Origin of the sequence: Rhodococcus sp. 66b (assembly GCF_002076325.1) — a bacterium.
Classification (GTDB): domain Bacteria; phylum Actinomycetota; class Actinomycetes; order Mycobacteriales; family Mycobacteriaceae; genus Rhodococcus_F; species Rhodococcus_F erythropolis.
The window spans coordinates 1-57,671 of the sequence record NZ_MUZB01000023.1 but is presented as its reverse complement, the minus strand read 5'-3'; the positions used below and the strand labels follow the sequence as shown (position 1 = coordinate 57,671).

At 60.6% G+C, this 57,671-nt stretch carries 52 protein-coding genes and 6 pseudogenes (1 of these 58 running past the window's edge); 34 read left to right on the top strand and 24 right to left on the bottom strand.

What is annotated here, in order from left to right; all coding sequences use genetic code 11:
* Positions 1–109: the end of a low temperature requirement protein A gene (locus B0E55_RS29420; protein WP_241896171.1), read on the top strand. Its footprint begins 1,178 nt before the window's first position; only the last 109 of its 1,287 coding nucleotides appear in the window; the start codon falls outside the window, past its left edge; its stop codon occupies positions 107–109.
* A 395-nt stretch (positions 110–504) separates the two neighbouring features.
* Here the strand turns inward: B0E55_RS29420 and B0E55_RS29415 are convergent, their stop codons facing one another.
* From B0E55_RS29415 to B0E55_RS29395, 5 genes are all read right to left on the bottom strand, one after another.
* Complete coding sequence (locus tag B0E55_RS29415) at positions 505–915, bottom strand: nuclear transport factor 2 family protein (RefSeq protein WP_019749950.1); 411 nt, start codon at positions 913–915, stop codon at positions 505–507.
* A 126-nt stretch (positions 916–1,041) separates the two neighbouring features.
* Positions 1,042–1,872: an enoyl-CoA hydratase-related protein gene (locus B0E55_RS29410; protein WP_019749949.1), complete on the bottom strand. Its 831-nt coding sequence runs from the start codon at positions 1,870–1,872 to the stop codon at positions 1,042–1,044.
* 5 nt (positions 1,873–1,877) lie between these two features.
* Positions 1,878–3,689, bottom strand: a complete 1,812-nt coding sequence (locus B0E55_RS29405; RefSeq protein ID WP_080910991.1) for an acyclic terpene utilization AtuA family protein — start codon at positions 3,687–3,689, stop codon at positions 1,878–1,880.
* Positions 3,686–5,698 (bottom strand): acetyl/propionyl/methylcrotonyl-CoA carboxylase subunit alpha, encoded by a 2,013-nt coding sequence (locus B0E55_RS29400; RefSeq protein WP_080910990.1) that lies wholly within the window; start codon positions 5,696–5,698, stop codon positions 3,686–3,688. Before B0E55_RS29400 ends, B0E55_RS29405 begins: the two co-directional genes overlap by 4 nt.
* A gap of 7 nt (positions 5,699–5,705) precedes the next feature.
* Complete coding sequence (locus B0E55_RS29395; RefSeq protein WP_080910989.1) at positions 5,706–7,304, bottom strand: acyl-CoA carboxylase subunit beta; 1,599 nt, start codon at positions 7,302–7,304, stop codon at positions 5,706–5,708.
* Positions 7,305–7,768: 464 nt separating this feature from the next.
* Between B0E55_RS29395 and B0E55_RS29390 the strand changes: the two genes are divergently transcribed.
* The 5 genes from B0E55_RS29390 to B0E55_RS29370 all read left to right on the top strand — a co-directional run bounded on the left by B0E55_RS29390 (position 7,769) and on the right by B0E55_RS29370 (position 13,199).
* Positions 7,769–8,680 carry an alpha/beta hydrolase gene (locus tag B0E55_RS29390; RefSeq protein WP_019749946.1) on the top strand — a complete coding sequence of 304 codons (912 nt, stop codon included), beginning with the start codon at positions 7,769–7,771 and terminating at the stop codon, positions 8,678–8,680.
* A gap of 71 nt (positions 8,681–8,751) precedes the next feature.
* The gene (locus tag B0E55_RS29385; RefSeq protein ID WP_037134878.1) at positions 8,752–10,404 is read left to right on the top strand and encodes a flavin-containing monooxygenase; all 1,653 of its coding nucleotides are present in this window, start codon (positions 8,752–8,754) and stop codon (positions 10,402–10,404) included.
* Positions 10,405–10,411: 7 nt separating this feature from the next.
* Entirely contained in the window at positions 10,412–10,711 is a 300-nt protein-coding gene (locus B0E55_RS29380) for a YciI family protein (protein WP_019749944.1), read from the top strand.
* Positions 10,712–10,847: 136 nt separating this feature from the next.
* A complete protein-coding gene (locus B0E55_RS29375; protein ID WP_019749943.1) occupies positions 10,848–12,452 on the top strand; it encodes a class I adenylate-forming enzyme family protein in 1,605 nt (534 codons plus the stop codon).
* A 60-nt stretch (positions 12,453–12,512) separates the two neighbouring features.
* On the top strand, positions 12,513–13,199 hold the full coding sequence (locus tag B0E55_RS29370; RefSeq protein ID WP_019749942.1) for a TetR/AcrR family transcriptional regulator: 687 nt from the start codon (positions 12,513–12,515) through the stop codon (positions 13,197–13,199).
* Positions 13,200–13,421: 222 nt separating this feature from the next.
* Here the strand turns inward: B0E55_RS29370 and B0E55_RS29365 are convergent, their stop codons facing one another.
* The 3 genes from B0E55_RS29365 to B0E55_RS29355 all read right to left on the bottom strand — a co-directional run bounded on the left by B0E55_RS29365 (position 13,422) and on the right by B0E55_RS29355 (position 17,661).
* Positions 13,422–14,663: a cation:proton antiporter domain-containing protein gene (locus B0E55_RS29365; RefSeq protein WP_051119225.1), complete on the bottom strand. Its 1,242-nt coding sequence runs from the start codon at positions 14,661–14,663 to the stop codon at positions 13,422–13,424.
* An 83-nt stretch (positions 14,664–14,746) separates the two neighbouring features.
* Entirely contained in the window at positions 14,747–15,511 is a 765-nt protein-coding gene (locus tag B0E55_RS29360; RefSeq protein ID WP_051119222.1) for a hypothetical protein, read from the bottom strand.
* On the bottom strand, positions 15,508–17,661 hold the full coding sequence (locus tag B0E55_RS29355) for a bifunctional lysylphosphatidylglycerol flippase/synthetase MprF (protein WP_080910988.1): 2,154 nt from the start codon (positions 17,659–17,661) through the stop codon (positions 15,508–15,510). The genes B0E55_RS29360 and B0E55_RS29355 overlap by 4 nt, the downstream gene beginning before the upstream one ends.
* A gap of 622 nt (positions 17,662–18,283) precedes the next feature.
* Between B0E55_RS29355 and B0E55_RS29350 the strand changes: the two genes are divergently transcribed.
* From B0E55_RS29350 to B0E55_RS29275, 13 genes and pseudogenes are all read left to right on the top strand, one after another.
* Positions 18,284–18,514, top strand: a complete 231-nt coding sequence (locus tag B0E55_RS29350) for a hypothetical protein (protein ID WP_019749939.1) — start codon at positions 18,284–18,286, stop codon at positions 18,512–18,514.
* A 1,017-nt stretch (positions 18,515–19,531) separates the two neighbouring features.
* Positions 19,532–20,521 (top strand): polysaccharide deacetylase, encoded by a 990-nt coding sequence (locus B0E55_RS29340; protein WP_037134867.1) that lies wholly within the window; start codon positions 19,532–19,534, stop codon positions 20,519–20,521.
* Between the two features lie 49 nt (positions 20,522–20,570).
* Positions 20,571–20,960, top strand: coding sequence for a hypothetical protein (locus B0E55_RS32340; protein ID WP_019749936.1), 390 nt, complete (start codon positions 20,571–20,573; stop codon positions 20,958–20,960).
* 19 nt (positions 20,961–20,979) lie between these two features.
* On the top strand, positions 20,980–21,885 hold the full coding sequence (locus B0E55_RS29330) for a polysaccharide deacetylase family protein (RefSeq protein ID WP_019749935.1): 906 nt from the start codon (positions 20,980–20,982) through the stop codon (positions 21,883–21,885).
* Positions 21,886–22,173: 288 nt separating this feature from the next.
* On the top strand, positions 22,174–22,974 hold the full coding sequence (locus B0E55_RS29325; protein WP_241896170.1) for a polysaccharide deacetylase family protein: 801 nt from the start codon (positions 22,174–22,176) through the stop codon (positions 22,972–22,974).
* A 92-nt stretch (positions 22,975–23,066) separates the two neighbouring features.
* Positions 23,067–23,918 carry a hypothetical protein gene (locus B0E55_RS29320; protein WP_029538855.1) on the top strand — a complete coding sequence of 284 codons (852 nt, stop codon included), beginning with the start codon at positions 23,067–23,069 and terminating at the stop codon, positions 23,916–23,918.
* A gap of 246 nt (positions 23,919–24,164) precedes the next feature.
* Positions 24,165–24,425 carry a DUF4190 domain-containing protein gene (locus tag B0E55_RS29315; RefSeq protein ID WP_019749932.1) on the top strand — a complete coding sequence of 87 codons (261 nt, stop codon included), beginning with the start codon at positions 24,165–24,167 and terminating at the stop codon, positions 24,423–24,425.
* 110 nt (positions 24,426–24,535) lie between these two features.
* A pseudogene (locus B0E55_RS29310) lies at positions 24,536–25,130 on the top strand (SDR family NAD(P)-dependent oxidoreductase); the annotation flags it as partial.
* 2,115 nt (positions 25,131–27,245) lie between these two features.
* Positions 27,246–27,500 (top strand): hypothetical protein, encoded by a 255-nt coding sequence (locus tag B0E55_RS29305; protein WP_019749929.1) that lies wholly within the window; start codon positions 27,246–27,248, stop codon positions 27,498–27,500.
* 724 nt (positions 27,501–28,224) lie between these two features.
* Positions 28,225–28,473, top strand: coding sequence for a hypothetical protein (locus tag B0E55_RS29300; RefSeq protein ID WP_080910986.1), 249 nt, complete (start codon positions 28,225–28,227; stop codon positions 28,471–28,473).
* A gap of 836 nt (positions 28,474–29,309) precedes the next feature.
* Entirely contained in the window at positions 29,310–29,606 is a 297-nt protein-coding gene (locus tag B0E55_RS29290) for a hypothetical protein (protein WP_080910984.1), read from the top strand.
* A gap of 961 nt (positions 29,607–30,567) precedes the next feature.
* On the top strand, positions 30,568–31,440 hold the full coding sequence (locus B0E55_RS29280) for a hypothetical protein (protein WP_019749922.1): 873 nt from the start codon (positions 30,568–30,570) through the stop codon (positions 31,438–31,440).
* Positions 31,441–31,511: 71 nt separating this feature from the next.
* Complete coding sequence (locus tag B0E55_RS29275) at positions 31,512–32,132, top strand: hypothetical protein (protein WP_241896168.1); 621 nt, start codon at positions 31,512–31,514, stop codon at positions 32,130–32,132.
* 432 nt (positions 32,133–32,564) lie between these two features.
* Here the strand turns inward: B0E55_RS29275 and B0E55_RS29270 are convergent, their stop codons facing one another.
* Positions 32,565–32,981, bottom strand: a complete 417-nt coding sequence (locus tag B0E55_RS29270; protein WP_019749919.1) for a LuxR C-terminal-related transcriptional regulator — start codon at positions 32,979–32,981, stop codon at positions 32,565–32,567.
* A 99-nt stretch (positions 32,982–33,080) separates the two neighbouring features.
* On the opposite strand from B0E55_RS29270, the gene B0E55_RS29265 reads away from it, so the two are divergent.
* Positions 33,081–33,875, top strand: coding sequence for a hypothetical protein (locus tag B0E55_RS29265; RefSeq protein WP_019749918.1), 795 nt, complete (start codon positions 33,081–33,083; stop codon positions 33,873–33,875).
* 346 nt (positions 33,876–34,221) lie between these two features.
* On the opposite strand, the gene B0E55_RS29260 is transcribed toward B0E55_RS29265, so the two are convergent.
* Positions 34,222–35,256 carry an AurF N-oxygenase family protein gene (locus tag B0E55_RS29260; RefSeq protein ID WP_080910983.1) on the bottom strand — a complete coding sequence of 345 codons (1,035 nt, stop codon included), beginning with the start codon at positions 35,254–35,256 and terminating at the stop codon, positions 34,222–34,224.
* 137 nt (positions 35,257–35,393) lie between these two features.
* Between B0E55_RS29260 and B0E55_RS29255 the strand changes: the two genes are divergently transcribed.
* The 4 genes from B0E55_RS29255 to B0E55_RS29240 all read left to right on the top strand — a co-directional run bounded on the left by B0E55_RS29255 (position 35,394) and on the right by B0E55_RS29240 (position 38,618).
* Positions 35,394–35,642: a hypothetical protein gene (locus B0E55_RS29255; RefSeq protein ID WP_125461329.1), complete on the top strand. Its 249-nt coding sequence runs from the start codon at positions 35,394–35,396 to the stop codon at positions 35,640–35,642.
* 837 nt (positions 35,643–36,479) lie between these two features.
* Positions 36,480–36,686, top strand: coding sequence for a ribbon-helix-helix domain-containing protein (locus tag B0E55_RS29250; RefSeq protein WP_241896167.1), 207 nt, complete (start codon positions 36,480–36,482; stop codon positions 36,684–36,686).
* Entirely contained in the window at positions 36,683–37,039 is a 357-nt protein-coding gene (locus B0E55_RS29245; protein WP_019749913.1) for a type II toxin-antitoxin system PemK/MazF family toxin, read from the top strand. Before B0E55_RS29250 ends, B0E55_RS29245 begins: the two co-directional genes overlap by 4 nt.
* Before the next feature lie 190 nt (positions 37,040–37,229).
* A complete protein-coding gene (locus tag B0E55_RS29240; RefSeq protein WP_019749912.1) occupies positions 37,230–38,618 on the top strand; it encodes a DUF1254 domain-containing protein in 1,389 nt (462 codons plus the stop codon).
* A gap of 214 nt (positions 38,619–38,832) precedes the next feature.
* Here the strand turns inward: B0E55_RS29240 and B0E55_RS29235 are convergent, their stop codons facing one another.
* Entirely contained in the window at positions 38,833–39,060 is a 228-nt protein-coding gene (locus tag B0E55_RS29235) for a response regulator transcription factor (RefSeq protein WP_019749911.1), read from the bottom strand.
* Here B0E55_RS29235 and B0E55_RS29230 point away from each other — a divergent pair, their 5' ends adjacent.
* A complete protein-coding gene (locus B0E55_RS29230) occupies positions 39,061–39,588 on the top strand; it encodes a recombinase family protein (RefSeq protein ID WP_198538468.1) in 528 nt (175 codons plus the stop codon).
* 258 nt (positions 39,589–39,846) lie between these two features.
* Here B0E55_RS29230 and B0E55_RS29220 read toward each other — a convergent pair whose 3' ends face one another.
* Complete coding sequence (locus tag B0E55_RS29220) at positions 39,847–40,164, bottom strand: helix-turn-helix domain-containing protein (protein ID WP_370627638.1); 318 nt, start codon at positions 40,162–40,164, stop codon at positions 39,847–39,849.
* Positions 40,165–40,366: 202 nt separating this feature from the next.
* On the opposite strand from B0E55_RS29220, the gene B0E55_RS31735 reads away from it, so the two are divergent.
* Positions 40,367–40,531, top strand: a complete 165-nt coding sequence (locus B0E55_RS31735; protein ID WP_157902096.1) for a hypothetical protein — start codon at positions 40,367–40,369, stop codon at positions 40,529–40,531.
* Between the two features lie 149 nt (positions 40,532–40,680).
* Here the strand turns inward: B0E55_RS31735 and B0E55_RS29215 are convergent, their stop codons facing one another.
* From B0E55_RS29215 to B0E55_RS31575, 3 genes and pseudogenes are all read right to left on the bottom strand, one after another.
* Positions 40,681–41,196 carry a hypothetical protein gene (locus B0E55_RS29215; protein ID WP_019749908.1) on the bottom strand — a complete coding sequence of 172 codons (516 nt, stop codon included), beginning with the start codon at positions 41,194–41,196 and terminating at the stop codon, positions 40,681–40,683.
* A gap of 348 nt (positions 41,197–41,544) precedes the next feature.
* A pseudogene (locus tag B0E55_RS29210) lies at positions 41,545–42,298 on the bottom strand (MBL fold metallo-hydrolase).
* Positions 42,299–43,050: 752 nt separating this feature from the next.
* Complete coding sequence (locus B0E55_RS31575) at positions 43,051–43,239, bottom strand: hypothetical protein (protein ID WP_125461328.1); 189 nt, start codon at positions 43,237–43,239, stop codon at positions 43,051–43,053.
* Positions 43,240–43,897: 658 nt separating this feature from the next.
* Between B0E55_RS31575 and B0E55_RS29205 the strand changes: the two genes are divergently transcribed.
* Positions 43,898–44,197, top strand: a complete 300-nt coding sequence (locus tag B0E55_RS29205; protein ID WP_241896166.1) for an XRE family transcriptional regulator — start codon at positions 43,898–43,900, stop codon at positions 44,195–44,197.
* A 283-nt stretch (positions 44,198–44,480) separates the two neighbouring features.
* Here B0E55_RS29205 and B0E55_RS29200 read toward each other — a convergent pair whose 3' ends face one another.
* Positions 44,481–45,572 (bottom strand): IS110 family transposase, encoded by a 1,092-nt coding sequence (locus tag B0E55_RS29200; RefSeq protein ID WP_080910993.1) that lies wholly within the window; start codon positions 45,570–45,572, stop codon positions 44,481–44,483.
* A 563-nt stretch (positions 45,573–46,135) separates the two neighbouring features.
* On the opposite strand from B0E55_RS29200, the gene B0E55_RS29195 reads away from it, so the two are divergent.
* Together B0E55_RS29195 and fdxA are read left to right on the top strand one after the other, a co-directional pair.
* Positions 46,136–46,423 carry an aldehyde dehydrogenase family protein gene (locus tag B0E55_RS29195; protein ID WP_080910981.1) on the top strand — a complete coding sequence of 96 codons (288 nt, stop codon included), beginning with the start codon at positions 46,136–46,138 and terminating at the stop codon, positions 46,421–46,423.
* A gap of 12 nt (positions 46,424–46,435) precedes the next feature.
* Positions 46,436–46,761, top strand: a pseudogene (gene fdxA, locus B0E55_RS29190) (ferredoxin).
* Positions 46,762–47,016: 255 nt separating this feature from the next.
* Here the strand turns inward: fdxA and B0E55_RS29180 are convergent.
* The 4 genes and pseudogenes from B0E55_RS29180 to B0E55_RS29165 form a co-directional block, all read right to left on the bottom strand.
* Positions 47,017–47,745 (bottom strand): annotated as a pseudogene (locus B0E55_RS29180) (IS6 family transposase).
* Positions 47,746–47,930: 185 nt separating this feature from the next.
* Entirely contained in the window at positions 47,931–48,785 is an 855-nt protein-coding gene (locus B0E55_RS29175; RefSeq protein WP_125461327.1) for an SMI1/KNR4 family protein, read from the bottom strand.
* Positions 48,786–49,648: 863 nt separating this feature from the next.
* The gene (locus tag B0E55_RS29170) at positions 49,649–49,885 is read right to left on the bottom strand and encodes a hypothetical protein (RefSeq protein ID WP_019749899.1); all 237 of its coding nucleotides are present in this window, start codon (positions 49,883–49,885) and stop codon (positions 49,649–49,651) included.
* Positions 49,882–50,142: a ribbon-helix-helix domain-containing protein gene (locus B0E55_RS29165; protein ID WP_019749898.1), complete on the bottom strand. Its 261-nt coding sequence runs from the start codon at positions 50,140–50,142 to the stop codon at positions 49,882–49,884. The genes B0E55_RS29170 and B0E55_RS29165 overlap by 4 nt, the downstream gene beginning before the upstream one ends.
* A gap of 657 nt (positions 50,143–50,799) precedes the next feature.
* On the opposite strand from B0E55_RS29165, the pseudogene B0E55_RS32690 reads away from it, so the two are divergent.
* From B0E55_RS32690 to B0E55_RS32325, 3 genes and pseudogenes are all read left to right on the top strand, one after another.
* Positions 50,800–50,952 (top strand): annotated as a pseudogene (locus B0E55_RS32690) (CHC2 zinc finger domain-containing protein); the annotation flags it as partial.
* A 300-nt stretch (positions 50,953–51,252) separates the two neighbouring features.
* On the top strand, positions 51,253–51,408 hold the full coding sequence (locus tag B0E55_RS32330; protein WP_241896165.1) for a hypothetical protein: 156 nt from the start codon (positions 51,253–51,255) through the stop codon (positions 51,406–51,408).
* Between the two features lie 141 nt (positions 51,409–51,549).
* Entirely contained in the window at positions 51,550–51,744 is a 195-nt protein-coding gene (locus B0E55_RS32325) for a hypothetical protein (protein ID WP_080910979.1), read from the top strand.
* Between the two features lie 152 nt (positions 51,745–51,896).
* On the opposite strand, the gene B0E55_RS29145 is transcribed toward B0E55_RS32325, so the two are convergent.
* Complete coding sequence (locus B0E55_RS29145; protein ID WP_019749893.1) at positions 51,897–52,316, bottom strand: SMI1/KNR4 family protein; 420 nt, start codon at positions 52,314–52,316, stop codon at positions 51,897–51,899.
* 386 nt (positions 52,317–52,702) lie between these two features.
* Between B0E55_RS29145 and B0E55_RS31730 the strand changes: the two genes are divergently transcribed.
* Both B0E55_RS31730 and B0E55_RS29135 read left to right on the top strand, forming a co-directional pair.
* Positions 52,703–52,897 carry an IS110 family transposase gene (locus tag B0E55_RS31730; protein ID WP_157902095.1) on the top strand — a complete coding sequence of 65 codons (195 nt, stop codon included), beginning with the start codon at positions 52,703–52,705 and terminating at the stop codon, positions 52,895–52,897.
* A complete protein-coding gene (locus B0E55_RS29135) occupies positions 52,875–53,816 on the top strand; it encodes a barstar family protein (protein ID WP_241896164.1) in 942 nt (313 codons plus the stop codon). The genes B0E55_RS31730 and B0E55_RS29135 overlap by 23 nt, the downstream gene beginning before the upstream one ends.
* 209 nt (positions 53,817–54,025) lie before the next feature.
* On the opposite strand, the gene B0E55_RS29130 is transcribed toward B0E55_RS29135, so the two are convergent.
* From B0E55_RS29130 to B0E55_RS29120, 3 genes and pseudogenes are all read right to left on the bottom strand, one after another.
* Positions 54,026–54,943 carry a hypothetical protein gene (locus B0E55_RS29130; protein ID WP_241896163.1) on the bottom strand — a complete coding sequence of 306 codons (918 nt, stop codon included), beginning with the start codon at positions 54,941–54,943 and terminating at the stop codon, positions 54,026–54,028.
* Between the two features lie 48 nt (positions 54,944–54,991).
* Complete coding sequence (locus B0E55_RS29125) at positions 54,992–55,687, bottom strand: Imm52 family immunity protein (protein ID WP_241896162.1); 696 nt, start codon at positions 55,685–55,687, stop codon at positions 54,992–54,994.
* A pseudogene (locus B0E55_RS29120) lies at positions 55,684–57,671 on the bottom strand (hypothetical protein); the annotation flags it as partial. The gene B0E55_RS29125 and the pseudogene B0E55_RS29120, both read right to left, overlap by 4 nt.

Sequence of the window (57,671 nt, the reverse complement as noted above, 5' to 3'; positions counted from 1 at the left end):
GATGTTGATAATGCTGGCGCCATTTGTGACGGTGATCGGGTATGAGACTGTTGGGCGCGAGCGTCAGGTCGAGATGCTCGCTGCCCTCCGTGTTAAGGACGTTGCTTAGTAGATAGGGTGCGAAAAGTGGGCTACGTCCTGTAAGTAGTTCTGTCGCAAGCAAGTTGATCACACAGGGTTTCGATGTGGGTTGAGTGGGTTTCCGGCGTGTGGTGGACGATCCGGTACTGTTGAGCAACTCGCTGTTGAACAGAAGGCTGGTCTAGGCAAAAGTTCGGTTGCAACCGATGCACGGTAGAAGTTCTACCGCATCAACAGGGTCAGAGAAGTCGACCCCCGGGGTGCGAGTCCCCATCTGGGGTGACAATGGCTGCGGGATGATCTGCCGTGGAATAGATTTGATCGAGGACGGCGCGAGCGTGGTGGGGGAGACAACGAGCGCTGGCTCCCCCACCCGGTGGAGGATTTCCGTCGGTGCAGCCTTGTTGGTTCGCCTGGGGCGGACTAGGAGGCAGGAAGCTGTTCGACGTATGCAAGGACTTGGAACGGGTCCAGTGATTCTGTCACTTCCACCAATTTTCCGTTCCGAAGTTTGAACATGATGAGGTAGTTGTTGTTATACGTTGCTTTTCCCGGCCCTGTGCCGTGGGTGGTGGCTTCGACGACTACTCGGTCGTCTTCCGCGGTGATGGTGAGTACGTCGAATCGGAAGTCGGTGAACGGCTTGAGGAATCCTTCGAGGAGTGCTTTGGTTCCGGCCTTGTCGTTTCGGCCGCCGTACTGGAAGCGGTCTGGCCGGTTCGGTAGCGTCCACGATCCTTCATCGTCGATGAGATCGAAGAGGGCGGGAAAGTTGCGTTCGCTGATGTAGGCGCATGCGTTCAGAACGATTTCTTTGTTCTTGTCGGTGGACACGGGAATACCTCCTGGATTGGACGAGTCGGTAGTAGCGATTGGAGTCTTGGCCGAATGGCTGAATAGGTCGCCTCGAATCGGTGGCGCTATTGTTTGAGGGAGATCAGGCGGATCTAGGTATCTCGGTCAGATCTCCGTTGATTCCATTCTTTGGCAGAATGTTTCGCTAAATGTGAGTGTGGCGGACGGGGTCACGTTGGAGGGCGTTTCGGCAAAGGCGCGGATCCTTTCTCGTGCTTCTGGTGAGGCAAAATAGCGGGCGGTGAGGGCCTGCATCTGCTCGAACTGGTCTGACAAGATTTCCGCCGGCGGGGATAGAAGTTGTTTGACGCCGGTGAGGGCCTGGGGCGCGCCGAGTTGGAGGGAATCGGTGAGCTCGGTGACTGTGCTGTCGAGATGTGTTTCCGAGACCACCGCACTGACCAGGCCGATGTTTGCTGCATAGCGCGCGTCGAATGTTTCTCCGGTCAAGAACAGCCGGTGCAGTGCTGAGGGCTGTACACGCAGCCGCAGCGGTATTGAGATCATCGACGGGATTACTCCGATCCGTACCTCAGGGAATGCGAAGGTGACGGTGTCTGCTGCGATCGCGAAGTCGCAGGCGGCGATGAGTCCGATGCCTCCGGCGCGGGCGGGGCCAGTGAGGCGAGCAACCACTGGTTTCTCCGACGTCATCAGATTGTGGAGGAGTGCGGCGAGTTCCTCAGCGGATCTGGTGGTGTCCGCATTGCGGGCCTCTTTCAGGTCGGCGCCGGCGCAGAACGTCGGTCCTGTGTGGGCCAATACGATCGCGCGTGTCGATTTGTCGGCGAGCGCTTTCTCGAGAAGTTGAAGCAACTGTGTTCGGAGCGGTGCGGACAGTGCGTTGCGGTTGTGTGGTGAGTCGAGTGTGATTGTGGAGACTCCGCGATCGACGGTGAGGTGCGCTAGGCGGGTGGTGGTGTGGAGAGTGTGCATACCCTTCACACCGCTTCGGTGGCAATGAGGTTGGCCGGTGTCTGTGCCTCGAGCGGCGGCAACAACGCGGTGGGGATGTCGAGGTGTTTGGCGCGCAGGTACTCTCCAAGCCCTTTGCCCTGGGAGTCGAGGTCGAGGTTGGCGGCCACCCCGCGCCCGAGCAGCCCCACGATGGTCACTCCGCAGGCACGTAGATGCGGCAGCTCCCACATTCGCAGGTTGCAGTCCGCTGCCTCAGGGATCATGTCGCGCAGGGTGTCTTCGGTCCACCACGAGCGAAGCCATCGGTGGGCGTCGTCGCTGCGGGCCCACACACCCAGTGTCGCGTTGCCTGCCTTGTCTCCGGATCGGGCACCGAGAACAGTGCCCAGCGGAAGTCGGGCTGTCGGGCCGGGGATGGGCTCTACTGGTGTCGAGGTCGGCGGAGCGATGGGTGAAGCGTCGGGTGAGGTCGGGGCCGGAGGCACTTCGATGATGTTCCCCGACAGGGTAATCCGCTGGGGAAAGATCTCAGCGGCCATCAAGGTGGGCCAGAATACAGTAATTTCGCTTCCGGGCGTGGGAGGTGCGGTGAAGTACAGGCCGGGGTAGCTGGCCAGGCCGGTCTCGATAGCAGCGCGAGGAAAAGCGTGGACCTTTTCCCGAGAAGGATCGGTCACAGCGATCGTCAACAGGGCGACGGCTTCGGTCATCGTTGAAGGATCGGGCCGGTCAGCACGCAAGACGCGCGTGACGACATGTCGGAAGGAATGCTGTCCTCCTGGGATCGTCGCCCACAACGCGCGCTGGGCGAGATCGGCCTTGGCGTCGATGTTCGTTCCGGTGAGCACGAAGGTCACCTCGTTACGCCAGCCACCGGAAACCAATGCGCCGACCTTGACAGTAGCCGGGGCGGGTTCTCCTCGTACACTTGATATCTGGACGCGATCGGTGCCGAGTTGTTCGAGTCGGATGGTATCGAGACGAGCGATCACGTCAGGATTGGCGTACTGGGGCCCGTCGATTTCGTAGAGCAACTGCGCAGTCACTGTCTCGACGGTGACTTGTCCGCCGGTGCCCTGGTGTTTGGTGATGACCGAGGAGCCGTCAGCGGAGATCTCGGCGATGGGAAAGCCGACGTGATCCATTTCGGCAACCTCGCCGAAGAAGGAGAAGTTCCCGCCAGTGGCTTGGGCGCCGCACTCGATCACATGCCCGGCGGCGACAGCACCGGCGAGCGGGTCCCAGTCCGTGCGGGACCAGCCGAAATGCCATGCAGCGGGGCCGAGGATGATCGCGGCGTCGGTCACCCGGCCGGTGATCACCACATCGGCACCGGCGTCGAGGGCTTCCTTGATTCCCCAGCCCCCCAAGTATGCGTTCACGACCTCGGGGTCCTGACCCAACTCGGAGAACGATTGACCGGTATCGAGATGGGGAGCGTCCCAACCACTTCGGCGGGCGTCGCTGAATGCCTGGGTGGCATCGTCACCGTCGACCACGGCAATTCGGACAGTCCGACCGATGCGTTCGGCGATGTCGACGATCTGCGCGGCGCAGGCGTGCGGGTTGAGACCGCCCGCGTTCGAGATGATCTTGATATCCCGGTCCAGGCAGGTAGCGAGTACCTCGTCGAGCTGGTGAACGAATGTCCGAGCGAAGCCGGCATCGCGGGCACGATTGCGTTGTTTGACCAGGACTCCCATGGTGAGCTCTGCGAGCCAGTCTCCGGTCAGGACGTCGATGGCTCCTCCGTCGACCATTTCGTGTGCGGCAGCGAGGCGGTCGCCGAAGAAACCGGAACAGTTGGCGATTCGTAGTGAATGGGGGGTGCTCACGGTTGTTCTCCCGCCGCCAAGGTGATCAGGATGCTATGCGCAGTGACGTACTGTCCGACTGTGACGTGAATCTGCTCGACCGTTCCGTCGATGGCTGCGGTGGCCGGGTGCTCCATCTTCATGGCCTCGATGACAACCAGCTTCTGGCCGGCGGTCACCCTGTCACCGACGTTGACGGCGATGTCGACGACTGTTCCTGGGATCTCGTTGATCGGACCGCGTGCCGCTGCGGTCGCCTTACCTGGATCTGGCAGCCGCGACTGCGGTAGCCACCCGGACTGGCTGCGGGCGTCGTTGACCCATACAGAGCCGTCCGGGTGCGTCCGCACGGTACAGGGATAGTCCACCCCTGCGTAGTGGATCCGCACAGAGTGGTCGTCGAGGTCGCGGAGGGCGAAATCGTGAAGCTCGCCGTCGACGTCGAGTAACAGGTCGGTGTCCCCGCCCCAGGACCCGAGTCTGTACCCGATCTGAAGCGCATCTTCGGTGGTCGCCCGGTACCAGGTTGCACGGGTCAACAGTTTGGCGGCGAGGGGTCGGAATCCGGGACGGGCATGTCCACGGACGGGATCGGTATCGGCACGCCGAGCGGTCGAGACGGCTATCGCGGCGGCCAGGTGAACGGGCCAGGCAGTTGCCATCGGCGGATCGAGCAGGTGCCGGCGGTGTTCGAGGAAGTCGGTGCGAGTTTTTCCGGCTAGATAATCGGGATCGCGTAGCAAGGAGGACAGGAAATCACGGTTCGTCTTCACTCCGTGGATCTGTGTGGCATCGATCGCGGAGGCCAGCGCGGAGGCCGCGTCAGCGCGGTTGTCGGCGTAGGAGATGATCTTCGCGATCATCGGGTCGTAGAAGGGTGAGATTTCGGCAGGCGCGGAGACACCGTCCTCGTATCGGATACCTGGTCTCACAGGGTGTGTGTAGTGGTGCAAAGTTCCGGGGGTGGGCACGTAGCCGTTGGCGGGGTCTTCTGCGTAGAGGCGAACCTCGATCGCGTGCCCGGCGATGCGGACCTCGCTCTGCCTGAATCCGAGAGGTTCGCCGCGGGCGACCCGCAGCTGTAGTGCCACGAGATCCCGGCCTGTAACTTCCTCGGTAACTGGATGTTCGACCTGAAGTCGGGTGTTCATTTCGAGGAAGTAGAAGCCTCCCGTTTCGTCGTCGAAGAGAAATTCGACGGTGCCGGCACCGACATATCCGAGTTCACGGACCAAGGACACCGCTGTCGAGCCCATCTTCTCGCGCATCTCGTCGGTGACGACGGATGAAGGTGCTTCCTCGAGGACTTTTTGATGGCGGCGCTGGATGGAGCACTCCCGTTCCCCCAGATGTACTGCGCTGCCGTGGTGGTCGCCGAAAACCTGAATTTCGATGTGTCGAGAGAACTTCAGATATCGCTCGAGGAATACCGTGGAATTGCCGAACAGGTTGGCGCCTTCGCGGCGGGCCGAGGCTATCGATTCGACCACGTCGTCGGCGCATTCGATCAAGCGCATGCCCTTGCCACCGCCGCCCGCAACGGCCTTGACCAAGAGCGGGAAACCGACACCGGCAGCAGCGATTTGCCATGCCTCGGTGTCGTCTCCGGTGATGACTGCGTCCGGGAGGACTGGGACGTCCGCTTTGCGTGCCCACTGCTTCGCCCGGTCCTTGAGGCCCATTTCGCGAATCGAGTCAGGGCTAGGCCCGACGAAGAGAATGCCGGCGGACTCACATGCTTCGGCGAATTCGGCGTTCTCGGAGAGAAATCCGTACCCGGGATGGATGGCATCCGCGCCCGTCCGGCGGGCAGCCTCGAGGATCTTCTCCCACACCAGATACGACTCGGCGCTGCTTGCGCCGCCGATCGGGACAGCGAAGTCGGCATCGAATACGTGCGGTGACCGGGAGTCGGGATCGGAGTACACCGCAACTGTGCGGATTCCCAGCACGCGGGCCGTCCGGATGACGCGTCGTGCGATTTCCCCGCGATTGGCTATGAGCAGTGTGTTGATCGAACGGTGATTCACGAGCTTCTCACATTCGAAAGGTGGCGAACCGGGACGTGCCGGTCACGGGTGCGGAATGAGTAGCGGAGAGGGCCAAGCCGAGAACGGTGCGCGTGTCGCGGGGATCAATTACCCCGTCGTCCCACACCCGACCGGTTGCGTATACCGCCCCCGACTGGCGGTCGATCATCTTTTCGATGTCGCGGCGTACCTGGACGTCGTCGGCATCGCTGAACGTCGAGCCGGAGCGTTGCGCCGCGACTTTTCTGATAATCGACATGACACCTCCGAGCTGGGTGCCACCCATGACGGCAATGTGGTGATTTGGCCAGGTGAAGACAAAACGCGGGTCATATGCACGACCGGACATCGCGTAATTTCCGGCGCCGTACGAGGCGCCGATCATGAGGGTCAGATGTGGGACGGTCGAATTCGAGACGGCGTTGATCAGTTTGGCGCCGTCCTTGATGATGCCGCCCCGTTCGGCGGCGGAGCCGACCATGAATCCGGTGATGTTTTGCACGAAAAGGAGAGGGATATTACGGGTGTTGGCGAGCTGAATGAAATGGGCGCCCTTGTTCGCTTCGTCGGAGAACAGAATGCCGTTGTTGGCTAGAACGCCGATGGGATAGCCGGCGATCGAACCCCATCCGGTCACGAGTTGGGTGCCGAAGAGAGGTTTGAACTCGTCGAAACGGGAGCCGTCCAGTGTCCGAGCAAGGATTTCACGGACCTCGACGGGGCGTTTGGTGTCGGCGGCCGCGCAGCCCAGTAATTCTTCCTGGTCGTAGAGGGGGGCATCGGCTGGTACGGACGGGCCCGGGCCGGCTTTGGTCCACTGCAGAGCCGATACGATCTGCCGGCCCAGCCGCAGGGCATCGCGTTCGTCGTGGGCGAGGTAATCGGCCAGGCCCGAGACCCGTGCATGCATCTCTGCGCCGCCGAGTGATTCGTCGTCGATGTCTTCGTTGATAGCCATCTTCACCAGAGGCGGGCCGCCGAGGTACACCGAGGCGGCCTCCTTGACGAGCACGGTGTATTGACTCATTCCCGGCAGGTAGGCGCCGCCGGCGGTCGAACTACCGAAAACTAGAGATATTGTGGGGATTCCGGCTGCGGTGAGGCGGGTGAGCTCCCGAAACGTCTGGCCGCCGGGAACGAAGATGTCGGCTTGGCGGGGGAGGTCAGCGCCGCCGGATTCGACCAGGGTGATTACGGGCAGGCGATTCCGTTCGGCAATTTCGAGTGCCCGAAGCTGTTTGGTGACCGCGTCGGGGTTGAGTGAGCCGCCTTTGACCGTTGATTGGTTGGCGATGATCATGCATTCCGCTCCGGAGACAGAGCCGATGCCGGTGATGAGCCGCCCGCCGGGCTGCTCGTCAGGGTCATGGGCGCCTGCGTAACAGGAGAGTTCGAGGAACGGGGCGTCTTCGTCGAGTAGGAGATCGACCCTTTCGCGCGGGAGCATCTTCCCTCGGGACCGATGGCGTTCGACGGTTTTGGCTCCGCCGGCTTCGAGTACGCGGTTCGCCAGGGACTCAAGTGGTTTCAGGGCGTCGAGCATCGTCTGGCGATCGAGCAGAAACTGCTCGGACCCGGAATCGAGTCGTGTGGAAATGGTCGTCATTGGTGCACCTCGATCAGACTCGTGGAGAACGTGTGGTGATGCCGCGAGAGGTTGGCAATTGGAAACGCATCCGATGTCTCCGACGGACGTAACTGCGCACCCATGAGCAGGGCATGGTCCGGCGAGTTCGTGGGGCGGTTGTCTGGTCCGACGCGGAGCCCAGACTCGACTCATTTGGTACGTGATTGTCGGTATCGCCTTCGATGAAACACTAATCTGATTCGTCAGTCAAGTATGGATTTAGGGTGTTCAACCCGTAAAAATCGAAATATTTGACAATCTGAATAGCCGTTTGACATTGACAGTTGACTCACCAATCAAGATGTGACTACCATCACGTTGGGTCAGGTAATGGACTGGAACTCAGGTCCCTGGCTTCGGAAGATGCACCGCTCTGGCGGCAATCGGTTTTCCCACCACGCCCCGAGGTCGGATCGCTCACACACGCGTCAAGGAGGACTCAGATGTCCAGTGCTGAATCGGAAGTGTTGAAAGCGCACTTCCAGTCGATCACCGAGAGGCTGGCCGCTAATCCGGAAATGAGCCTGACCGCGATGCGATCGATATTCGAAGAACTCGCCGTCAACGCGAAGGAACCGGAGGACGTCACATACGCCGAGGTGGAGGCCGGGGAAGTGCATGGGCTGTGGGCTCTTCCCGTCGGAGCTCCGACAGACCGAGCCATCCTCTATACCCACGGCGGAGGATTCATCGGCAACACCGCGGCCAGCCATCGCAAAATGGCAGCACATCTGGCGAAGGCCGCCGGTGTCCGTACACTGATCCTCGACTATCGGCTGGCTCCGGAGCACCCGTTTCCCGCGCAGATCGATGACGCAATCGCCGCGTACAGGTGGCTACGTACACAAGGATTCCCCTCCGAGGGCCTGGCAACAGCCGGGGACTCCGCCGGCGGCAACATGGCGATCACCACCGTGCTCAAACTGCGCGACCTCGGGGAGGCGCTTCCCGCCGCGATCATCACATTCTCCCCGTGGCTGGACATGGAACATCGTGGGAAGACCCTCGAGTCCAACGCCGCCACCGACGCACTCATCAGCAGGGACGTCGTGACAATGATGTCGCAGATGTTCCTGGGCGCCAGTGGCTCAGCCACCGACCCACTGGCAAACCCTTTGTACGCAAACTTCACCGGCCTGCCGCCGCTCTTCGTCACCGCTGGCGACGCGGAAGCCCTGCTCAGCGATGCCGAGCGGCTCGCCGAACGAGCTGAACGGGCAGGCGTCAGCGTCGACTTCAGCATCGCCCCCGACCAGCAACACGTTTTCACCTTTATGGCCGGTCGTGCTCCCGAAGCCGACCACTCCATCAATGCTGCGGGCACATGGCTTCGTCGGCGTCTCGGATTGAATTGAGGCCTCGCGGCCTGTCAACCCACAGCACTGTCATGTACGAACGAAACGATACGAGTCGAGGAGTGAACTGGATGTCCAGTCAAGAACAGGCACCGGCGGCCACCGAGTACAACCACACCGACGCATTGGTCATCGGCGCTGGTTTCGCTGGAGTCCGAATGCTGATCGAACTGCGCAAACTCGGAATGTCCGCGATCGCGCTCGAAGCAGGAACCGACATCGGAGGAACCTGGTACTGGAACCGGTATCCGGGCGCACGAACCGACAGCGAAAGCTGGTCGTACTGCTTCCCGTTCCCCGAAGTTGAACAGGAATGGAACTGGTCCGAGCGCTACCCCGGCCAGGAAGAAGTGCAGAGCTACATAAAATTCGTCGCCGACCGCTTCGACATCCGCCGAGATATCCGCTTCGGTCAACGTGTCATAGCTGCCACCTACGACGAGGCTGACAACAAATGGACGATTGCCACTGGCGATGGCAAACACTTCACCTGCACCTACTTCTTCACAGGCCTCGGTCACCTGTCCGTTCCCCAAGAACCCCCGTACGAAGGGGTGGACGGCTTCAACGGCGAGGTCTACCTGACCTCCCGATGGCCGAAGGAGAAAGTGGACTTCACCGGCAAGCGGGTTGCTGTAGTGGGAACGGGCGCCTCTGGAATCCAGACCATCCCGCATGTCGCCGCCGCCGCCGACCACTTGACCGTTTTCCAGCGCACTCCGAATTATGTGATGCCAGCACAAAATCACGATCTCGATGAGGAGTTCCGGCGCAGGATCAAGTCGGACTACGCCAAGGTCTGGGCCAAAGCGCGAAGCCATGTCTTCGGCTTCCCCATGGATCCTGCCGGCCGGATGTTCGACGATGTCGATACCGATGCCGAACGCGATCGTATCTTCGAAGAAGGATGGCAGAACGGTGGCTTCCATTTTGTATTCGAGACTTTCGACGACCTCATCCTTGACCAGCGATCGAACGATGCGGCGGCGGAATTCATCCGAAAGAAGATCCACGAGACCGTCGAAGACCCCCGCACTGCAGAACTACTCACCCCCCGCGGGTACCCCTATGTCTCCAAACGGCCGCCCTCGGGTACGAACTACTACGAGACCTTCAACCGTGAGAACGTCAATCTCGTCGACATCCGCAGCAATCCGATCGAGTCCGTCATTTCTACCGGGTTGCGCACCCGCGATCACGACTACGAGTTCGACGTCATCATTTTCGCTACCGGATTCGACGCTGTCACCGGAGCCCTGAACAACATCGACATCCGAGGCGAACAGGGAATCAAGCTCTCCGAATGCTGGGCCGCCGGACCGGAAACCTACCTGGGCATCGGCGCCCCCGGATTCCCCAACATGTTCATGATCTGCGGCCCACAGAGCGCATACGCAAATATCCCGGTCGTCATCGAAAAAGTCGTCGAGTGGCTCGGGTTGGCCCTGACGCACATGAAGGAACGCGGATACGACCGCATGCAGCCGAGCGCCGATGCCACCCAGAAGTGGACCTCGCATGTGGAGGAAATCTTCAACATGACATTGCTGCCCAGCGGGGCATCCGTCAACAGTTGGTATCTCGGCGCCAACATCCCAGGTAAACCACGGCGCGTTCTTTTTTACTTCGGTGGAGCCGCCGGGTACTTCCAGGAAATCCAGAAGAGCGCCAGTGACGACTTCGAGGGTTTCGAGTTCGCGCATATCCAGGCCGCGGCCCGCTGATATCGCTATGGGGAGAGAAGAGTCCATGTTCATTATTTCGAGCACTTATACCCGGACCGTCGACCTTAGCGAAGCGGTAGTCACCGAACACCTGGCTTTCGTCGATCATTGCTATAACCAGGGGCGATTCGTCGCATCCGGTCCTCGACAACCCTTCACCGGAGGGTTGATCATCGCCCACGGCGACAGCGAGGAGGAAATCCGTGCCCTGATGCAGAACGACCCTTTCGCTCGCGATGGGGTGGCAACTTACGAGTTCACGCGATTTCGGCCCTCCAGGGCCATCTACCCCGATCTCGTTCCATGATCTTGACGCTGAGAATTGTCCGGCTGAACGGACAGCTACGAATCCGAGAACTCTGAGTTTCGTCTGCGCAGACACACCCATCCGGAGACACATACAGCGGCTGCATCGACCCCAACATGGAAGAGGAAGAACCCTCATGGACAACGACGACCAACCTGGCTGCGCGATCGCCCCACAGATCGCAACTCTTCCCGGACTCCTCAAGGATGCATCGTCGGGTCCTGACGCATCCTATCTTCTGTGCCCGGACAGGGACTGGACGTACAGCGAGTTTTCCCACGCAGTCGATGAGCTCGCTATGGGACTGGTAGCCACAGGAATTCGACAAGGTGACCGAATCGCCATAGCCGCGCCGAACTCGGCCCAGTGGCTCATCACTTGGTTCGCCGTCACGAAGATCGGTGCAATCCTGGTCACCCTGAACGTCGCGTATCGCGAGCGCGAATTCGACTACATGCTCAACCAGTCCGGAGCTGTCATGCTCGTCTGCTCGAAGCAGGACGGCGAGTTCGACTTCGTCGATTTCGTCCAGAACCTACGCCAGCGGATCCCCACAGTCCGTCACTACGTCTTTCTCGGTGAGGGAGGATTCGCCGGTAGTCATCGGTGGGAAGACCTCCTGTTGCCCGGCGCAGTTGCGGATCTCGCGGACTTCGAAGCAGTGGTGGAGCCGGATGATCCGGCAGTCATCTTGTACACCTCCGGGACCACCGGCGACCCGAAAGGTGCCACCCTCACTCACGCGAGCATTCTCGCCTCCGCCAGCGCTCAGGCTGAACACCTCAGCCTGAGCTGTGACGACGTCGCAATCGGCCACATGCCCTTCAACCACGTCGGAGGAATGACCTGTACCGTCGCCGCCACCATGCTCACACACGGTCGAATCGTCGTCCTGCCCCGATACAGTCCCAAACTTGCGTTGGAAGCCGTTGACCTCCGGAAGGTCACGATCTTCATCGGCGTGCCGACCATGTACACGATGATGATGGACTTGCCGGAATTTCCCGCGGCGGATATCACTTCTGTCCGTACCTGCATCATCGGCGGCTCCAACGTCGAGCCGGCAATGGGCAGAAGAATTCTCGACACCTTCCAAGGCGCCCGCTTGTCGAACCTGTACGGCCTTTCCGAAACCTCTGGCGGATGTATCATTTCCGCAGCCAATGACGACCTGGACACTCTTGTCGAGACACTCGGAGTCGCAATTGGCGATTTCGAGATCCGGATAGCCGGCGACGCCCACCAACCACTCCCGTTCGGGCAGCAGGGAGAGCTACACATCCGCGGCGGATGCGTTGCCAGCGGCTATTGGGAAAACCCCATGGAATCCGAGCGCGCCTTCCTACCAGGCGGATGGCTGGTATCTGGCGACATGGCGGTTCAACGTCCTGATGGTCGAATTGAACTGTGCGGGCGGAGAAAAGAAATGTACGTCCGAAGCGGATACAACGTCTACCCCGTTGAAATCGAAAACGTCATTGCCGCAGACCCTGCGGTGGCGATGTGCGCTGTGGTGGGGGTTCCCGACGCAATCTACGGAGAAGTAGGTCACGCCTACATCGTCGCGACCCAAAATGGCGATGTCAATATCGAAGCAGTACGCGCCCGATGTGGGGAAAAACTCGCGCGATACAAGATCCCCGCTCAATTTCACGTCGTGGACTCGCTCCCCCTCACCCCGTCCGGGAAGATCAAGAAGGTCGCACTACTGGATGCGGTGCGCGGAAAAATAGCCCTGTAATATGGATGTGAAATGCGTGATACTTGATCCGATACGGACCTTCCTGGAGGGTTGCACCAAATGACGCCTCACAGCGACAACAAGCTGACCATCGAGGCGGTCACCTCACCGCCTCCGAGTCGGCCTGTCGTGCAAGAAACACCAACCACTCAACGAGGGCGTCGGACGCGGGGGGCTTTAGTGGCCGCTTCCCGTGAGCTTTTTGAGGAACGAGGGTTTCGTGAAACCCGGATTTCGGATATCGCGGAGCGGTCCGGCACATCTTATGGAACCTTTTATCACTATTTTGAAACGAAAGAGGCAGTGCTGCACGAATTGTTTACTACAGTGGCGGGGGAGATGTTCAGCGCCTCGCAAATGGGGCGAGATGTCCCCGACGATCCAATTGCACGGATTGAGGCAGCAAATAGGCAATATTTTTCAGCTGCCGGACGCAATGCCTGGCTGATTGCCGTGATAGACGAAATGGCGATCCGGGACCCGACCTTTCGTGATTTGAAATTACAACTCCGCGATCTCTTCGTACGGCGCAATGAAATGGGAATTCGTCGGCTGCAAGAGTCAGGCATCATCGGCTCCGAACTCGATGCCAAAATTGCGGCGTCCGCACTCGGCGGCATGGTCGAACATTTCACCCAGATGTGGTACATCCACGGTGTCGACTTCGACGAGGACGTGGCGATCTCCACGCTAACACGGCTCTGGGCGCACGCAATTGGGCTCGATGTTGCCCAGAAAACTGGCTAAAACCGCACCACCAAATTCGAGACAGGACCATCTCGTCGGCACAAGAACATGGTGAATCGACACGTCAAGGCTCCTGGGCTCCAGCATTCCCATACCAATTTCCACGAGATCGGTTCGACAACCGCACCCTCAAACAGACCGCACGTGCAGCCACTCGCAAAATATTGGGTGTGGTGTGCGTCGCCTAGATAGGAATCGCGGGGCCAGAAGTAGGATCCGCTACTATTTCTTCTCTGCATCTCTTGCGTGGCGAGCGTAGCGTGCACCAAACCGTTCGGCGGTAAACCCGTGCACAAGAACACTTCCCAGTACGGTCGCAACCATCACGTAGAGGACAAGTGATCCTGCGTCTAGTTCGACGTCGGAGGCGTCGGTGGTGGTGACCCTGCGCCATGCGAGTAGACCGAAGACTATGGAAGCTGTGCCGCGCGGCCCTAGAAGGGCAATGGTCTGACGGTCTGGTCTCGGCAGATCTGAACCGATCAGCGACAGGGCCACAGGAACTACCCTGATGATCGTCAATGCTGCGAGTACGAAGACGAACTCCTGCCAGCCCGGTAAACCGATTGCTACCAAGTAGGACACTGTCGCCCCGAAAAGAAACCACATCGCCATACTGCTCAGCGTTGCCACGTCCTCGGCCAACTCGAGTTCAGAGGCATCGATCGTCTTGGCATTGCGTGCGGCGTGGAAAGTGACGCCGCAGACAAAAGCGGCGATGAAGCCGTTGGCCGAGGAGACGGTGGCACCGCTGTAGGCGAGTACCGGAAGCAGGACGACAGCGATCCGCATACCTTGGGAAGTTGTCAGAGCACGGTCTTGTGCCCACCGAGCCAACCGTGCGCCACCGACACCGACAGCGGTCCCGACTGCGCCGGCGATCAACGTCGATTCGACGCCGTCGGCGATCGCGTTCCACACACCGTCCTCGGAGTAATTGTGGTCGACCAAGGCCAACGCTACGACGAAAATCGGTGCGACTATTCCGTCGTTGTAACCACTTTCGACGTTGAGGATACGTCGTACGCGTGCAGGAATTCGACGATCGTGCAGCAACTGCGCAGCCGGTGCGAGATCGGTCGGCACGACGACGCACGCGATGACGACCAGCACCGCGAGAGATGTCGCCGGCAAGAGGAAGATGCCCAACGCCACGGCACTCAGCACGGACAAAGGAAGGGCAATGAGGAGCAATCGTGCTGCGACGGCCGGCTCACCACCGAACAATCCCTTCTTCACCTCGGTAGCGTCCACGAACAACAGCAGCGCGAGAATCAACTCAACCGCACGCTCGGTGGACTGCGCGTACAGCAGGTTGGTGAGGTCTTCGTCCATCAGCGCCGAAACCCCGATCCCGGCGATCACCATCGCCAAGGGGCCCGCGAGCCGCAATCGAGCGATCAACCCTGAGGTCACGGTGACGATCACACCGACAAACAGCCCGACCACGATGAAAATGCTCACCAATCAACCCTTTTCGTGCCGTGGCCGAAGCCGCATCGGGAATGTTCCGCACCGCCGCGGGTGGGGGATACCTACATCGCTGATCATGATGTCGAATCGCCGTCGAATCGACCGGCCAGAGCTTCCTGGACTCGTATTTTCGCGCGATTGGCAGGACCGCGCAGTGTGTCTTCTCGGCGATTCGCGCGGCGCATCTTCTCTGGCCGAGAACCGTATCGCCACCGTGCCCAAGGGGAGCGGGGGCGTCCCAAGCGGACGGCGCCGATGACGAGAAGGGGAGGAAAGAACAGCCCGAACAGGCCGGTCCAAATCTTTCCTTTGAGCAACACGATCGTCGCGAGGCCGTACTGAACGACGAGGAGCACGATGCTCGCGATCGTCGTTGCCGCATCGTCTGTGTCGACGTCGGCGCCGCTGAACCCGAGTGGATGCACACCCAGAACGAACAGCACGGTAATGGCGAACGCGACGAAGACTGCATCGATACTCGTGCGACCTTCCTCAGTCCAGTACACATCCCGAAGGTGCAAGACAAGGGCAAATTCATCGAGTACCAGCGCCGCACCGACACCGAAGACTGCTGCCAGCACGCAGTTCGCCGCCGGCGTGTGATAGTTGGCGAGCGCGATGAATCCGAAGCCGGACACGAGCATCATGACCAACCCGAACACCACATGATGAATGTGGAGACCACCTGGAGTGACGTTTCCAGGCCACCATGGCACGTCCGCGCGGATCATTCGGGTGCTGATCCGGATGAACGCAAACGCAGTGGCGAATGCGAGCATCATGAAGAACAGCGGAAGTCGGCCTGGACCGACAATCGCTGTCGCGAACCAATCGGTCATTCTCCAGTGCTCCGCATCAGAGCGATGAGTTGTCGCGGTGTCGCGGTCGGTAGGTATGCGCGGGAAATGGCCAGACCGATGCGAGGCAGGTCGGCCTCATCGCGGAAGCACAGGAAGACCGGTTCGAATCGAGGGTTGAATTTTGCCTTGAACTGGTGAAGCGAGCGGAATCCGTAGAACGGTTCGAGGGCTTGTCCGAGCATGTCCAACCCCCTGTCGAGTCCATGAATGTCGGAATCGCCAGTTGCTCGGGCCAACGGTGCGCCGGAAAGTGAAACAAACTGAGCCCCTTCGTCTTTGAATGACAGAGCCGAGCGGGCGATCAAGAATTCGATCATGTTGTTCGCGCCCGGCCCGCTTCGTTTACGCATGACATCAAGAGTCCATCCGCGGACGAATCCTTGCGCGCCGTACACAGGCAGCCACGACAGTACTGCCTGGACAATTCCGAAGGAATCAACGGCGAGCGCGATGCGCACATCCGGGTCGAGCGCATCTTCCACGGTTCCGAGAGTGAACCCCATCTCGGGTAGCTCTTTCTCGCCGACCCACTGTTCGGAGATCTCACGGACCTGCGTCCGCAACTGATCGGACTGTTCACCGAGCTTACCGAGCACGAAGGACGTGCCAGCTTTCTCCGCCTTGTTGAGTGCGGATCGAACATTTTGCCATTTCTTGCCTTTGAGCTGTAAGTCCGGCAAATCGATGATGGTGTCTTCCGCGATCTGGAGTACCTGCCAACCCAATTCCTGGACGCGATCAGCGACAGCGGCGGACACAGAGAAGAAACACGGCGTCGTCCCCTGGGTCTCGCAAAAGCGAACGAAGTCCCCAATCAACGCGGATTGCTCGACATCGGAGGAGACCGGGTCCGCCAGAGCGATGATCGTCCCGGCATGGCGTCGGTAGCCGATCAACCCGTTGTTCTCGGCCCCGAAGTAGTAATTCATGCCGTCCCAGGTGATCATCCATGACATCGTGCTTCCGCCGTGCCGACGTATCGAAGACTTGACATCTTCGATCACGTCGCCGCCCGCGCCCCGCGCGCCGTCAACTCGCCGTCGCCACGGCACGGTGAAGGCGCTCCGACCTGCGATCAGCAGTACGGCCTCACCAGCCCACAGCAGCCCGGTACCGGCCGTGACCGCCCCGACACTCTCGAAATCGTTGACTACAACGAGAATCAGAACCACCAGAGTGAGCACCGCAACGAAGACCGCATAGAACACGGTCAGGTGCCAAGCCCATCGGCGGCCGCGGCGTAGAAACTCCCCCAGCACACCCGCCACCACCACTGAAAACACGGTCGACCACGCCGAAACCTGGTGCGCAGATGTGGGTCCGAAAGGACCACTGCCAGGGAAGAAATACACCACGATGTGCACGACTGCGATCAACCACACACCAAATGCAGATACCAGCCGCGCTTCCCGGCGGGTCCGGGGACGAACACCGCGCTCGCTGCGCGAGAACCACTTCTCACCAGCGAGCAGAAACGTCACGAAGGCGAAAAGATGCGTCAGATCGGCAAAACGACCCAAGAACAGAAAGGAGACGATGACATAGCTACACAGCAGTATTCTTGTGCGTAATCGCCACGGCGACTTGACCGTAGCCGTCGCCGCAGCCAGAACCGCCACCACTGCAGTTGTGCATCCCACGTCCAAAGCCTCGGCCACCTCGGCGGCCCATTCCCACTCCACTGACTTACCGAGCGCGAGAAATGCACACGTTCCGAGGACGCCGACCAACTGCCCAGCCGCGGCTGTCAGCGCCGTCCTTCGGGAACCGAGTCGCCATTCGCCAACTCCGAGACCCACTCCGACCAGAAGTATGAGAGAAATGTTCTGGGCCGGGGTCAGCCCGAACCACGGTCCGAGAAGAACTGTCCACCAGCGACCTTCCTGAAAGGCAGGCACGCCGTAGGCGACCGAGTCGAACCACGAAGCATCCTCGACGGACCTCCACAAACCCTGGGACACAACACCGATCACCAAAAGCGCGCAGACCACAGCGAACGTCAGGGGGAAGCGCAGCACTACCCGGCGGAATGCCTGCACCGTGTGATCGTCCTTGGGCGTTGCGGCAGACAGAGGCGCAGCAGGCTCCTGTGCAGAGGCAGGTTCAGAGGTGCGTACTTCACTACTCATGCCATTCCTTCGTCGGGGAATCCGTGGTGCGATGCCGCATCGTGGATGCAGCGTTCGATGCGGGACCGCGTGGTGGGGAGAACAGATCGGTGATCTGGCGCGCTCACACGCATACACGAGTTCGCAGCACTAACGAAACTCTCCGACTCGGAAGGTTACCGCCAATTGCGAGGCCGTCATCCCGGTCCTTACCGTATGCGGAACCGTTGCATTGACAGACACAATGCACCAGTGCGGGTTGTCCAACCAATGCGACGCTCCCCGGGCACGACAATACGGTTAGAGCCCGCGCCGGATGCTGGAGGGTCATGAAGATAACGCGCAATTCACGACACCAAGTTGGCACGTATCGCGTGGGGTCACCACACAGTGCGTGTGTCGCGCGTTAATCGAATACGCTGATTCGTGTCGCAGGACAGAGAAGATTCACGGCAGACACCGCGAAGTCGACGAGGCCATTCATGTGGCAGTCTTTTCGGCAAATTAGCGGGAGGAAGCGTTGTCGCTTGGCGCTGCTGCATGTTTGGGTCGCCATCCCAGGTGTTGTCCGCCGGTGATGCCGTCGTAGGCGTCAAGACGGGTTGTGTGACTGCCGCGGTCCTATGTAGGGAAGAAGGATGCTGTGAACGAAACAGAGTACGTCGAGAGCATGACCGAAGCGGTGATGGGATGGCCACTTCCGGACTCCGCGGTTGCCGTTCGTGAAGCAAGGGAACGAGCGCTCGAGTTGATTGCCGAAAATTCTGACATCAGCTTGGTAGAAGCCATCCTTCCCGGACTTGTCGTTGCAGTGGCAAATCTGGAGGCGCGAGTGGCAATTATCGAATCGTCGTTGGCGGAGTCCATGACTTAGTACTGCAGTCACGTTGCCGACGATTACCGCGGGTGCCACCGAGGCGGAGACCAGCGCCTGGTCAGCCCCATGTGTGCTTTTCCGTGTGTTCGTTCAGCAGCTCACCATGCGCTGCGCGAACACTTGATAACAGGCGCCAGTACCCACACAATCGCGATCATCAGCGTATGCATGACAATCATCGGACGGTCGGATGGCAAGGACGTCTGCAGGGTCGGTGCGCTGCGCCAACTTCGGAAATCGCGCTCGGTCGAAAATCGTTGCCGGGAAGTGTGTGGCGGGTCGAACAACACGTCGAACAACACACTGGACGGGGCACACCGAGGATGCGCCAGACCACAGCCCATTACATTGCCGGAGTTCCTGCGAGGAGGGCATGCGTCTGCGCAGGAAGAGCGATAAATCGGATTGCGAATGTCTGAAATCAACAAAATATTCCGCGCATTCCACAAGTAGGACTTGTGGAATTTCTGGAAAGCGTCCTCCATCTGGGCAAATGTGGGGCAACGGCACGATCTGCAAAGCCATCGGGATGGCGGATCGCTCCTGACACACCTGTATGAAAGCCGTACGTGCGACAAACTGCTCACCGCGTCGGTTATCGTTCCAGTGGCGAGAGGGAACTCGACAAAGACGATATTCATCTGCGCTGTTGGGCATAGTTACAGATATCAATAGTTACAGACAACTTCGTGCATCAAAGAACGTGGAGATCACCAGTCGACGTGAAGTACTACAAACGCATCCGAAAATTCCGGCCCGGAGATCAGTCACGTCGAGTGGAATGAACTCGCTAATGCATTGTGCAGGAGGGATAGAACTGTGTCCCGACGCCTTCATTTCTCGGTCTTGGCGACTGTAGCCGCCTTGCTCGTGATGGGGTGTTCCCGCGTCGAGAGCGGGTATCCGGTCCCCGCGATCGATACTTCGGTCGCCGAGCAGAAGGTGCCCGGCGGGAATGTTACATCGGCGATCCCGCTCGCACCTCAACCTGTGCGTACTGAGTCCAATGTTCCGATGACGAAACTCGCGCCAGGCCAGAAACCGCCGCAGTTCGTCTTGTTTTCGTTCGACGGTGTCGGGTTGACCCCGAACTGGGACATGTTTCTCGACACCGCACAGCGCGTCGATGCTCGGTTCTCGGCACTGATGACCGGCTTGTACTTCCTCACCGACGACAACGCCGACCGCTACCAGGGGCCAGGACACCCCACAGGTAAAGCCGCGATCGCATTCGGCGGGGACAAGGAGGCTGTTCTCGAGCAGGTCGAGTACCTCAACCGCACCTGGCTCGCAGGGCACGAGATGGGCACCCACTACGTCGGGCACTTCTGCAAGGGATCGGGGTCACACGGCGATCAGTGGACGAGCTCCGAATGGACGCACGAGTTGAATCAGTTCTTCTCGCTCATGGCGAACTGGCGCACCAACAATGACATCACCCACGGTCCTGATTTGCTGTTCGGTCCGGAAGCTGTCCGAGGCGGTCGAACCCAGTGCCTTGAAGGGTCTTTGAATCAGATGATCCCGGCATGGCATGAATTCGGCATGACGTGGGACTCATCGAAGCCGGCCTCCCACCCGGGGATCTCCTGGCCGTACTTGATCGATGGAATCTGGGAATTCCCAATCCCTTACGTGTACTCACCGCCGCTCGGTAAGCACCAGACAGCACTCGACTACAACTTCTGGTTCACCCTCAACGGCGCCAAGGACGAACCTCACACCACCCGGCGCGGCCACGATATCGCCAAGGGCACATACGATTACATGTTCGAGCAAGCCTACAACGGGAATCGCGCGCCGTTGGTGATCGCGAACCACTTCAACGACTGGAACGGCAACGCCTTCAATCCGGCGACTGCCGACTTCATGGCCGAGGTGTGCGGTCTGCCGGAGACCTACTGCGCCACCTATTCGGACGTGACCGCGTGGATGGAAATGCAAGATCCAGAGATGCTCACTCACTGGCAACACCTGCCTCCGGTCGCAGTAGGCCCGGTATGAGACACGGCACCGAATCGTCCGCGTAACCCGTAATGAAAGGCCGTACACAGTGTTTCGAACAATCGCTGCCACCGTGCTCATCGCCGCCGTCGCGATGCTTTCGACCGCATGTTCCGACGAGGACACGTCACCGCAGCCCACCACGAGCTCGACCTCGGTCACTAGTACCCACCCGCAGTCCAGTGCCGAGTCACCGCAGCCCTCGCCGAGCACCGCTGTGCGAACCAAGCCCGGCGCCGGAGGATCACCGGCAACGCCCACTGCGGACAACCCATCGGTTCCGTGTGAGGGCACCATCTGCACCAACCCCGACCACGGCGCAGGAACCGACCCGCAAGGGAACGGCGGAACAGTGATCGAAGACCCGCAGGGCGGAAACGCAGTCGTGCCCTGCGAGGGCACCATCTGCACCAATCCCAACCACGGCGCCGGGAACTGACGGGACAACCTGAGCCGCCATGAACCCTCGATCACTTCACACCGCAGCCACGGCGACCCGCCGCGGATTCCTCGCAACAGCCGCATTGTCGGTTGCGGCGCTGTCGGCGTGCGCGCACACATCACGCACAACAACGGATCGAGCTAGCCCGGACCAATCCGCCTCCCCGACCGATCCACCCCCAGCCGAGACCCTCGGCGATGACCAACGTGATCGCCGCACAACCACACCCGAAACCACCGCCGACGACTACCGGACACCGACGGACTGGGGCACACACCTACCGGGAATACACGCGAGCGTCCCCACGCACTATGGCCGGCCCACACTCGCATTGACGTTCGATGCATGTGGGGGACCTCGCGGTTCGGCAGTCGATCACCCACTGCTCGAACTCTTGCGTGAATTTGCCGTACCGGCAACGCTGTTCCTCAACGAACGGTGGATCAGGTCGAACCCTTCCCTAGCGGCCGAACTCGCGTCCGATCCCTTGTTCCAGCTGGAAAACCACGGAACGCGTCACGTACCACTCTCGGTCACCGGCCGCGCCGCGTACGGCATCGCCGGCACGGCCACCGCTGCTGCTGTGGCCGAGGAAATCGAGTTCAATCGCCGCTACCTGTACGACGCCGTCGGGGTGCGCAGTACTTGGTTCCGTTCCGGTACTGCGCACTACGATGATGTCGCCGTAGAGATCGCGCACAGCCGCGGAATCCAGCTGGCCGGATTCGCTGTCAACGCCGATGCCGGTGCCACCGCCACCAGTACTGCGGTCACGCACCAGCTGACCACTGCGCCGGACGGAGCGATCGTGCTAGCGCACATGAATCAGCCCTCTGGTGGCACAGCGGCAGGGATGCGTGCCGCGCTGGCGCCGCTCCGTGACAAGGGAACTCGGTTCGTGCATCTCGGCGCGCAGACGTGATCGCCGAATCAGCGGGACCACCTGCACATTTCCGCTCCTGGTCTCGCGGGAGATTCACAGGATCAGGACTGCGTCTGTCAGCTGCACGCGAACGCGCACACTCTGTCCTGTCACCGCGAGGTGAGCGTGAGCGATACACCGCCAACAGCCGCGAGGTGGATCGGGCCCCGGCCCCGGGAACCGCTGCTGCAACAGGTGCGATCCAACCGACACACTCGACGATCACCCTCGCCGACGTTGCGAGGAATCTTCGACCATTTCTCAACTCTCGAAATGCGGTGCCCCACTATGGATAGACGACGATTCATGGCCATGCTTGCGGCGGGAACAGCCGTGGCGGCAACAGGATGCTCGCGAGCGTACGGTGGGGACGCGATCGCACCCGAAACTGCGATGCCCGATGCACCCATCGCGCCGCCGCCCCCCTTGACCTCCGCTATGCCGGGGCCCCCGCTGCCTTCCGCGCGTGTGCCCGTCCCCCCCGGCGCCCTCACCGCGATCCCCGGTCGGGGCAACAACATCGCCCTCACCGTCGACGACGGCGCCGACGCCGATGTCGTAGGCGCGTACATCAGGTTCGCCGAAGACACCGGCGCCCGGTTCACCTTCTTCGTTACCGGTATCTACGACGGGTGGACCGTACACAAACAGTCGCTGCGACCCCTCGTCGACAGCGGCCAGATCCAACTGGGCAACCACACCTGGGACCACCCGGACCTGACATCCCTGTCCTCGTCCGCGGCTGCCGCACAATTCGCGCGCACGAAAACATTCCTACTCAACACTTTCGGAGTGGACGGCTCCCCTTTCTATCGGCCTCCCTTCGGGTACCACGACTCCGCCGTCGACACGATCGCCGCCGATCACGGCTACACCGTGCCCACCCTCTGGTACGGGTCGCTCTCCGACTCTGGATTGATCACCGAGCAATACCTCCTCGAATGCGCCCACAAGTACTTCACGGCGCAGTCGATCATCATCGGGCACGCCAATCACCCGCCTGTGACCCACGTTTACGGCCAACTCGTGGACATCATCAAAGAACGCGATCTCGCGATGGTCACCCTCAACGACGTCTTCACAACCTGAGCAAACACCCGACCCTTCATCCGAATCCCGGTCTCGACATGTTCGCCGCGAGCTGGTCCGTCCCATGTTTTCCCATCGAAACAGGAGCCCCCGTGAAACTGACATACCGTAGTGCCCTCCTGGCAGGAGCGTTGCTGACCGCCACCGTCACAGGTTGCAGCACCGACAATTCTGCTGCCCCGGCCACTACCTCCGTGCATGCCTCTTCATCGACCACCCCAGCAACCACCACAGCACACGCAGCAGCCCCTGCCGTCAACCTCACCGGCCCCAATGCAGCCGCCCTCCCCAGCCCAAGTCCTGCGCATCCCCCGACTCCCGCCCCGGCGCCACTGCGCGACATCGACTGCGGCACCATCACCGGATCCAACGGCGCCACCGCCAACGTGATCGCCTTCGCCTCCGCTGCCGGCAGAGCAGGCTGCACCGAGGCCATCACCGTTACCAGCGACTACGTCAGCGCCCAACATTCCGGCGACTCCGCCGTCGTCGACGGCTGGACCTGCGAACCACAACCCGACAGCACAATCCCGCACATCTGCACGAACGGAGCCCTCACGATAGGGCTCCGCGGCCAAGCTGCACCCGCCTCCCCCCCGCCGCCCGCCCCGGCGGCGATCCGCACACTCGACCCGAATTCGACCCCACAACCGGCCAACAGCACCGAACCCCCAGCCCCTGCGCCGGCCGACACCGTCGAGGACGTCCACTGCGGCCCAGTCACGGACGCCGCCGGCAACACACGACAGGTGATCGCCGTCGGCGGCGCCGCCGGCCGAGTCGGATGCACCGAGGCCATCACCGTTGCCACCGCCTACGTCACCACAATCGCACCGACCGACGTCGCCGCCATCGACGGCTGGAGCTGCAACTCCCAACCAGACACCACCACTCCTTCCACGTGCACGAAAGACGGACTGGTCATCGGGCTACGCGCACTCTGATTTCTCTGCAAACCTGCCAAAGTAGTTCGCCCGGCAAAGCGGAGTCCGACACGATTCATCGGGTCGCCGCTACCGTTCGCATCCCACCGCGGGCCAGACCGATCCAGCGTCCGCGCTGCCGCGGGCCGATCCTCTTCAAGCGGAAACTTCTCGCCACTCACGACTCGTGGCAACGTGCGACTACCGCTGACCTGCACCTGAACATTGGTCGACATGCACCATGCGACTCAACCGAAAGTGAGCACAATGAGTACCTCCAATCTCACCCCGACCAAAACCAACACCCTGGCTGTCCTCAGTCTTGCGGCTTCCATCCTGTCGTTCGTTACCTTCGTGTTCATCCTCTCTATCGGCGGAATCGTCGCCGGCAAAAAGGCGCAGCGCCAAATCGCAACGTCAGGAGAAGGCGGAGCGGGAATCGCGAAGGCTGGCGTGGTCATCGGATGGGTCTCCCTCATCTGGGGCATACTCGGTGTCATTGCGCTGGCGGTGTTCTGGCGCAACTGAGTAGCCACGACGCGCTGGAGTAACGGAAGTCATGTCGCGCTGCAGTGGTGACAACAATTCATTATGGCCCGGAGTCGAAAGGTGGCGTGGAGTGATCTTCCGCTCGTCACCACTTGCTCGAAGGCATCGCTATCGAGCATGAGGGGTCCTTCGATCCGGATGTGTTGGTGCTCGACGCCGGTGTGATGGAGGGCGGTGCGACTGTGGACATTCCGTTGCAGCGTGCGCGGGAGTCGTTCGTTATCAACGTCTTCGAGCATCTGCAGTTGGTGCAGGCTATCGTTCCGAAGATGTTCGCCCGTGGTGCGGGTAAGGTCGTGTGGATGTCGTCGATGGGCGGCGTCCTTGTTGCTCCGCTCTTGGGTGTCTATTGTGCGACGAAGCATGCCATCGAAGCGCTCGCAGGTTCGACGAAGGTGGAGTTGGAGCCGTTCGGGGTCAAAGCCGCAACGGTGAATCCGGGTGTGTTCGGAACGGCCTTCAACGACACCGGAGCGGAAAGTTACGTGCAGTGGTACGACGCGGACAAGGCCGGATGCCGGACTTCGGTGATTCCCTGGTCGGTCAGGCTGATCCGCAGGAAATGATCGATGCGATGGTCGAGATCATCCCAGCGTCGGAGCATCTGTACCGCACGATGCACCCACTCGGCACCGTGGCTGCGGCGAGCAGTGGCAAGAGACGGAGTGGACCCAAAATGCCTGAGAATGTGAGCATTTCGACTTCGGCGCAGCAAAGGATCACCCGCGATCGCGTGAACGCGGTGATAGCACGTGAGCGTCCCGCGGCGCGGGGATGAGATGCCGGTATCCGGGCGGTGCTCGCCCCTGGGGCGAAGGTGGTGACGGTCGGATGGTGCGTGGCTTGCCTCGAACGATTTAGCGGCCGCGAAAGCACGTACGTCGGTGTCGACTTCCGATTCAACCGCTCCTTGATCAGTCGGGACGATCTTGGTGTCGTCCTCGGCGCGGAGAAACCGTCGTGGTTTTTGGTATGTGAAGCCGGGGAGTGTGATTCATCGCTCTTCATGGAAGTAGCAGCACGCTTCCGCCGAACGCACCCGGTGCCGAGTTGCGGGAGTGGATATAGGGGTGCCGCTTACGGTGGTTCACGGATCCGGTTTGCGACCCTGCAAAATTTGATGTTCCTGCGCCTTTCGCGTTTTCGATTGAGGGGGCGACATGACTCGACCGCATGGTGGTAGATTTCGCCGCTTCGGAAGGCGCATCGCGGAAGTGATCATGGAATTCGTCGCCGAGCTCGCCGAAGGGTTGATTCGGTGAGGTCGGCGCAAGCGCGCTGGGTGTACGCCGGATGGGTGTTCCCGTCGATCGCCGAATGCAGGTAGGTGCGGCCGACCCGCGGCTGCTTCGATCGCCCTCTTGTCGAGTATTTTGTCTGCGCTTCAGGTGCGACGGGTCACCGCGGTGCAGTCGCGCCTACTAACTTGACATCTTAAGTTAGTAGGTATGGACCTTGCCTATGAGTTGCACGATCTAGTGCGCACGCTCGACAAGTGGGCGGAACGGAAGCTACAACGCCGGTCGCCACCCCCAAGCCCGCGAAGAACGCACCGGAGACGAAGAGCATGGTCGGAACCCAGAACCGAGTCACCAGGTTAGGTTTCTCCGTTCCCCATCGCGGTGGCCACAGTAAGGCGCACGGTTCGGCAGAGTTGTTCCCAACTATGGCTTGGTGATCCTGCGTCATCGGGTCAAGCCCCTTCTGACGACCTCGGGGACGATCGTCGATCCACGTTGGGGTTTCGTCTGGTTCTTCTCACTGCAGTTAACGCCACGTTGTTAACATTCAGCAACCGAATGAGGTGGCTTTGTGGGCAGGGTATAAGTCGAAGCAACCTCCGGCCTAGGTGGACCGCAGCGCGCCATCAGTGTCCGCAGTCCGCTCACCGCACGTGATGGAGTAGTAGTCGAGGGAGGGCGAGCAATGGCGATCGCAATCATCATTGTGGTCGTGACAGTGAGCATCGGGGCGATTGTGCGTTCGACACGCGTTGCGTCTCGTCCCGCGCCGGCGGGCGAACCGTAGTTCCTGGCCGCCCGTCACGTGCATCAGACGCGACGCGGAAACTGCCCTCAGTAGAGTTCGGGCGCGAGTCGAACCCCGGATGTTGCTGACGAGCAGCCAGGTGGGCCGGTGATCGCGCGCACTTCCTGCCAGGCATTGAGCGGGGCACGGCCCCGCGACACTGTGCGGCACAGGTCGGCGGGCCCCTCGTGTTTAATACCCTGAAGTTGTGGGCAGCACGGTATCGGCCCTTCGGACAGACGTCACCATGTAAGTTCGCGGGTCACCTGAGTGCGTGCCCCTAGTCCGGCAGGGGTGCGCATGGTCCGTCCGGTGGTTACTGACGAGCGATCGGACGGACCTCCCATGTTTGCAATGTGAATGGGTGGGGCATTAGTGGTGTGGTCCATCGGAATGAACGCCACCTGTTCTCACCGGTGACCGCGCATCTGCGTGTCGAACTGTCATCGGACCCGACACGCTTGGTCCGCCGACGGGTGTTTACAGGTGATGTCGGCGGACCACCAAGATTACGTGCCCGGCCCCGACAGTTCGTGCGCGCCGCCCACCGAGCTGCGGTTGCGCTCCGGCGCTGGCGGGCATCTGGTCCGCGTGCCGTAATCGGTGCGCTCGTTCCGCTCCGGCTAACGGTGGGGCCCCGAGGGACCACCGAGTCCCGCGTGCCGACTGAGTGGGCTAGATCGGGCACGCTTGGCTCAACCGGGACGGCCTGGGCAGCCGTGATCCGGTTGGGCCACCTCTTGTTCAGTTGGCGTTGCCAGACTAGGAAACGTGAAGCACCGAAATCCCGATCACAAACCAGAGCTGACTGAGGCCGTTTTCCAATACGGTTCAGACGGCTACGAGCTGTCTGTCGCCGAGGTGAAGCATCTGATGTCGGAAGCTGAGACCATCATGAACGGGGAAGGATCCGGCTTGATTCGTGCGACGATCGATGGCGCCGAGAGGGCATTCCTCGTCTCGGCCGGAGCGCTCGTCACCTTCCATGTCCCCATCGGAGCCCTGGGGGAAGTTCCGAAGGAGTAGCTATCGGTAGCTCGGTCGCGTCCCATCCCGCGGCGGGTATCGCGGGAAGATTCTGTACCTGATGCGCGTGTATCGATCCGCGTTCTCGGGGCGGGTTTACTCGTTCGGAGATTAGGCGCGGATGTCCATCCTGGACAACGCATTTCCGTCGATGGCGAACGTGAACCTATTGGGTCCGTTGAGGCCGTTTCCGCCGACTCAAGCGGGACGGTTGTTTCGGAGGTTGTGTTGACGAAGTCGGGGACAGACGAGGTCACCTGTTTACCAAGCAAGTGCAGCGGCTGAGTCGCGTGGGCGGATTGTCCGGTCGAACGCGAAACGGTTTTCGAATACCATCAACAACCAGTTCAATCTCGGGGGCGGCGACCGGCAAACAACGATGGTCGCTCCCGCAATGTTGCCCGCTCCAGCACGCCAAGTATCAGCGTTGGTGCGGAATCAATTTCGATGCTGCTCGACGCCACGACACTCGACAGGCGAAGTGGCCAGGATGCCGGTTTTCGCCGATGACGCCGCAGTAGCTTCGGCTGACAACGCGCCTGTGAGCGATATCCGAGAAGAGGGTGCAAATGCGACCTCGACGAGTCGGTGCAATGGCGACCTAGACGTCCCTTCTTCTCGGGCAACAGGACAGGGAAATGTTGGTCTACGTCAACTGTGTCGACACGCGCGGGATATTTGCCCCTGTGAATTACTGCGGAGTTGCTCTGCGAGAATCAGATGTATGACCGAGAACAACGGGAAAACCAGCGGTGCGATAGGTGTCGGTTCCAGGGTCAGTGTTACGGCGCCTGGAATCGAGACCGAGGGGAGCGCGGTATGTACGGGCGTAGTCATTGAGGACTACGCCGACATGGTCATCGATTCCGGATCGGTGGGGCGAGATTGGGCTCCCGTGCATCGGTGGGCGATCGCACTCGATGACGGGCGACTGATATTCGCCAACGACGAAAATCTTGCTGCCGCGGACTAGAAGGTTCTCCGCACGAACTCGTAGGAGTTCTCCTGAGTTCGGTAGCTGGCAGGCTGTGTCGGAAGCGGATTGTCGCGGAGTTCGGTAAATTTCCTGGTGTGGAGCAGGCGTCGAGGTTGCGGGATGCCCAATTGGGTGAGGGCTACGTAAACCTTCCGCTCGATCGAGAGGCGCTGCAGTTGAACCTCACTCTGCAGCGACTGAGTGCCTAGGGAGCGGGACGATTACGTAGGACTGCGGTCGCCGAAGACACCAGGCTGTCCAACCACTCTCCACGTGGTTCCCCGTAGCGAGTGCGTCTGGCGGGTGGCGCGATTACGCGGCTCGATGATATTCGGTCCACTGCAGGGCCCGTTCGAACAAGTTGAACACCTGAGATGTACTGCCCTAGCCATCCGGCGTGTGAAGTACTCCGTTCACTCGCACTGGAATTGGGGTACCTCCAGTGTCTCCTGCTGTGCGGCGCCGTATTTCGTCCAGGATTTGCTTGTTCGACATTTGTTGCAGCGACATCCTGGTAGGGGAAAGGGGACGGTTCTCTTCTTCGGTCATGTAGCCGGCGGCAATCAGCACTTCTTGGATCGGCGCATCGAACAGCACTGCGACTTGCCGAAGAACTTGCGGGGATGGCGACCGCACGATCGTTGCCCAATGACGCAACAACGACGGATACACCCCTAGTGCCCGCGCAGCCTCCTCGGTGCTCTCGTAGCCCCGAGCATCGATCTGGCCGCGAATCCACGCTCCGAATCCTGTGCGCATGGCCAGTATTTTTCCATGAAGGCCTGGATCGATATCGGCTGTGCGCCACGAACGGCGAACTTTCGCCGAAATTTGTGAATGCAATCTTCGCCATCGCCATCGTCACCGTCAGCAAGCTCAACGCGAACACATGGGACCGGGGTTTCTGCATCGCACTCGCCGTCGTCGTCGTGATCCGCATCCGCGGAAACGCGTTCCACTCCTGTTGCGCATCAATCGCCGCACAAGAGTTCCTCGACGGTGGGGGACGTCTCGGGTTCAACCCCCTCGCGCCCGCTATTGCAGCGGCCACAGCGATCACACCACCGGCAGTGGTCCTTGGCATTTACGTACGAAATCGCAATCTGGTAACGGAAGTCGGAATGGACTAAGCCGCTTGCCGTTCGATCGTGAAAACGACACGGAGAGTGGGAACGCAAGAGTGTTGCCCCTGATCCGACCGTCAGCTGGAATCGATCCGCGACCCTCACGCCCGCGAAAGAACGACCACAATATTGCTGAGTTGTCGGAAGCGGAACGAAACGAGGACACCGCAACGGCGGCTGTACAGTCCTTGCCAAAGGCGCTGTCTACTTCCACTTTCCATCCAAGGGAGCGATCGTCGAACACTTCATCTTGGACTGGTACCGCTCCGTCAACGAAACCGTCGGCGGAGCAACGGTCGGCATGAGAAGTGGAGCAGGGGAGCAGCTGGCAATGTTCTTCACCCCTCGCGCACCAGATCGTCGAGAACCCACCAATCTGCGGACGGCATGAACTCACCTCGACCCCACCGTCGACTTTGCGCATCGGGTGGACGCCATCAGCGATATCGTCAAGACCGCCATCCCGAAGGGGAACTCACCGACACCCACCGCACACCGTCTCGGATGGACCCTGTGCGCCGGAACCACCCATGCCTCCTTGCAGGAAGATATGGAGGTGTTCACCCGTATCAGTGACACCGTCGCAACCCGCACCGCGTCCGTGAGCGCTTCAGCGGCGCCATCGGCGTCGTTCTGTTCGTCACCGACAAAGGCGAACGCTCCTGAGCTCTAGGGCGACGACTGTGTCCGGAATCAGATCGAGGGTTCTACACACGGGGAAAAACGCTCATACAGAAGGAACATTCGTACTCGCACAACGGCAGAACAGAGTCGAAAGTCCCCGCTGAGCGTCGATGAAACGCCACCAAAAGTACGAGAGCATCCCCGAAAGGGTTGAACTTTCTCCGGTTTGTGTGACTTCGAGTACTACTGGTCGGTAGCCTTCGCTCCGAGCACATAGATGTGACTCGCGACACACCAAAAACGAGTGATGTACGGTGCGTCGATTCCATGCCTGAGGAGCCCAATGTCCAAGAATGCCTTGAGAACCCGAGTTGTCCCCACGATGGCGATCGCTGCAGCCCTTGCATTGATAGGAGGAGGCGTCGCTACTGCTGAGGAGAATTCCTCGCTCGGTTCGTCCGGTACACCCGCCGCTACTCCTTTGACGTTCGACGGGTGGTCGTCATGCCCCGTTGAAGACCTCGATGTCGCAACCTGCGCGACTGTTGTGGTGCGCGGCGGTTCGATGAAAATCGGGGGGTTGACCGTGCCCGTCCCCGACGGCGGACTCAAGATCGCCGGCGGAGTCAAGTACGCCACCCAACCCGACGGCAGCTTCGTCGAAACCTTCGTCCCCAAGCCGGACGGCCGAAACGGGGTGTACTCGAACCCGATCTCCGTCCCGGGTGGCGCCATCGGAATCGACACTCCACTGAATCTGACCCAGATCACCGCAACAGTCGAAGCTGTTGGGCTACCGAACATCAAGGTGCTCGATCAAGAGCTGACGATGCCGGTACGACTGAAACTGTCGAACTCGTTGTTGGGTAACAACTGCTATCTCGGCTCCACGGCGAACCCGATCAACCTCCACCTCACGACCACCGGTAACCCGCCCTCGCAGCCCATCGGCGAATATCCCGGAGCAGTGTTCCCTGCCGTTCAGCACACCGACAATCTCTTCGCAGCTCCTGCCGCCAGCGGGTGCGGGGTCTTCGGTGCACTCAACTGGGCGGTGAACCTGCGAGCAGGAACCCCCTCGGCCAGCGGAAAGAACTCTCTGACCACTTCCAGCGACGTCTACACCGTCGCCGCGCGCAAGGTACGACCGCCGGCAGCTTCCGCTGCGCAGGCAGCCGAACCTGCAGCTGTGGCGCAGATGGGAGCCGCCGGGTAGAGATCACACCCGCCTGAATTTCTTTCGACTGACGGTTCACCCCAAAGGTATTCGACAGAAAGGCACATCACATGTCATCACGCACAATGCTCGGCAAGGCCTCCGCGATCGTCGGGGCAGCAGCCGCATTGACCATCGCTGCATCCGGGATCGCAGCAGCGTCCACCACGATCAGCCCCGCCACAGCCACTCCGGTGACGGCCACCAGCAGTGGGCTCAGTTTCGTGACAACTGGCGGTCTCGAGTTGTACTGCACCAGCGTCAGCGGAACCGGAACCACCCCTGCAGCGCCCGGTAACGTGAACTCCGGAACGGGCGGCATCAACATCAACATCGCGAGCGTGGGACTGTCCGGATGTGACCTCGAAGGTGTGCCGGCAACGATCACCACGGCCGGTTCCTGGGCTCTGAACGTCAACGCCGACAGTGGATCACCGATGGGAAGTATCAAAATCCCCAACGGTGGAGCTCACGTAGTCGCTGGTAGCTGCGTCATCGACGTCACCGCCAGCACTGCCGGCCCCGTGCCCTACAGCAACACAACACATACCGTCACCGCCAACAACACCGGAACGGTGAACTTCACCTCCAACGGGGGCAGCGCATCCTGCCCGGCAGCAGGAGCCGGAACGGCGAAGATGACCGGGGCGCTCAAGTTCAACTCCGCGCCCGGCATCACCGTCACTCCCTGACCCGGAATGTAGTTGCGCCACAGCCACACCCGCACTAAGTGAACTACATGCGGGTGTGGCTGCGGCGTACAGTTCGCGAACCGTCCCCCGGCACCGGTCGCTGCCTGAGCAGGATGGTTCACAGAACACATGATCGTTTGGCCGAGGACCCGCCCGATCTCTCGTAGTATTTCTCCACGGCGGTGAAAATCCCAGATCACCTCCTAGTGCCTCACCGAGAACCTGAGTGCCTTACTACCCATCCACGATCATGCATCATCTCACCAGTAGTGATGCGCTGGCCCTGTTGAGATGAAGATCGTAGTCGGCCTACGAATCGATCCGAATCGACGCTGTGACTCTCGGAACTCTGTGGCCCAGTGCTCGGTAGAAATGGTCGGCCGCGGCTGTGACGGAACGATTGACGGGCGAGTTCCGAGTGTCGGGACGCATTCAGTGTCCTGCACGGTGGCCGTCAACTCGATGTTCGCAAATAGCGCTGATCGCTTCAAACCTGCATTCCTGCAGACCGTTCGATCGATTATGCGTGAAGGTGGGACTCACGGTTTCGGGTGAAATTCCGAGTAAGCGTGCTACTACTTTACCGGAATAGCCTTCGGCGACCCGTTCGATGATCTCTTCTTGGCGCTTACTCAATCGCATCACGGTCGCCTCCTGCGGCGGTATGGATGGGCGCGGCGGGAGCAACTCACGTTTTGCGTCCAGTGGGGACGTGGAGGCAAAAACGATGCACAACAACGTGGTCGATGCAGATATGGGGTTGCCGAATCCGACTTCATCGCGGGTGCAGGGTTGATCCTGGCCGTGCGTGATGATTGCCAGAGTCCGGCGCGGCTGTCGATAGAGCATCGAATCCTGAGCTGGTACCTCGTTCGTCAGATGTAGTACTGCAGATGGATGTGCAGCCGCGTACCTGCTGATTGACTCTCTCCCGGAAGGGAGTCGTCAATGAGTACGTCCGTCAACCGAAACGGCTGGTCGATCGTTGCGTTGTCATGCGCCGGAGCGGCATTGGTGGCCGCGTTCGTTCTAGGCCCGGCCGCGTTGTTACGCGGACGCTATCCGCAGTTCCAGGATCAATCCGTCATGAGTGAGCTGCTCGGCCGCGGCTTGGTCGACTACTGGGGTAGCGGAGTCCGCACCTATCCGCTCGGCTTGGCGGAGATGGTGGACTACTGGTTCGAGTGGCACGCGATCAAGATCGTCATCTCGGTGCTGCTGACCGCGGTTCTGGGTCTGCTCGCGACGACCCTGTGGCGGCGATCTCTGACGGCCGGCGTAGGTTGCGTGGTCGCGGCGGCCACTACGACTGTGCTGTCATTGTTTTCGGTGTCTGTGGCTGTGCTCAACATCCAGTCGACGGTCGCACCCGTAGTCGCGCTGCTTCCGATGCTCTCCGCGGACAACTCGGACGGGCAGACAGCGCAGTCTCTGATCGAGAACGGTGTGCGCAGCGGAGACTCCAGGCCGCCACTGCTCGAGTTGCTCACACAGGTCGAGCACTACAACTGGGCGGCGATTGTCGCTATCGCCGGGGTGATCGCTGTAGTCGCAACCGGAACCGTCATCGCCTTCCGACGCTACAGGTCGTCGGACACGACAAACGGTGCCCACCGTCGGATGTTCGTCGTCCTCGGATCGCTCGGTGCTGTGATGACCATTGCGATGGCGCTGCTGTTCGTCGCGGCCGTTGTTGCCGTCGTCGATCCAGGAGAAGCTCTGCTCGGCGCGGTCGGCCTGTGACTCTATTGCCGGTCCAAGATGAAGGCCGACGGCGTATCCATGACCGAATCGCGGAAGTGCTGAACATCGCTCGCAGTACGTTGTACCCAAACCTGCAGTAGCAAAAGCGAATTCGCTACGGCATCGGAAATGTTGCGTCTCCGCCGGCACTGATGACTCGGCCGGCACTGACGTCACCGGTTCGGCCTCGATGGATGCGCTTCCTACAATTCGATGGGGCGATTCGGGTGTGGGCCTGTGGTTGGCGCGCTGATATCTGTGCGCCAGTCCCTCGACCGCGATGAGCGGGTAACGCAGCTGTCTGCCGAAGTGGGACAGGGGCAGCTGCGTCGCGGGTTGCAGATCGTCAAGCCGCGGCCCTCGACGGCTCGTTGCGGTAACGCGACAGCCGGCCGTCGGTTCCGGTAAGCCGCCAGGACCAGAGGGTGAGCCGGGTGCGCATTCCGTTGGCGTCGGCGAGGCTCCGGACGTCTGCGCAGGACTCTGTAAGGAGTCGCCGGAAATCGGGGTTGCGCATCGAATAGGTCTCGCGCAGAACATTGCGGGGAATACCCAGCAACGTGGCGTCCTGCCGGCTCGGGACGACGATGGACCAAAACCCTATGCGCATGACTACAGGCGTGGTGAGGCCGAGTGCGAGGCGGTTGAATCGGCTCATGCGCGGAGCGTGATGGCGCAACCATGCATGGGCGAACCCGATGTGACGTGCTTCCTCGGCGAGATGGATCTGCATGATGCGGTCGGTGAGCGGGTGAATGCCACCGCCGCGCATGATGCTCTTCTGGATGTGGTCGATCGGCTCCTCTCCAGCGAGGATGATCTGAAAGAAGAAACTGGGCCACAGCGATCCCAGCGAACCGACCAGGGGGAAGGCCTTGACAAGCCACGTTGGGGCACCGTGGACCTCCGGAGCCACCCGGTTGGTGAACTCCTGAAACATCTGGATGTGGTGCGTCTCTTCGGTGAGTTCGTGCATGAAGTAGCGGAATTCGGGGTTCTCGTTCGCCAGGCCCATCAAGAACTGGGTACCGCCGAGAAGGAGCAGTTGCTCGAACTGGGAGCCGGTCTTTGTTATAGATGCGAGCCGAATCCGGGCAACCCGCCGTTGTTCCTGGGGTGAGAGCGCGCGGTACCAGTCGGTGTGGGACAAGGGGTCGACCGCGGGGAGTGTCCATCTTGGGTCGTCCGCGGGGGCGGCGAACTCGGGCGAATTCCAGGCGATGTCTTTGAACGCCTCGAAGTGGAGCCCTGTCGAGGATGCCTCGGACAGTGTGCGCAGAGTGTCGTGGTAATCGCGACGTTCGTTGACGGTATTGCGCCCCGTAGTTGAGCGGACAGATGGCGCGTTACGCCGCGTGCGACGAAGTGCGAGGAACTGCATTTCGGGCTCCTTTGTGGCATCTATCTCAGACGTGCCCACAGTAAACTAAGTGTGACTACGCGTCCACAGTAACTGTATTGGTCTGCATGTCCACGGGTAAGCGCGGAAGGGTGAACGGGGACGCTCAACATCGCACCATGAGCGCGCGGCTCTCGGCCTTTGATGGTGGTGTGGGTCCTGCTGTCGAGACGACAGCGCTGGACGTGGTCGACGGTCGCACGTTAGGCCGTTGTGTGCATCCGCCGACCTATGCGGTGGGATGGGCGCAGGGAGAGGTTCTCGCGATCTCGTCACGGTTGGTGTCCCCGGTTGATCGGGTCGGAACTCACCTCGCCGAACTCGCGTCCCTGCACCGCGACGACATCCGAGGCGGCGCCGACAGTTGATCATGTGGATCGGCCCGCACGTCTTTCGTCATGCGACGGGGATCCGATGGCCCGTGGTTTGTTGCTCGGATGGCGATCGGTAACAGTGGAAATATCTCACCGGTAACTTTCAAGTTGTGTCAGTTCTCTTTCTTAAGTGACTGTGTAACAACCATTTTCGATGGAAGTCGCTATCTGAATTGAAATTCTGGGCGGAAATGCACGACGACCAATGACTCTGGCAGGGGTAACTGTGCGCGTCACCGATGGCGACGGAACCAACAGCGTCGAGATCGACATGCTCGTGACCGCCGACGCCATCACCGAAGTGCCGTCGGTTGGCTGAGACTTGTTGAGCGCCGAGTCTGCAAGAGCGGAGTTTGCGTCAGGCGCTCCCGGTAGAAGGGCGGTAGCCTTCAAGCATGAAACGGTCCAAGCCGGAAGGCGTTGGGCTGTAGACGTACTGGCGGCAGAGGGAATTTTTGCTTCGGAGCAACCTTTGGCCGCGTTACGTGAGTTGCGCCGGGCGAATCGAGCGTTGTCGCTTACCGGTGCCAAGGTTCTTCTGGATCAACTTCTGCCACCTCGCTAGCGCAGTCGCGGATCGCTATCACCGAAACGCCAGCGATCTGGTCCTGGGTCACCACTCCTGAATGATGTCGACGGTGCTCGTCCAGATCGCAGGGTTGTTGACCGCGAAGGTACATCAAATCAGCACGGCATCTCCGGGTGGCTATGAGGTTCGGAGACGCGTCGGGGTGGTTGCTTCCTTTGAATGGCTCTTTCTTACTGGCGGGGCGGTGTAGCCGTTTTCGCGGTGACCACCAGATCATACTTTGGTACGCTTAAAGTATGACCATGAAATTTACCATAAGTCTGCCTGACGAGGATGCACATCTACTCGACGAGTATGTGCGTGATCACGGACTTCGTGGCCGGTCGGCAGGAATTCGAGCCGCGCTCCGCCTACTCTCGACGTCCGGACTCGAACGTGACTACGCTGCAGCCTTTGCCGAAGGTGACGTAGATGAAGTGTGGGACGCTGTCACGGCAGACACGGAATGATTCGCCGCGCGCACATTCACTGGGTGGATCTCGATCCCGCGCAGGGCAGTGAAGCGGCGAAACGACGACCGGCGGTGGTGGTGAGCAACGACCGGGCCAACGCTACTGCAGAAAATCTCGGCAGGGGCGTGATCACCGTGGTTCCGTTGACTACCAATACCGCGCACGTGTTTCCGTTTCAGGTGATTGTCGAGTCCGACGAGTCAGGTTTGGCGCGAGCGTCGAAAGCGCAAGCGGAGCAGGTACGGTCGGTATCGGTTCGGCGTCTGGATCCTGAACCGGTCGGCAAGGTCGGGACGGAGACTTTCGCCGCGCTCGAGGATGCGCTGCGGTTGCACCTCGATCTGCAGTAACTTGGCGCTGCTGGGACCGGGTGATCGCCTCGATCGTCGGGGCGCGGTTGCCGAAGAACTTATTTTGTCTCCGCGAAGAAGCTGTTCGGCTCCGAACGCTGCCATGCCGGCACTGAACTGGACGCACTGAACTACTGGTTCACCCGGTGTGGGTGATTCGCGGCGTGGTTCTTTTCCGGACCATCTGGGTATGGCCGACATCAAATTGACGTATTCCTCCGGAGTTGTCCCCAGGGACGGAGAGCTTCCCGCTCGCGACCACATCGCGACGGTGTTCGACGAACTCGACTTCCAGACTGCGGTGCAGGCGTACTTGTGGGCCATCCCCATCGTATCCTGGGCGCAGTGGATGGACGTGCATACCAACATCTTCGGAGCAACTGCATCCGATATCGTCGTCTACCGCTCCTATCGTGACCGACTGGGCCTGATCACCGCCAACGCGACGACTCCGTACATCTTGAACTTCTTCGATCTCGGTACAACGGGTCCGTTGGTAATCGAGTTGCCGGCGGGGCCGACCGCCGGGGGCATCGCAGATTTCTGGCAACGAGAATTCGCGGTGCTCGGTGAGATGGGCCCCGATGCAGGCAAGGGCGGCAAGACCCTGGTAGTCGGCCCAGGCCAGAGTGCCGAGGACACAGGTGAATACACGGTTGTCCGCTCCCCGATGATGCACATCATGTTCGGCTTCCGCACGCTCGATCCGGACCCGGCGCGCTCGGACGCGTTGGTCGACGCTGTCCGGGTGTACCCGTACTCCGATCGTGAGAATCCGACTCCGACGCGTCTGGTCTCACCGGACGGCAAGCCCTGGAGCGGAATTCAGCCGCGAGACCTTCGGTACTGGGAACTTTTACACGACATCGTGCAGGACGAACCTGTCGAAGAGCGCGACCGGTTCCCGATGGCGTGGCTTCGGCAGCTGGGGATTGAGAGGGGCAAACCGTTTGCCCCGGACGATCGCTTGCGGAAGATCTTGCAGCGGGCAGTCGAAGTGGGGGTGGTGTTCGCTCAGGCGAATGCCTTTGTCAAACGCTTCCCCGGTTCGCGCTACTGGCCGGATCGTCAGTGGGACTTGGCGATTGTTCTGGACAACTCCGCTCAGCGAGGCGGCAACTACGACGAGTTCTACGAACGCGCGTCGTGGTTCTACGAGGCAGTCAGCTTCTCCAAGGCGATGAAGAGTACGACGCCTGGACTCGGTCAGGCATATCTGGGTAGTTACTCCGACGCTGACGGTCACTGGTTGGACGGCGGAAACAGCTACACACTCCACGTACCTGCCGATGTCCCGGCAAAACTGTTCTGGTCTGCGACGGTCTACTCGATCGACACGCGGTGCCTGATCGACAACGAGCAAGGGCGAGGCGACCGTGGCTCGCGAGATGCCGATCTTGTTGTCAACGAGGACGGTTCGGTAGATCTTTTCTATGGACCGACTGCTCCGGAAGGGAAGGAATCCAATTGGGTTCAGACCATTGCGGGTCGGCACTGGTTCTCGTATTTCCGCTTCTACGGACCTCTCGAACCATATTTCGATCGAACGTGGAAGCTTGGTGACATCACGCCCGCCTAGATCATGTGTTCGGTGGTCGAGGTCTGTCGACGATTGCGCGGTATGTGACCTAGCCCGAACGGGCAGGTGTGAGAGGAGGAACTCTCAGTCGCGTGGTAGGTGTGTGTGGCATGGAATCTAGCAGCACTAGAGGGGGCGTGTTGCTCGGTGCGGGGCGCTTAGTCGATGGGTGTAGTGGTGGTTCGGCAGGTGGGGTGGAGGTCTGGTGTCCGGTTCAGACGAGGCCGTATCGGCGTGCCACGAGGACGGCATCACGGCGGGTGTTGACGTCGAATTTTCGATAGATTCCGCGCAGGTGGGTTTTGACGGTGTTGACGGAGACGAACAGGTCAGCGGCGATGGCTTCGGTGGTATCGCCAGAGGTGAGCTTTGGCAGTACTTTCTGTTCGCTGTGTGTCAGGAGTGCTGGCGGGGGTTCCGGGGTGACTAGTGATGTCCGCACGTGGCGTGCGAAGTCCTCGTCGAGTTGGAAATAGTTGCGCCACAAGGTAATTTATCATTCTCGTATTTCGAATCGGAAAATCTCGATCTCGAACAAAATCCCAAACTGCAGCAGCACGCACTCCGACGAGCCGGAGCGATCCGCTTCTCCACCGACCACGAATCCGGTTCCAATACGCCGCGTCCCCAGCTCGCCGAACGCCTGAACTACCTACGCGAGAATGACGGCGATGTCCTCGTCGGGTGGAAACTCGATCGCCTCGGACGGTCCGTCCGCCACGTCATCGACACCGTCCACAACCTCGGTGAACGCGGCATTGCATTCCGTTTCCTCGCAGAAGGATTCGACACCGCCACCGCAGGCGGCGAATTCCTCTTTCGCATCATGGCAGCTCTCGCCCAAATGGAACGGCGCATGATCGTCGAACGCGCCCACGCCGCCTCGAAGCCGCCCACCGTCATGACCCCCCCACACGCTCCGCACTCGCTCGCGCCCTCCGTGAACAAGGTAAAAGCCTCGATGCCATAGCTTCGACACTTGGTGTCGGACGCTCACCAGTCAGTCGAGTGAGGGCCGATCAGTCTGGGAGCTTGCGTAATTCGGCGATGGTCAGCCCCAGCGAGTCCAATCGAGCCATAATGCTCCTCATTTCGACGTAGTCGGCTATGGGACCGTGCAGGCTCGTACATCCGCTGGAGGTTGGTGTCACGTGCATATTGGGAAAGATGCCGCTCACCCGTGTCAACACGTCACCGTCAATGAGAAACTGGTAGCGAATCGGAGCAGTCACCTTGATCGCCCTAACATGTCGAGACACCCTGTGTTCGAGCCAGTTTTGCAGGGAGGCCACGATATGGCGTCACCCGTTTCGGATGACCGCCAGGCCAGCAGTTCAGCCTTCCACTGTGCCACCGACACTCGGTACTCCAGCTTGGCGTCTCGTGTGGCAGCATTGCGCCGCAGTTCACGCGAGATCGTGGACGGATCCCGGCCGAGACTGCGCGCGATCTCACGCACGCAAACCACTTGTGCCGCGGGAATCGCTAGCTGCTCCAGCTCAGGACACGGCACGTACTGCCCACCCGGATCGGGCAATTCGGTCATCGCCATTCCGACACCCTGCCGGAACCGATGGGCTCCGACCGCAGGAGACACGCCCACCGTTTCAGCTGCGCACTCCGAGGTGAAGTCCGTCGTTACCTCGCCAGAACTCGCGTTCGATGCTGCGCTGGGTTGTCGGTGCCACCCGGCGAGATCATCGTGGATCTGTCAGTCATCCAGCCGGTCCGCGCGGAAAGTGGGTCCCGTGCTGTGTGCTCAACGCGGGGACGTCCTCGACGTCGACGGAACCGAGATCATCGACCATCCGTACATCGAATGCCGAGAAGCTCTATCGAGCTTGGGCCTGAACCGCGCCCGCATCAAGGTTCCTCCGTACTCGCTCCACGTCAACGGTCCCATGCAGCATTAACCCTGGAGCAATTTTCTCGGTGACGTCCGTGACTGCCTGATCGACCTGAATTCGCTTTTAGGTTCGGGTGCTGGTTTGAGATCCTTGTGGAAGCGAGATGGGGTTTCGCATTCGCAGTTGCTGCTCGCGGTTGGTCGTCGAGAGCGAGTCTACGGATCGTTTTCCTCGAATCCGATGTACAGGATGTCGTGGAGATCGTCGGGTTTTCGGGTGTTGTGGCGGAAGCGGACCCGGTCCCCGCGTCTGGGTTTCGTGGGCACGCTTGTGGCACGTCGAATGTGGCCACCTTCAGGGTGTTCCGCCGTAATCGTGACGTGGTAGCTAGCTTCACTGTCGGAGATGTTGTGTGGGTCGATGACCACTGAGGTGATGGTGCCGACCGACTCCTCGCCGTCGGCGTACATCGCCGTCTCGAGTCTGGTCAGCGTCATGAAGTAGGGGAAGATCGACGCCAGCAGTACTCCGATGTCCAGGAACCAGATCCACCACGGACCCTCCCCGGAGATGGTGATGTACCAGCTGATGGCCAGCATGACGACGAACGCGCACACGCCGACGACGCCCAGTACATGAAAGATGCGCTCCAATACGGCCAGGCGGCGGATGCGTGTCCGCGTCTCGGGAGTGCGCGCGTGGGCCGACCATTGCTCGAATTTGGTGTTCATGGGCGAACCTCGCGGCCGCGTCTTCGTGCAGAAACGGCGAGAGGAATCCGATCACGATCGGCTCGCACATCGTTTCCGGTTGAGTCATGATTCACCCCTCGTCGACGTCGAGTCGATTCCGACGACATTCGCATCTTTGTCGACTGAGTTCGGTCTTGACTACGTTGGCGCATGATTGAGTGTCCATCGTCGGCCGGAATACAGCACCTTGCGAATACTGTATATCCGCGAGGTCGACCTCCCCGGACGCCACTGACCGCCCCTGTATATGGCGAAGCCGCCGACACCGAAAAGGGCGTCCAGCGGCTGCACCGGGTCGGTGCCCGTCGCGCGTTGGAGCACTTTCCCTCATTCCAACATGACGTCCGCCGCGAACGGATCGGTCGCGGACTGTATCCGTTTGTAGGCGTCTGTGAGTACGGCTTCACCGTGTCCGAATCCTGCGATGTGTGCTTTCGTGGCGGCGAGTTTCGAGAGCGAGCGGGCCGCACGTGCGCGATCGGTGTTGAAGACGCCGAGGATCACCTCTCCGTGGAACTCGGCCACTGTCCGTGGAACTCGGCCACTGCGTCACCGGTGAGCACCGCATCGGGCTCTGGCAGGTACAGCGCAATACTTCCCGGGGTGTGCCCTGGTACCGAGATGACACGGGCCCCGCCCGCGAAGTCCCATTCGTCCCCGTCTCGGACTTCATGGTCCACACGACAGGCAGGACCGTGCGGTGCTTTGTTGCTGTCGGCGTGAATCGTTCGCTCAAGATCTGTCAGTTCGGGAATCGGTCCGCTCTCGGTACCGGATACGAATGCTGAATCATCTGCACCTGCTACAACTTCGACGGTGGACCATGTCGCTATCTCAGCGGCGGAACCTGCGTGATCGTCGTGGAAATGAGTAAGCACGATCCGCTTCACGTCTGTGCGGTCCCTACCGAGCGCGGACAGCGCTTGTCCGATCAGGGCGGCGCTGTCCGGCCATCCTGTATCGGCGAGCGTCACGCCGTCTTAGTTTAGCCAGAGGTAGCAGTTGAGCAGGTGCGCCGGCCCACCGTCGATACGGAGTCGATACAGCGACGGTACGAGCCGCAGAAGTCAGGCGATCGCATCCGCCGAAGGTATCCGGGCGGTGAAGCCCTCAGCGCTCCTTTCGCTCTCACCGAACGACCCAGGTTACCCGGCGAACCCCGATTCGGGCCCTGGGCGACACCGACCGCCCCGGATGTGACGTAGCCGCCGTCACCGAAAAGGGTGTCCAGCGACTTCACAGGGTCGGTGCCCGTCGTGCGCCTCTCGGCAAGTGGCCGTTCGAAGCGGCACTTCTTTCGGTGGTACCCGGGGCAAAGAATTTCAGCACCGACAGCCTATATAACGAGCATCCCCGCAGGCACGCACGATTCGACAACATACGACCGCACTATCGGCCTCATCAGGGTCAGCAGGATTGTCGGCAGGCCGAAGCTGCGTGGGTGGGCTCTGTTATGTCTTCAGCGGACGAGGCGGTGCCCGAGAGGTACGCCGAAGGGCTGAGTCGTGGCCACCGAACCGAGTGATCGGGTTACGAAGGCGATGACGAGAGCTCCAGTTATGAGGCGCAGTGCTTTTCGTTTCACGACATCTCCGTTTCGAGGTGTGCTAGATACGACGGGCTTCCTGCCGCAGGTAGTTGCCGAGGGTAACTAGATTCGGCCTTCTGTGCTCCGTGGCAAGGCAGCCCTGACGGCCACACAAGATAGGGGACCGTCAGGGCTGGTAAACGAACAACAGTATCGCTATACGTTTACAATCCGACCATACCTGCAACGGTAGCCGTATCGTAACTTCGGGGCCTTTTCATCTCCGACTTCGCCCTCTGTCGCATTTAGGCGGGGCGCGTGATGTGTGAGTTCGCAGTGGCAACCCGAGACGACGTCGAGAGCGACTCTCGGATCGGAATGACATCCGCAGGCAGGAACTTCGGTGATCTTGCTGCAGTCTCAGCCGTTCGGCCGGCGAGATCCATGAGCCGTTGTAAACCGCGCTGCTGCAGCGTCGGCATTGCGTGCAGCATGCACCGTTTTTCATCAGCTACTACAACTCTCGGCGTCCGGGGCCCGACCCGCGGAAGATCTTGTCGGCGCAGTCGAGGCGAGAGCTGCCAGCTCGGGACTGGGCGGCGTGGCTGACCGTGTTACCGACATCGAGCTGCCGCGGCAGCTGTATAACGCATGAGGGGAATGCCAAACCTCAGTCTCGTCGGGCATTTCGAAATCCAGGGGTGTTGCTAGAAGGGCCACCAGCGAGTGTGTGATCAGCACGCTGGCGGCCCGGGGTGCGCCGAGAACCGAGGCGGAAGCGGCGCACCGTTTGTGGTGCCCTGCCGACTGTCCGGGGGATCGCGTCGGCAGGGCTACGCCATACTCGAAGTTTGGGGGTTCGAGCGATGCCGCCGAGGAAAATCTACGGATCCGAGGGTTCCGATACCAGTCTTCGCGGAGTCACAGATACTTGAGTGTTGAACTATCCCCAAATCATGGACAACGCATGGGGATAACTGATCCGAGCGCGAAACTCTCGAACTGTTTCGCTGCGCGAATGTTCAGAGATTCCGTGGGAAAATAACGCCCAAGGCTTCAGGATTCGCAGCTTGGGTTCGAGACCAGATCGTGGCCCGCGGCTATGAAAGCCCAGAGGAAGCAGCTCGGGCGCTCGGTGTGTATCCATCCCAGATGCGTCAGTGGACAAGGATCTCGCGGTCCCCGACCCCGCAGGTGCTGCGGCGCGTCGCAGCGTTGTTCGATGCGCCTGTGCAGGAAGTGTTGATCGCCACCGGGTTCATGACGGAAGAGGAGAACCGGCCGTTGTCGCCCACACGGAAGTCGCTGCAGCAATTGTCGAACAAGCAGATTCTCGACGAGATTCGGCGCCGGACTGCCGGAGACTTGGCAGGGCCGCCGATTCCTGTCCGGGTGGACGGAGTTCTCCATTCGCCGGATGGCCCGCCCACAGTGTTCGTCAGTTACACCTGATATGTAAGAAAGTTTGTCAAGAGGCAGGGTGAGACGCCGCCAAGGAGCGACCCTGGCGGCGTCTCTGTGCTTCGTCGATGAGTCCGTGTGGTGAGCGTGTCGTATCGCGACGCGCGGTCAGACTGATATGCGCGGATTGGTTACCGCAGGACGGGGTTTCGGCTGGATCGTATCCGCGTGTCTAGGATCGAGCATCGACCCGAAGGTCTGCTCATAGTTGTGTCGCGGGTCGATCCACGCGCTGCCACCACCGACTGACTCGACGAAGCAGTTCATGGGACTTTCAGCAGTCCATCACCGCCAGCGACCAGCACCAGCCGGCCAACTCCCGCGCGATCGCCACATTCGCCACCACTGGCCGCTTGCGCCGCTCGAGGAATCGCACCCACCGTTGATGCAGACGACGGTTACCTTCATCGCCGCGTGCTCGTGCGGCCGCGGGAGCCAGATCCCAGCGGCCACGCATCACCGCACCCACGTGATAGCGGGCACGGTGATGCCACGCCGCCTCGACCAAGAGTCGGCGGACGTGGGTGTTCCCGGTTTTGGTGATCGACCCTTGCACCCGCGATTTCCCCGACGAATACTCCGACGGAACCAAACCCACAAACGAGCCAATGCTGTTGCCGGTGAATCGATTCCAGTCCCCGATCTCCACTGCCAATGCGAACCCGGTTAACGTCGAGACCCCGCGCAAACAGGACACGCGGTGCACGATTGGGGTGAACTCACTATCGGCGGCCATGTCCTCGATCGTTTTGTCCAAACGGTCGCGGCGGGCCACCATGGTGAGCACATGGTCGTAGTCAGCATCGAAGGCCGTCGCGGTGGCTGGTGCGGTCAACTGTGGTGCGGCTTCGCGCCGAAGCCACTGATCGTGTGCCCCGGTCCATGCCGCACCTCCGTAATAGACGATGCCATGGCGCAACAGCAGTTTCGACAACCGGTGCCGAGCCCGCATCAAATCGCCGCGGCAGTCCTCGCGGGCACGCACCAGGTCCCGCGCCGCTTCCTGCTCAACCGACGGCACCGACACCGCAGTGACCTCATCGAGTCGCAACAGCTCGGCCAGATGCATCGCATCACGCGCATCGGTTTTCACTCGGTCCCCGGCTGGTTTTTGCAGCTTCGACGGCGCGGCCACGGCGCATCTCACACCGGCATCAGATAAGGCCCGATACAGTCCAAATCCGGTCGGACCTGCCTCGTAAGCAACCGCCACCGGTCCTGGAAGATCAGCAATCCAGGACCGAATGTGTTCGTAGGACGGGGTCAACCGCGCTCGATGCACGTCACCGGTGACGCTGTCGATTGCCGCAGCCGTCACCGATCGTGCGTGCACATCAAGACCAACACTCGTACGCTCTGTAAACACCGGGGCCTCCCACCACTGTTGGAAAGACCGGGCAGGGATTCCCACTCGGTAACCCACGACCATGGGTGAGTGAGGCCCCGGCCCGCAACCCCCGGCTGAACGTCGGCGGTCCCTCATACCGTCTAGGCGGGCCGCGCACGCCGAGCCGGCAAAGGCGAACGTGCACGAGGGATACTACTTCTCGAGTATGGGGCCGAACCGCGCTTGGCGGTTGCACACGGTACTTAAGTATCAGGCAGGCGCGTCGCCAGCGCGTCCATAGTGCCTACGGTTCAACGTGGCGGCGTGAGCGTTTGGAGAGACCCACCCCCGGCGAGTGCACAGCCGGAGGGCAGGCCTTGCGCGGCCGAACTGACCACTCAGAATCGCCGCAGCAATGAAATGATATCCAATTTCCACGTTCAAAATGCCAGATAGTACTTCGAGTGTGCGATCCAAGTGCGAAAATTCATTGCCGATAACGTGGTGCAGGGTGGCCACTCAAACGGCCAGGCCTTTGAAGCGACGGTGATTACCAATGTATCCAACGACGACCCGTCGTTACCGACGAGATCTTCGGCCCCGTGGTCGCGGTTCTTGAAGTCCCCGACTACGCGGAGGGGCTTGCCCAGATCAACAACTCGTCCTATGGCCTCACCGCAGGCATCTGCACCGACAGCCTCGCTCGATCAACCGACTTCACCCAGCGCGCCCAAGCCGGGGTCGTCAAGGTCAACCGACCAACTGCGGGGTTGGATCTGAACGTACCGTTCGGCGGGATCGGGGATTCATCGACAAACACCTTCCGGGAACAGGGCCACACTGCGCTGGAGTTCTTCTCCTGGGGCAAGACCATCTATACGGGTGTCTAGGAGCTGTGAAAAATGGCCTACGTCATTGCACTTCCCTGCGTGGATGTCCTGGACCGGTCGTGTGTGGAGGCCTGTCCCGTTGACTGCATTTATGAAGGTGAGCGATCAATGTATATCCACCCGGGGGAGTGCATCGACTGTGGGGCCTGCGAATCGGTTTGTCCTGTCGAAGCAAGAGGATCTGCCTGACCTCTGGGCCGGCTATGTCAGCGCAAATGCCGAGTTCTTCACTGACATAGGCTCTCCGAAGGGTGCGGCAGCTCGGGGGGCCAATGTCCTTTGATGCAGCTCTCGTTGCAGCACTTCCCCTGCAAGAAGTAGCTGCCCATCAGGCATAGGAGTATCCCTATCTCCTAATGTCCACCAGGCACGGATGACCTCGCGGTCGACGACAGCGCCGTAGCCTTCGACAACGTCGTCGAGATGTTCCGGGTGGCAAAGGGTCGATGTTGCCAGTTCGGACAAGGGATCGCCCTGCGCGGTTTCGGATCAGTCGATGACACTGGCGACGGCACTGTCACGTTGATCGAAAAGTGAAGCAGCGAAGCATGTTTAGTGCGGTCGGTTACAGGATGCCACTGGCCCGTTCGCTTTCACGCAACAACACCGGTCGCGGTGACTTCCTGCCAGACCGCGAACCGGTGGGTCATCTCGGTACGCCATTCGGGCGCCGGGAGTCTGTGTCGCCAGGATTGGAAATGCGGTGAGATACCCGAGAAGGCGGATAGCCCGAGAAGACGGACAGGAAGCGTTGCGCGTGTCGGGCCGATGTGAACCGTTTGATGGCCCGTTCTCGCTGCCTGGCGGGTTGATGCGAGTTCTCGGCTTGATTGTTCAAGTACTTGGATCGGCGATGCTCGACCGAGGCCAGCAGCTCGCGGTGCGCCACTTGGGGGCTGCCGAGCTTGTCGGTGACGATTGCTCGCGGCACATAGCGCAAGCCCGCTCGAGTAGCTTACGGAAGAATCGCTTGGCGGCGTTCCTGTTTCGTCGGGGCTGGACCAGTTCCTCGAGTACGTTGCCGTGCTGGTCGACCTCCCGTCGCAGGTAATGTTCCCGGCCTCTGATTGGGATGAAAACCTCGTCGAGGTGCCACTTGTCACCGGGTCGCGCCCACCGTCGTCGCAATTGGTTTGCGTAGGCCTGCCCGAACTTGGCGTACCACCGCCGGATCGTCTCATCGCTGACCACGACACCGCCTTCGAGCATGAGTTCCTCGACTTACGGAAGCTGAGCGGGAACCCAAAGTACAGCCACACGCAGCCGTTGATGATCTCGACCGGGTAGCAGCGACCTTTATCCGACGGCATTGGGGTCGCCATTCCTCATTCTCCCAGTTGCCGTGCGCAACAACGTGACTGTGCCCTCAAGGGTATATCCCTCGCGTAGCCGTCAGTTGTTCGATTCTGTCACCACGCGCGTGATCTTCGGAAGCACCCGGATGGAGCGGACGAAGAAACCTACGGGTGGGATGCAGTCGCGCAGCCGCTCTCGAAGTTGGCCTCTTTCAGAGTTGCCCTAATTGGGCCCCTCGCGTGCAGGCCGCGAAAGATGTTTTTTTAACAAGCTGTCTGAGTCGCCACGTGCGGTCAGATTCCCATTCGAGGGCTCCATTGACGCTCGTCCAGTACCACCCGTCGTCGAATGCTTGCGAGGTCGTCAGACTGTCGGCGAGGTCAGTCAGCATGGCGCTGATTGAGACCCAACGGGGTCCGGGTTCGTCTGCCCCGGTTTTGTCGAATTCGGTTACGCAACCGTGCATGGGGCCGGGGCGGGTGTCGACGCACAAGAAATTGCCGTCCATCCCTGCGAAAGGCACGAAATCCGGGAGGAAGGTGTCGGCTTGAAATCCAGCGTCGGTGGGGCCTTCAACGGGGCCATCGCCGAACAAGCGCGCACTCTCGTCCCCAATCTGAATAGACGATTCGCAATACCAGAGGACATCGTCCAACGTGAGAAGCGCGAAACGGTGGAGCAACCCCAGCAACCTTTCGTCGGAAACTCCGTCGACCAAGGTGTACAGCTCGATTAACTCGGCCGGCCAGCTTTGTCCCGTTCTCTCGATCGCGGCGTCCACACGGTCGCGCTCGGCTCCAGTGATCGTCATGCCGGGAAAGTGGACTCGCAGCCACTCGGTGATCCGGTTCCACTGATCACGAACTGAACCCGCCGGCGTTGAATGCGCGGCTCTTCGCGCGTGCGAAGAACCGTCGATCATCGCCTCGACAGCGGCGCGGCGCTGTGCGTTCTGTTCCTCAGTGACACACCGGCGGATCTCGGCTTCGAGTTCAGTACGGTCAAGACTCTGGCCACCAAAGCCCGATACCCGAGCGTTCGCGCTTCCCAACGACACCCAGATCATCGGCCGCGAACCGTCCTCCGCCGTAGCAAACTGCACACATACGTCTGCGATCTGCGCGATCGCGGCATCGTCACCGACGACGTAACCATCGCGTACGAGAACCTCACCGGAACCCGAGTCTGGCCGAGCAACCGCCCAATAGGTCACGAAGTGCTCCCTTTCATTCGACAATGGAAACCGACTGTCTGTCTCCGGGGATTGTCTCAGCCGGTCGGGGCGGCACGGGCAGTGACGTGGTCCGTATTCGTAGTGTTCGCGTTCGGAGCGATTGGTCCCGCGTCGCGTGTTGGTCGGGAGGTGGGAACGGCCTTCGTGTCGTGCTTGACAGAAGTTATTTATAATTGTCTTGTGGGGCAACCTCTTTGAGGCGATCTTGAAGTCGCTTGTCGGATCGTCGTCCGCGAACCCAACCCGCCTCAGTACATCGTGGCAATACAGAAATCCAGCAACAGCAGGCGTGGCATCTGAGATCGGGTGCTCGTGCGCCAGGAGGGTTCGTTGGCGAGACTGAGTCGTGGATCGGGTTCAGTGCCGTCGTCATAGAGCTGACGGGGTCAGCGCCGAAAGCGGCTGTCGTCGAGCGCTACCTCTCCGGCATCTGGGTATTCATTTGTCATGTCACTGAACAACTTTCGGGTGTGGGGTGAATATTCAGTGTCGTGGGGGGAGAGATGTCGTGTGAGCTGCATGTCGCCCCACTGATGGTGAGAACGGTCGGTGGTGCCAGTTCTCGGCACGGGGCGGTGGAGGTGAACGCACCTGTGTCGGTGGAGGCTGCGATCATCGAGCGTTGATGGCGATGTCCTCGTCGTACCGGCGAGCAGGTCGACTTCCCTTCATCGCACTCGATGAACAAAGATCGATTACAGGAGATCGACGTACTGAGGTCGGGCCTTCATGGCGTGTATGAGTAGCTCGTTTCCGCTGTCGAAGCGCAGCACAACCAGCTCCAGGAGGCGTCCGTTCGGGTCGAAGCCCAGCCGGAATTGGCGGGCGGGGTTATCGTCGTCCAAGTCGGCGACATAGACGTGGTGCTCTGCCGCGTAGATGCCGGCGTTTTCGCTGATTGCGTGTTTGAGTGCGGATTTGTGTGCTTTCACGCGACCTGGGTCCAGGCACGCACTGCTTCTCGGATCGCTTCGGACCGGGAGACGTGTTCTTGTTCTGCGCGGGCGTTCAAGGCTTCGAGCAATGCGGCGTCCATCCGTACGGGCACTACTGCGCCGGGGCCGGCGCCGAGGGTGGGCCGGCCGCGTTTGCGTAGCTTTTCGACGTCGTAGCCGGTTTCGGCTTCGTTTGCCCATTCTTCGATCATGTTGTCGGTGACGGGCTGATCGTTGATCGTTTCGTCAGTCATAGCTATTAGTGTAATACGAAATTGTGGCGGTGAATATCGTTCCGGATCCGGGTCCGGTGTGTCATCACAGGCGTCCATAGCCAATATCCCGTCCCTACCCGTCAGAGTGCATCGGGATGCGTCGGCGAGGCGCAGCAGGGCGGCACCACGATGGCCGGCATCGTTCGGGACGCCGGTCCTATGTTCTGGGTTCTGCTGCAGGACCGGCCATGAACTGATCATCTGGTTGCTGACCGAGTCAGCCAGCCGAAGCGAGTTATCGGGTCGAACACAGGCAGGGCGTTGTCTTGCGGCACGGACGGTTGTCCGAGAAATCAAGCTGTATTTGATGCTCGATGTTACGGAAACATCACCCAAGGCCTCAGAGGCCGGAAGACGGGGCCTGAGTAGGGAACCGATGACGCTCATGCTTTAGTCGATAGCTGCGTAGTGACTGAAAAATGTGGCTGTACTGTGCAGCTTCGTTCAGCCGTCTAGGTTCGGGTGCGTGACTAGTTCACGCATTCCTGACGGGGAACTGACTGCGATTCGGGAACGGACCTCGCTGGCAGATGTCGTTGAGGAGTTTACGAAGCTCAGTGGAGTGGGCGCGACGCGAAGAAGGGCTACTGTTCGTTTCACGGAGACCGCGCTGCGAACTTCGATGTTCGTGTTCAGTCGCAGTTATTCCATTGCGTTTCCTGCCATGAGACCGGCGGTATCTTCGGTTTCCTGATGCTGGCGGAGAAGGCCGACTTCAACTCCGCTGTGGTGATTGCCGCTGTACGCATCGGCTACCGCACCCACTGCCGGGACGACGAACCAACGTAGGAGCAGTGTCACGGCGCAGTGTTGCCGTCCTGCAGGGTCATTCCGCTGATTGCGGCATTGAAGTCCGATCCGTTCATGAACATCCAACCTTTGTGCAACTGCCCTAGATATTGGAACGGTCGCTCGACGCAAGTTGTATCGTCCCCGGCGTCTTCGCCTGCGACTCAGAGGTCTCGTGTAGTCCAGTGAAGAAGTAGGGGATCGCTCCTCATCGTCGCAGAAGGACAACGGGATGGCACTGATCTGCGGATCTCGTCCCGTGTCGCCGGGTATTCAGGATTGTCTGCGGTGAGAGGGCGGGTGACAGGCGTTCGGCTCGACGTCGCGGCCGCCGGCGAAGGGCTCCAACTACGCACCGGACGCATGGAGATCTCCAACGAGAGCGGACAGCTCCGCTGGGGCACTGTCGACGACAGAACTCTCGCCGCGACGTCGCCGCTCCGGGCAGCACAGTGATCAACACCGACCATTGGACCGAATGCTGGCCCGACCACCCCGTGATCAGGACATTCGACGAGCCGCGGGCAGTGAAAGTCGACATCGGCCCGGGCGCTCCCGCTCGGACGTGGGGGAGCATCACGCGCTGATCATGTGAGCATGCGCGTGAAAACGTCCGCGCTGTACATGTCCGGATACCTCGACGGAGCCTTGAAATTCTGGGCGAAAATGAACGACGGCCAATGGCTGGCCGGAGTAACCGTGCGTGTCACCGATGCCGGCGGAACCAATCTCGTCGAGATCGACCTGCTCGTGACTGCCGACGCCGTCACCGAAGTGCCTGCCACCTCGTGAACGCACCAAAAGGGCCGGTGAGTAGTACGCTCACCGGCCCTGCATGTACAAACACCACTCGGCGACCGGTACGGTCGTTGGGCGACCACCGCGGACATGCAGCCCGCGAGGGCGACGAGGGGCGGCCGACATCGCGCGGATGCCTTCGTGAGTCAGTCGTCGACGTTCTCCTCCAACAGCGTGCGGAAACTGGCCGCCAGTCGAACAACTGTGTTCCCGTTGTCATGGTCGACCAAGCACACGCTTCCGTCCGCAGCGATCCAGATCGGATTCCCCGACCCGTCGTCAGCGAACACCACCCCGTCGATGAGGGCACCGTATGCGTCACGTGCCCCAATGGTCAGCTCGATGCATGTCTCACGACCGGTAAGTTCGGCGTTGTCCCATGCGTGCACTGACACGCCCACGAAGCATCCACCCCAACGCCCCACGAACTCGGTGAAGTCTTTGTCCGGGACGATGTCGAGCGCTTGCAATCGCGTGTGAAGCTCGTCTGCCGGAATCGGACGGCCGGGACCGTAGAAGTCCACGGTCCGCTCGATGCGAGCGACCACCCCGTTTCCGAGAGCCATATCGGAAGGTTACTTACCGGCACAGGACACTAGGTCACCCCGCTCGGTCGGATCACCAATTGCATCCGCCTGCCCGGCGGCCCGGCCGCCTGCGGTGTCCCCCGAAGAGAACTCCGCTTCGCTCCGTCTGGAAAAGCGTTCTATTTGTTTCCTTACCGTGTTGCTGGGCGGTACTTGGCGAATATTTGTAGGTTCGGAGCTGCCTGGGAACGCCGGGTATGGCTCTTTTGTTTCTGCTGTGCGCATGGCTGAAGGAGAATGGCCGCCCGGTGTTCTCGACGACTCGACCGCTTATTGAGAGATGCGAACTATATCGCTGTGTAAGGACACGACGGAGAGGTCGTCCACCAGGTCTGTCAACCGAATCGAGAGCCGAAGGGGAACCCATGAAACCACTATGGGCAGGCATCGAGGCAGGTAAAACCCACCACCATTGCGTGGTGATCGACAGCGACGGAACGCAATTGTTCTCCCGCCGTGTCGCGAACGACGAAGCGGATCTGACGACGCTCGTCGACAACGTCCCCGATCGCGATCGGATACGCATACGCTCGGTGGATGGCGCGCAGGGTGGTGTTTGATCCGACTGAGCGGGAACTGTTCCACGAGCAGCGGCAAGGGTTCGACTGGACGCTTCTGCAGTCGGGGTTCGTGTTCCGGTACGCCACTCGGTTCCAGCTCGACAGCGCGTGCACACGACTCACAGACCTCGGCTATCTGGTGCATGAGCTCGAGGCGCAGGAATGGACCTCCGTTGAGGACATGCACGCCGCGTTCGCAGCATCACTGTCGTTTCCGGACTACTACGGAAAGAACCTGGATGCGTTCAACGATGTCCTCAGTGATGTCGCGAGCTTCAGCTATGGCAGCGACCCTGCGACGGTGGGAACTGTCCTTGCGATCGCGGACTTCGACGTGCTGCTGCACATCGACCGTCGGACCGGCCGGAGCATCCTGGAGATCTTCGCAAGGCAGGCGCGTCTGGCGGCTCTCTACGGACATCTGATGCTGTTCTTGGTGGAGACAATTGCGACGGATCTCGGGAAGGTCGGGGATGTCGACGTCTACGAGGGCACGGTGTGGGATACACCTCCGGACCCGCCGGTTCCTTTCGAGGAAGCTGACGTGCTCAAATTCGGGTTTCGGATCTATGCCACGTCCGATGAGGCTGCTGGGTATGTGTCCGTGCTCGACAAGGTGGTCGCACCCGTTCTCGGCGAGATCGAGCGGTGGCAGATTCTCGATCCCGCACTCGTACCGGAGAACTCAGTCCGTTTCCACCGAGAACATCCCGGTGCACGGCGACAGCCCGGCCAGCAATTCTGGGTCGTCCCATCGGTGTCCGCGGCGTTGGGGATGCCATGGCGCTCGGCGAAGAGATCTTTCGCGCCGTCGAGCGGGCATGCTCTTCGAGCAGATGTCACAGACGTTGTACAACATCGGCTATCAGGAAGCCGCGTTCGAAAAATATCAGGAGTTGGCCGACTTCCCGAACGGTAACCGGCAAGTGGATCCGTGACTGGTCCCCGATCCGGTAACGGATAGTGACCGGAGTGAGGATTCTGACGCGCTCGTGAGAAAGAAGCATGACGCGATGTTGCGAACCTGCAATCAGGGAGCCCGCACGCGTCAGCGAAGCTTCAGCGGCGATGTACCGGTCATCGTTCCTGAGTCGAGCTACCGTACCCGGCAATATGATCGACCAGTGCTCAACCATGTGATGGAGTCATGACACAGCGGTTTCTAAAGGTGCCGATTGTGCTCAAATCCGACGCGCCGCCCTCCACCGCGCCTTTCCATCTGGGTGGCCAGATTGGTGTCCACCTGTCATGGACGCCCACGCTGGGACGTTGGAGGCGAACCTCCGGTCGTTCGGTCAGCAGGCCGGCCGCTGCACGGATGCTTCGGATATCGTCGGCAACCAACGGGGCGCGTGGATCACGCTGGATGCCGATCGTTCCTTTCTTGTACGGAAAAGCTTCGACAGTGGGTGGGATCTGCGTTTCGTTGATCGGCATCTCAGGGCCGAAGTAGGTGCAACTGCCCACCGTTGCGTCGCCGGGCACGTTGTACTGAGGTGTGAGCTCCGCATCCCGGTAGAGCACGGCCGTGGGAGCGTCCCAGATATCGGCCATGGCCTGGACGAGTTTCAATGACAGTGAGATCAGAGATTCATCGGCGAAGCCCCCTGGGTACGGCCAGATGAAGGTGCAAAGTAAGGAACCTGCTCCTGCCGTACCCCCGAATCCGATGAGAATTTCGATGTTTCCGTTGTCGGTGAACAACCTGAGTTGATGCCCGAATGAGAGTGGGTAAATCCCGCCTGCGGCATCAGGAGACTTTCTGCTCTCGATCATTGCGGCCTCGAGGGAGGCCTCTGTCTGAGGCGTGAGGATCCGTCTACCATTCGATGCCAGAGCCTGCTCGACCGTAACGCCGTCGGGAAGGTCATTCCTCACGGAGCGATACATGTCGACGTCGAAGACCGGGTCAAGCTCTCGAAGGAACTGCAGTGACCGCGCTGCCAGCACTGCGGTGACCGATTCGGCTTCCGGCGGCCCCTTTCGCGCCATGACTTTCAAGGTCAATCCGGACGTCGGATCGCGACGTAAAGATGAAGCAGACAACGTCACTCCTACTCGAAGACGATCGGCCAATCCGAACAGGCTCTGGCGCTACACCGGATACCCGAACGCTGCGCGTACTGCCACGATGTCGGCGGCAGCGACCTCCATTGGCTTGTCTCCCAGCCGGATCAACGTGCCAGTGGGCAGTTCCTCTACCACCGCAGATTGGGGCAGCATGCTGCGATCGAGTGTGATTCCGGAATGGAAGTACGTCTCCCATCCCACCTCGACCTCGCCTTTCGACCGATTCTGAAGTTTCCTGTAGTCGCCGATGCTCCATCGAGCCCGATCCGGTTCCCAATGTTCGACGATCACTTTCATGATCGCGTCTCCGATGCCTGGGTCGAGCAACCGTCGCAGTTCGGAGGGAACATCCTTTTCCGTCGGCAACGCCACCTGAACACTGTTGGGTGCACTGGTTTCCACGCCGCCGACCCAGGCGATGATCGCCCGCGCGGTTCCGTCTTCCGGCGACAAACTGATGCTGTAGCCCGGCCCCGGGGTATCCGAGTATCCCATCTCCCCGGAGCGGGAGTGCTCGAAGATTCGCACCAACCCGTCCACACTGAGATCCGCAGTACCTCGACTTCGCTGCTTCGTATTCACCCACGGCAATGCCCAATCCGGGTCGATCGCTTCCAGGTCGTCGAGGAAGGCCCGCATCGTCTGCGCCACCTCCTGACTCGTCTGCACCCGCGTGCCCCAATATCCGATCACTGTCGGCCATCGCCCGACTATGCTCATCGCCCCGTCCTTTCCAGCCATTGCGTAATAGTCTCCACCGTCACACCGACGACATCTGCTTGCTCGAAACCTTCCCTGGCGAGTTCAGCATATTGCTCGTTGAGCATCACCCACACGAGCTCCGCGTCCATGCCAGCTTGTGCGAGGGCAGCAAGCTGCGCCCGTGCCGTATCAGGCCACTTCACTCGCCAGGTATCAGCGAACCACGCTGTGAGGCGAGGTTCACCGTTCCGGTCGAAGATGAACTCGTAGATGTGTTTCGCGTCGACGATGACGTTCATGTCCGGGAACCACCCGTCGAATTTGAGCGCGCCGTTCTTCGCGGCATCGAGCGGCAAGATGAAGGCGAACTTGCCGTCCACCAACGTGACGAGTTCCTGAAACACCCGATACGGCTTCAACTTCAGAGCGGCGTCGTATCGGTCACCTTCCTTCGCTTCACCCCACACACCGACATCGGTGCTATCCCGATCACCGATGATCCTGGACTGCAGCGTACGCAGATCCAACGGGCCGACTCCTTCGACCTCCACGATGTCCGGCGGTGTTTCCCCGGGTGCGAGTTGCGGTGGTTTTTCTCGTGCGAACGGCATCCACCACAACGGATCCTGTTCAACCCCTGGCCCTTCCGGGCTGTCAGGCTGTGTGGGAGGCATCGTGACCGCGGGTCGCTGCGTCGGGTCCTCGATGGCGCCAGGGCTGGGAATGGTGCTCGGATCGGTGGCGAAGGGGTCGAATTCCGGTGGGCCGGGTTGCTGTGGAGCGCCGGGAGCATCCGGATTCACCGGCACCTGACCGACATCGGGCAGAGTCGGCACACTCGGTTCCTCGACGTGACCTGGCGAGGGAACATTCGGGGTAGAAATCCCTGGTGTCAGGTTCGGCCCTGGATCACCAATCTCCCCCGGCGTGGATGATTCCCACTGGCCACGGTCGGGATCGCCGGGCGAAGTGGGTTGCGAGGGTTCCGGAATCGTGGGATCCGGGCGTGCAGGTTCATTCACGGAAGGGATCGCGGGTTGGTCATGTTCGGCAGGTGGAACGGTGCCGTCGATGACGGGTATGCCGCGCGGTGGCACTGCACCCGGCCGGGGAACACTCTGCGCCGGAACAGACGGTGCGCTGGTCGGGGGCCGGGTGGGTGTTGTCCGGTTCGAGACGATCAGGTCTTCGGCCCGGATCGCGCCGAGGCCCAGGCGGACCCCGCGCAGCGGTGGGACGACGAAGCTCATGACCTCGTCGGTGTAGGGCTGATCGTAAGCGACACCGGGGTCCAGATGCTGCGCGTCGCCTATCCGAACTGGTTCGCCGGTGCTCCAGTCGTACAGGGACAGTTCCGAGTTGGAATGGTCGAAAACCTGGTAGGGGCGTCCCTGCTCGTCGTAGGTGACCTGCAGGTCGTGCTCTTCTCCCTGGGCGTCGGTGTACGTCCAGCTCCACACGTTCGGCACTTTCGAGGCTGTGCCAGACCAGCTGGTTCCGTTTTCGTCCGTGAACGAGACGTCGGTGACAGCGGGTTCGGTGGTGTAGTCCTGCCCGCCGATGTTCGAAGTGATCGGCTCCTGGGTTTGGTCGGCGAGTATCGCGTCGCCGACAGGGTTTCCGGTTCCTGTTTCAGTGATCGGTGGTTCGGAGACCTCGGAGTTAGGGTCACCGGACATGAGATGGCCGAGGTCTGAATCTGCCGGGTCCGCAGGTTCTGTGGTGTAGTCCCGCCCGCCGATGTTCGAAGTGATCGGCTCCTGGGTTTGGTCGGCGAGTATCGCGTCGCCGACAGGGTTTCCGGTTCCTGTGTCGGTGATCGGTGGTTCGGAGACCTCGGAGTTAGGGTCACCGATTATGAGCTGGCCGAGGTCTGAATCTGCCGGCTCCGGGGGGTTGGCGGCGAGGACGTTTTGTGCGTCCCTGCGTGCTTGTTCGCCCTCCGGGGTCATCGGGCCGATGAAGTTCGCCTGCGCTTCGAGCGCAGCACGTTCTTCCGGTG

Excerpts from the sequence above, each read along its gene's own strand:
- B0E55_RS29395 (WP_080910989.1), bottom strand. The coding sequence starts at position 7,304 with ATGACGACCATTTCCACACGACTCGATTCCGGGTCCGAGCAGTTTCTG.
- B0E55_RS29135 (WP_241896164.1), top strand. The coding sequence starts at position 52,875 with ATGGCGCGCAGGGTGGTGTTTGATCCGACTGAGCGGGAACTGTTCCAC.
- B0E55_RS29370 (WP_019749942.1), top strand. The coding sequence starts at position 12,513 with ATGACGCCTCACAGCGACAACAAGCTGACCATCGAGGCGGTCACCTCA.
- B0E55_RS29375 (WP_019749943.1), top strand. The coding sequence starts at position 10,848 with ATGGACAACGACGACCAACCTGGCTGCGCGATCGCCCCACAGATCGCA.
- B0E55_RS31575 (WP_125461328.1), bottom strand. The coding sequence starts at position 43,239 with ATGCTGCACGCAATGCCGACGCTGCAGCAGCGCGGTTTACAACGGCTC.
- B0E55_RS29255 (WP_125461329.1), top strand. The coding sequence starts at position 35,394 with ATGAGCGCGCGGCTCTCGGCCTTTGATGGTGGTGTGGGTCCTGCTGTC.
- B0E55_RS31730 (WP_157902095.1), top strand. The coding sequence starts at position 52,703 with ATGAAACCACTATGGGCAGGCATCGAGGCAGGTAAAACCCACCACCAT.
- B0E55_RS29390 (WP_019749946.1), top strand. The coding sequence starts at position 7,769 with ATGTCCAGTGCTGAATCGGAAGTGTTGAAAGCGCACTTCCAGTCGATC.
- B0E55_RS29205 (WP_241896166.1), top strand. The coding sequence starts at position 43,898 with ATGCGTCAGTGGACAAGGATCTCGCGGTCCCCGACCCCGCAGGTGCTG.
- B0E55_RS29250 (WP_241896167.1), top strand. The coding sequence starts at position 36,480 with ATGAAATTTACCATAAGTCTGCCTGACGAGGATGCACATCTACTCGAC.
- B0E55_RS29315 (WP_019749932.1), top strand. The coding sequence starts at position 24,165 with ATGAGTACCTCCAATCTCACCCCGACCAAAACCAACACCCTGGCTGTC.
- B0E55_RS29330 (WP_019749935.1), top strand. The coding sequence starts at position 20,980 with ATGAACCCTCGATCACTTCACACCGCAGCCACGGCGACCCGCCGCGGA.
- B0E55_RS29240 (WP_019749912.1), top strand. The coding sequence starts at position 37,230 with ATGGCCGACATCAAATTGACGTATTCCTCCGGAGTTGTCCCCAGGGAC.
- B0E55_RS29355 (WP_080910988.1), bottom strand. The coding sequence starts at position 17,661 with ATGAGTAGTGAAGTACGCACCTCTGAACCTGCCTCTGCACAGGAGCCT.
- B0E55_RS29145 (WP_019749893.1), bottom strand. The coding sequence starts at position 52,316 with ATGGCTCTCGGAAACGGGGTGGTCGCTCGCATCGAGCGGACCGTGGAC.
- B0E55_RS29245 (WP_019749913.1), top strand. The coding sequence starts at position 36,683 with ATGATTCGCCGCGCGCACATTCACTGGGTGGATCTCGATCCCGCGCAG.
- B0E55_RS29265 (WP_019749918.1), top strand. The coding sequence starts at position 33,081 with ATGAGTACGTCCGTCAACCGAAACGGCTGGTCGATCGTTGCGTTGTCA.
- B0E55_RS29340 (WP_037134867.1), top strand. The coding sequence starts at position 19,532 with ATGACGAAACTCGCGCCAGGCCAGAAACCGCCGCAGTTCGTCTTGTTT.
- B0E55_RS29125 (WP_241896162.1), bottom strand. The coding sequence starts at position 55,687 with ATGAGCATAGTCGGGCGATGGCCGACAGTGATCGGATATTGGGGCACG.
- B0E55_RS29280 (WP_019749922.1), top strand. The coding sequence starts at position 30,568 with ATGTCCAAGAATGCCTTGAGAACCCGAGTTGTCCCCACGATGGCGATC.
- B0E55_RS29275 (WP_241896168.1), top strand. The coding sequence starts at position 31,512 with ATGTCATCACGCACAATGCTCGGCAAGGCCTCCGCGATCGTCGGGGCA.
- B0E55_RS29385 (WP_037134878.1), top strand. The coding sequence starts at position 8,752 with ATGTCCAGTCAAGAACAGGCACCGGCGGCCACCGAGTACAACCACACC.
- B0E55_RS29380 (WP_019749944.1), top strand. The coding sequence starts at position 10,412 with ATGGGGAGAGAAGAGTCCATGTTCATTATTTCGAGCACTTATACCCGG.
- B0E55_RS29300 (WP_080910986.1), top strand. The coding sequence starts at position 28,225 with ATGACCGAGAACAACGGGAAAACCAGCGGTGCGATAGGTGTCGGTTCC.
- B0E55_RS29360 (WP_051119222.1), bottom strand. The coding sequence starts at position 15,511 with ATGACCGATTGGTTCGCGACAGCGATTGTCGGTCCAGGCCGACTTCCG.
- B0E55_RS29325 (WP_241896170.1), top strand. The coding sequence starts at position 22,174 with ATGGATAGACGACGATTCATGGCCATGCTTGCGGCGGGAACAGCCGTG.
- B0E55_RS29220 (WP_370627638.1), bottom strand. The coding sequence starts at position 40,164 with ATGACCGAATTGCCCGATCCGGGTGGGCAGTACGTGCCGTGTCCTGAG.
- B0E55_RS29410 (WP_019749949.1), bottom strand. The coding sequence starts at position 1,872 with ATGCACACTCTCCACACCACCACCCGCCTAGCGCACCTCACCGTCGAT.
- B0E55_RS29165 (WP_019749898.1), bottom strand. The coding sequence starts at position 50,142 with ATGACTGACGAAACGATCAACGATCAGCCCGTCACCGACAACATGATC.
- B0E55_RS29260 (WP_080910983.1), bottom strand. The coding sequence starts at position 35,256 with ATGCAGTTCCTCGCACTTCGTCGCACGCGGCGTAACGCGCCATCTGTC.
- B0E55_RS32325 (WP_080910979.1), top strand. The coding sequence starts at position 51,550 with ATGCGCGTGAAAACGTCCGCGCTGTACATGTCCGGATACCTCGACGGA.
- B0E55_RS29215 (WP_019749908.1), bottom strand. The coding sequence starts at position 41,196 with ATGAACACCAAATTCGAGCAATGGTCGGCCCACGCGCGCACTCCCGAG.
- B0E55_RS29270 (WP_019749919.1), bottom strand. The coding sequence starts at position 32,981 with ATGCTCTATCGACAGCCGCGCCGGACTCTGGCAATCATCACGCACGGC.
- B0E55_RS29175 (WP_125461327.1), bottom strand. The coding sequence starts at position 48,785 with ATGATCTGGGTGTCGTTGGGAAGCGCGAACGCTCGGGTATCGGGCTTT.